Below are 57,671 nucleotides of genomic sequence, written 5' to 3'. Positions count from 1 at the left end.
GATGGTGTGTCATTTTAACCGTCGTCATAACGCTCAGCCAAAGCGTACCGAATAGATCGGGGGAAGGTTGTTACCCAGACATTGCCAGGTTTCACCGCGGTCTTCGGACAGGTAGACATTACCGGTTGTGCTGCCAAAGCAGAGGTCATCTCCTGAAGCATCCAGGCCATGCCTTAAGACAATATCGTAGGCGTTCTGCTGAGGCAGGCCGTCGCGGAATGATTCCCAGGAATGGCCGCCATCGGTTGTGCGGGCGACGAACAGGCCGCCGTCCAGGGCCATGCGTTCTGAATCGGCTCGAGCTGGCACCACCCAGGCGGTTTTGCCATCCTGGGCGTCCGCGGCAATGGGGAAGCCAAAGTGTATGCCCAGGTCCGGCTTGCTAACTTTGCGCCAGTTTCGGGCACCGTCATCGCTGTAGAAAATGCCACAATGATTCTGTTGCCACAGGTGGTCTGGCTGCCCGGGGCACTGGGTCACAAAATGCGGGTCATGACCCCATTCCACGGCCGGGTCTGGCAGATAATCCATCAGCATGCCATGGCTGCTCCCTGTCCATGTCTGGCCCCCGTCGGTTGTTTCGATGACCCCGGCAGACGACACGGCCACATACACATGGTTTGGGTCGCGTGGGTCGACAACAATCGAATGAATGCCGGGTTCAAACACGCCGTAATCGATGCTCGCCGGTGTACCGCCCCAGAGGTTCTCACTCGTGGCTTCGCCTGCGAACAAGTCGCCGCCCCGGGTTTCGTGGTTCCACAGAGGGCGGTTCAGTTCCCAGCTGTCACCGCCATTGTCACTGACGAACAAACCACCGGGAATGGTACCGGCGTACAGACGGCCTGGCTGATTGTCAGCGCCGAAGGCAATGTTCCAAATTTTATAGACAGAAGCGTCGGCATATTGTGGCCGGCCGGCAGGTGCCTCGGGGTCAAAGTCGGGCGTGGGCAGGTATTGTTGGATGTGACGAGCGCCCTCAGGGTATTTAAGTGAACTCACTTCCTCCCAGGTGTCGCCGCCATCGCGCGAGCGTGACAGCTTTGGACCCCAGTGGCCATGGTCCAGCGAGGCCCAGAGGGCGCCGTCACGCGGATCACGGGTGGCGTAGCACACGGGTATGCCCGAATGCAGGATGGGGCGTGGATGCCAGCCGTCGTTGTTACGATCAAAAATAACCGTTCCCTTGCGGGTGCCTAATAAAATCATGTCAGACATGCCAATCCCTCCCAGGCCCGTTCACGTCTGGGTCAAATATAGACCGAGTTTTGCAGGGAGGGAAATGGTTGTTTTTTGCGGCGGTAGTGGTGTCTGACAGCCGGGTTACCAGGGCACGGCCGGGTTAGACCGCCCCTTCAATGATCAGCTGCGGCTGGCCTCTGGAGCAGGATTCGATGCGCCCGGTAACCCGGTAAACCTCACGCAGCAGCGCAGGTGTTATGACCTCTTCTGTGGGGCCGCAAGTGATCAGTCGGCCGTTTTCCAGCACCATGGCCGCGTCGGTATAGCGCAGCGCGTGCCCCAGGTCATGCAGAGCGACCAGAATCAGCATGTGTCGTTCATCGGCCAAGCGCCGCAGCACACCCAACAGATTAACCTGGCGGTTCAGGTCGAGCGCGGAGGTGGGTTCATCGAGCATCAGAATGTCTGGCTCCTGCACCAGGGCCTGGGCCGCACTGACCAGTTGTCGCTGGCCACCGCTGAGGTCGCCGATGTCACGATCACTCAGTGCCGTGATGTTTAGCTCCGTGAGCGCCCGTTCCACCTGGGCAAGGTCATCGTTCTGCACCCTTAAGTTACGCCCTTGCATACGAGCCAGCAGCACCGATTCGTAGACGGTAAGCACCGCTGTTGCACCGGTATCCTGCGGCATGTAAGCGACCGGGCGTTCAGACCGGGTTCCAGCGATGGCAACCTCACCGTCACCCTTCAGCAAGCCAAGAATCCGCCGAAACAGGGTGGATTTCCCGGCGGCGTTGGGGCCGAGCAGCGCTACTATTTGCCCGCCTTCAAAACGCGGTGTGGTGATATCTTGCACGATGACCTGTCGGCCATAGCGGGCTGAAACCCGTGTTAGCTGTAACGTTACCATGAGGCCTTCTTGTGGTTCAGAACAAGAAACAAGAAAAACGGAATGCCCACCAGCGAGGTGATAATACCAATGGGGATGATGGTTCCCGGAATGACCGACTTCGAGATCACCGACCCGACCGAGAGAATCAATGCGCCGCACAATGCAGAACCCGGCAAGAAGAAACGCTGATCTTCGCCGAGCAGGATTCGCGCAATGTGCGGCCCTACCAACCCGATAAAACCAATGGTGCCAACAAAGGCAACTGCGATGGCCGCGAGCAGTGACACCAGTACCAGAACCTCCAGGCGCAGCGCCCGGGGGTTGACGCCCATGCTCTCGGCCTTGGCGTCGCCAAAGCGCATGGCCGTTAGCGCCCAGCCGTGCCGGGCCAGCAGTGGCATCACCGCAATCAGTATACCGAGGGCTAACCAGAACTTGGGCCAGGTTGCCTTCGTCAGGCTGCCCATCGTCCAGAACACCACGGCCGCTACCGCTTGTTGACTGGCAAAAAACTGAATCAAGGCCATCAGCGAGTTAAAGATAAACACCATCGCAATGCCCAGCAGCACGATGGTTTCAACCGTCACCCCACGTTTCAGGCTAAGCGCATGGATCAAAAAGGCAGTAACCATGGCCATGAGAAAGGCATTGATTGGCACCACGAATTCAATGGCTGTCGGAATGATCGCCACACCAAAAGCCAGGCCCAGGGCTGCGCCGAAGCTGGCCCCGGCTGAAATACCGAGCGTAAACGGGCTGGCCAGGGGGTTGTTTAATATGGTTTGCATCTGCGCGCCAGCCACGGAAAGGCTGGCACCCACGACGAGCGCCATTAATGCGGTCGGCATGCGGATTTCCCACAGAATCACACGCGCTTGCTGGCTGACGCTGTTGGGAGCGAACAACGCGCTGATCACCTCATTCAGGCTGTAACGTGCAGGGCCAAGCGCCAGATCAACACACAGACTAACAAACAGCGCAGCAACCAGTGCCAGCAGGATCAACTGGCGGCGCAAGATCTGGCTGCGATAAAAAACACGCCCTTCCGGGGCGTGTTCAGCGGCAAGGGGTTCAGTCGACATTCAGCGAAATCCAGTAACCCGGTTCGTAGTCGATAGGCAGGAAGCGTTCGTGCAGCTCAAGCATAGTCGCTTCCGGGTTCAGGTCTGCAAACAGGGTTGGGTGGAGCCATTTGGCCAGTTGTTGTACCGCCACAAAGTAATAGGGGCTGTTGTAAAACTGGTGCCAGATGGCGTGAAAATTGTCGGTTTCCTTTGCCTGAATACCGGTCATGGCGGTCCGTTCTGTCAGTGCCTGAAGCTTCGCGCGGGCACTGTCCATATCGGCACCCGGGCCCATGCCTACCCAGGCACCGCCCGGTACATAGGCATCCCAGTTGCCACCGGTGACAACCACATGCTCCGGATTGGCAACTATGATCTGTTCGGGGTTAAGCGTGCCAAAACTGTTGGGAATAATGCCTTCAGCAATGTTGCTGCCACCGGCAAGAGTGACATAGTCGCCGAAGTTGCCGGGCCCAAAGCTCATGCAGCATTCGTCGGAATAGCCTCCAGCCCGGTCGATAAACACACTCGGTCGATTGGGATCGGCCTGTTCAATAACCGTGGTAACCCGCGTCAGTTGCGCTTCCGCGAAGGCGATGAACTCTTCAGCGGCCTCCTCGTAACCCATCAGCTGGCCGATGATGCGCATGGACGGTACGGTATTTTTAATGGGGTCTTCACGAAAATCCACATACACAATGGGGATATTCAGCTGCGCCAGCTTGTCATCGTAGGCGGCGTCTTCTGTAGCGGCCCTTGCTTCAATGTTCATTAATATAACATCGGGGGTCAGCGCGGCGGCCTGTTCCACATCGAAGGTGCCGTCTTTGAAACCGCCAAAGGTGGGCAGCGCGTCAAGCTCGGGGAAGCGTTCGAGGTACCTTGCATAGCTGTCCGGGTCGGCCTGGGAGAAGTCTTCGCGCCAGCCCACCACGTGAGCAAAGGGGTTTTCTGGTTCCAGAACGCCCAGCAGATAAACCTGCCGACCTTCTCCCAGAATGACCCGGGTGGCTGGGGCCTCCAGGGTGACTTGCCGACCGGCAATGTCTGTGATCGTTATCGGATCTGCACTGGCCGTTGCAAAGCCCAACGCCATGAGTGCTCCCAGCAATAAGTTAAGTACCGCTTGTTTCATATCGACTTTTTCACCTGGATTGAAAGGTTGGGTTTCAGTCACTTGCCAGAAAGGGAGGGGGTTAACAGGTTGGCTGGTAGCAAGTGATAATTGATATGAGTATTATTATCATTAAAATTTATGGAAATGGCAACGGTTGTTGCCTGAGACCCGGATCTGGCTGGTTGGCAGGGGAAGCGTGCGGTTGATGATGGGAGCAGCCTTTTCGTTGTTGTACCCACAAGGCAACAAGTTGTTACGGGCCTGGCTGACTTGCGTTTTACCCGCAATATCGGGTTTGGCTGGCAGTGGGACCTCTGTGCGCTAAAGGCTCCCACCCGAGGTAACAACAGCAAGGGTGGGAGTTCAGGTAGTGGCTCTTATGTCAGAGTTCTTTTTCGACAACGGTTTGAATGTTGTGAGCCCGATCGTCGATTTGATCTACGTTGAAGATAGGAGAATGATTCAACGTCAGCACGCCGTTTTTGAACGTTGCAAAACGGTCAGAGTTGTGGTTATCGCTGTAATTTTGAATAACGACTTTTTTGAGCCCTTCCTGAACGGCTTCCTGTGCAAAGTCTTCCGAGCACATTTCCTTCAGAGCTTTGATCAGAGGGTGAAAGTAGACCTTTGGCCACGTTTCATCAAAAAGGTGTGAATACTTTTCAACTTGCAATGTTTCCCAGTTTACTTCGACGTCTACTTCGAAGCCCGCTTCCTTGTCGATCTGCTTTTTCAGAGACTCGAAACGATTGTTCTGAAACTCACGCGCGGCTTTCTTTTCTGCTAAACCCATTACTTGCTCCTTCTTAACATCACCTGGCTATTGGCCAGGTATAAAAAACGGCCTTTCTCAACCATTGAGGAAGCGCCGAACTTAAAGAACCCGTTCAAACAAAACTTTCAGTTTATCGTCGAGTTGTGCCTGTGTGCCTGAACTGGCCCGGTAATCATATTGAACCCGAAGGGCTGACTCTGCTCTTTTTACGGAGATCAATTGCGCGTCGTTATTTACTATGTGGATAGTGCTGAGGGTGGTGACCATTTGAAGGCCGAACTCGTCCTGACAGGTTTTGGCAATGAGGTCGACCAGTTTGTCGACCAGGTTCTTGACCCGGGTCTCGGTAGCCTCGTCTTCGATGTCTGCCTGATCGAGAGAAAGCTCAAGCGTTAACCCATAGTTTGTCTTCAGCATGGTCTGCTGTGTCAGTAAATAGTCGTCGAAATCAAACCCATAGGGCGTGTTTGCGGTAGCTTGGCCTGAGGCTTTAGTGCCGGTAAGGTGTTCCAGGTGCGCTTCTGCCTGATGCAGCATAAACGACACGATATCGTTCAGTGCAAGCACGCTGAGAGACATATCTTTACCCTTCTTGCCACCTGACTGCAGACCGATCAGACCTTGTTCTGCCGACACGGATAAAACGGTGCCCGTATGTGAATGGCCAAATTTGTCGTAAAGGGTCACGACGACGTTGTCTGAGGTCGGCAGTAGTTTTTCGATCAGTTGCCGGGGTGGATAAAGTAAAAGGGAATTCAGCACTGTTTGGTTCCATCCTGGATGAATTACATGTGTCCGTTAGTTGCCGCCCGCCGCCCGCTGAATATTTTCGGCACCAAAAGCTGTCGCTGTTGTGGTAACGCAACGAGTGGATAGCGCGAGTGAAATCGGTGAGTTACAGCAGATGTTGCATGGCAGTTCTGGGGGCGGCTACAACTTCCTTGGCGGTTTTGGTCCATCAGCAACGCGGTGTTTGTCACGCGCTGTTTAATGAATTCGACGATATCAGCAGATTTTTTTTCACACAAACAGGAGCATTTGAATTTGTGATCGACTAGACAATTGTACGATTGGCGGTTTCTGGATTTGTTGTATCGAAATGGTTACATCCATCGGCCCGTTCGTCGCGAATTGGTCATTGTTTGAACTGGAAGGTTGTATTGGTTTTCGATGTCAGCACATGGTCTCGCCATTGGCCGTTGATGAATAAATAGTCTTTGGCAAACCCCTCCCGTTCAAATCCGAGTTTTTCCAGTATTCGGCCGCTTGCGGTGTTCCAGGGTTGGTAGTTGGCCATTATCCGGTGCAGACGCAAGCGGCTGAAGCCATGCCGTACCACCGCATCGACGGCTTCGGTCATTAGGCCCTGGCCAGTGTGTTGTTCCGCTATTTTGTAGCCCAGATGTGCGGCCTGGAAAACACCGCGTACCAGATTGCTCAGACTGACATCCAGAATCAGCTCGCCTTCGAGCAAGCCATAGAACCGGTAGGACCGATCGTTTTTCCAGAGCGTGGTTTCCGCTTTCAGGCGTTGCCGGCAGATACGGAGCGACTCTGGCAATGTGCCGCCTGCTTGGGCAAAATGGTCAGCGTTTTGTAAGTGAAAGTCGAGCAGTACCGGGGCTTTGATGACCTCGGGGCTTACCAGAACGAGGCGCTCTGTGGTTAACATGGCGCCGCCTCGCGTATAAAGCCGGTTTTGGATTCGGGTGTTTGGGTGTCGCGGTAAGTCACGAGGGCACTCATTCTCTTGTTAACCTGGATCGGGGCCTGTTGTCATGCCATGAGCGCCCCGGTTAAAACGTTCATGATCATTCATTGCCAAAGAAAGCGAGTCAAGAGCCCATGTGGAATACACCTGATTTATGTGATGACAACCCCGATGACGTACTTGTCCTCGAACCGCTGTTTCAAAGCTTTGGTGGCAAACCGGCGTTTTTTGGCCAGGTGGTGACGGTCAAGTGCTTTGAAGACAACTCCCGCGTCAAAGAGCTGGCCGGCACCGATGGCGATGGCAAGGTGATGGTGGTCGATGGCGGTGCGTCCCTGTCCAAAGCCCTGATCGGTGACCAGATCGCGCTCGATGCGGTCAACCACGGCTGGCAGGGCGTCGTCATCAACGGCTGCGCACGGGACATTCACGAACTGCAGCGTATGCCGATTGGTGTGCGGGCCCTGGCCAGTATTCCGGTTAAAACCGAAAAAAAAGGCCTGGGCGATGTCGATGTGCCGGTTACCTTTGCGGGTCAGACGATCGAGCCGGGTATGTACCTCTATGCCGATGAAACCGGCATCGTGGTCAGCAAGAGGCAGCTGTTCGGATGATTGTCTGGCATTTGGAAATGCGTTCGCCCGAGGCAGTGACCGGTAAGCGACTGAATCACCCCGATGCCGTGCTGGTTGAGGCTGAAATCCGTCAGGCGGCGTTTAACCGTTTTTTGTACCAGCTGGTCGGTGAAGACTGGGACTGGAATCAGAAGAACAACTGGTCCCTGGAACAGTGGCAAGCCCAGGTCGAGCGCCCAGATGTCCGAACCTGGGTGCTCTACGTGCAAGGCAGTCCGGCGGGTTACGTGGAGATGGTACGACAGCCGCTTGTTGATGGTGAAGGCCACCAGATCGAGATCGAGAACTTCGGCCTGGCGCGACCCTTCATTGGCCAGGGGCTGGGCGGTGGCTTTCTGACTGAGGCACTGCATCTGGCCTGGGCGTTCGCCGATGAGCATGGCAACCTGCCAAAGCGGGTCTGGCTGCATACTTGTTCGGGCGACCACCCCAATGCACGCGCCAATTATGAAGCGCGGGGGTTTCAGTTGTTTAAGACGGTTGATGAAGGCTAGGGTGCTTCTCGCCGTGCCATCTGCTGCTGCAACCAGAGCCCCGCGATGATCAGGCCGAGGCCGCCGAAGGTCATCAGTTGCAGGGGTTCGTCGAGCACGAAGTGGATCAGGAACAGGCTGATGAAGGGTGAGAGAAAGATCAGCGTGCCGATGCGGCTGGCGTTGTTGGTGTAGTGCATCGCCAGTTGCCAGAACACAAAGGTGACGCCCATTTCAAACACGCCCACGTAGGCTAGAGCGGCCCAGGGTTGCCAACTGTTCATGGCGGGGAAGCCGTCGGTAGCCAGCATCCAGATCAGCAGTAATGGCAGTGCGTAGCTGAAGTTCTGGAACAGGCCAATGATCGGCGGTCGCGGGTCGCGTGCGTTCAGTAGCCAGTAGCCGGCCCAGAGCAGGGTGGAAAACAACGCCAGAAACAGCCCGAAGCCATCGAGCGTGCCCGAGATGTTTTTGCCCGCCAGTGAGATGAACACCACCCCGGAATAACCCAGCAACATGCCGATCAGATCCCAGCGGGTCAGTTTATGACCGAGAAAGGGGACAGAGAGCAGCCCAAGGGTGATCGCCCAGGTGTAGTTCACCGGTTGGGCGACCTGAGCAGGCAGGCGGTCGTAGGCTTCGAACAGAACGGCGTAATAGAGTACCGGGTTGACCAGCCCGAGCCGAAAGGCCGCATTGCGATCAGACCAGAACCGCTGCAGTGCCTGGCGCAGTTCACCCCGAACGCGCAACGTAACCGCCAGAGCGATCACAGAAAACACCGAGGCGCCGAACATCAACTGACTGACGGTGACAAACCCCAGGGCAACTTTGAATGCCGTGGCGACGGTTGACCACAGCAGAACAGCGGCGAGTGCATAACACAGCGCCCGGGTTTCAGATGACATGACTCGCTCGCCGGTAACCTAAAATGAGCGGGCTAGGCTAGCGACTGGTGCTGGGTGAGTAAAGCTTAAAACTGCAACTCCACGTACCAGCCGCCGGAAAGGCTGTCGAACTGGGTGACGTCGTCGCGCAGCTTCCAGGTCAGCATCCAGCCCAGGTTGAGGCCTTCGTTGTTGGTTTTCAGGTTTACGGACGCCTGGAAGTAATCTTCCGCTTCGTAGGGGCGGGACGTGCAGGCGGCACAGCCCGGGTCGAGATTGGCGGTTGAGTAGGGTTGGGCATCAACGTAGTGAAGCATATTTTCCAGGGTGACCGAGCGGTTGTCGAACCAGCGATAGCCAACGCCGACGCCTTGAATGTCGTAACGGTCGCCTGCGTTGTGCACGTCACCGCGTGAATCGGCGATGCCGGCGCGTTCATCGCCCCAGAAGGCCGAGACACCGATACGGTTATCGACCCAGAGTCCCACGCCCCAGCGGCGAGCGCTGAGCGCCAGGTCATCTTCACTGGCGCTGTCGTTGCCATCCCAAACGTAGAACAGAGTCACGTCCAGGTTATCCATCGGGCCGGATTTGGCGGGCTTGGCGCGGGTCAGTTCCCCTTTTGTGCCTTCTGATTCGGGGGCTGGCGTCGAGTCAGTGGCTTGCCGCCCGGGGGCGACCCGAATGAAATAGAAGGTGCCGTCCATGGTCAGCGTCAGGTCCGACTGGTCGTAGTCGAACGTCTGGCTGCCTTCGAACCCGTCGGATTCCAGTGCCAGTTCGTCGTCTGACAAGCCTTCGCGCTGTAACAGTCGGTTCAGCAGAGCCGCTGCGGCCTCGGCTTCAATCTGCTCGCGGCACGCTTCACCACGGCGACTGGCCCGGCAATCGGCCTGGTACCGGCCTTCTATGGACTCCAGGCCACCCAAACGCAGCGGGTCTTCAAGGGAGCTGTCTGGCTGGGGCTGCTCTGCTGCTAGCGCCTGTCGTTCAAGCCAGAGAGTCTCGACCTGGCATTCAAAACGCTCGTCTTCTGCAGTGCCGAGCCGTTCATCGGTGCGGCTGACCAGCTCCAGGCGGTCTGTGTCGCCAGTGCCCAGTTGTGCCCGGGCGTCATCTTCAGCCTGTTCAAAGGCAAGGCGGCAGGCGGCGGATTGGGTGTCGGCAAAGGCCGTGCTGATGACACTGACCGGTTCGGGCCGGGTCTCGCTCCAAGCCCAGGGGGTCATGGCCAGCATTAAAACGAAAGCGGTGGCGCGCATGTCGGTGTCTCCTTGTCGCCCGGCGGCAAGAAAGGTGAAAGCCGGGTGCTGCGTCAATAGGGCTATTATCAGGCAGGCGGGTAGCCGGTGCGAGTGCAACTGGTCACCTTTTTGACTTTTTGATGTTGGCGTTCAGTTTGTGTTCAGAGACTCGCCAGTGGTCCGGATTTCCAAACCAGGCTCTCAGCCTGTTACATTGTCGGCTTTGACCCCAGCAGGAACCGAGCATGACCGATATGATTGTTGCCTTGTCTGACTTGCCCGTCATACCTCCCCTGGTGGAGGGGTATGAACTGACGCCAGCCAAAACCTGGGACAGAGAGGTGATAGTCGACTGGGTGCGCGACCATTTTGGCACGCTCTGGTCGAGCGAGGTGGCCAATGGGCTGGGTCACCACCCGTGCCGGGTACTGATCGCGCGTCGTGGCACCGAGATTTTGGGGTTTGCCTGTTTCGATGTAACCTTTCCCGGCTTTTTCGGGCCAACCGGCGTGGCCGAATCGGCCCGGGGCCTGGGGCTGGGCAAGGCCCTGTTGCTTGATGCACTGCATCGGCTGAGGGCTCGGGGGTATGTGTATGCGTTTATTGGTGACCCGGGCCCCATTGAATTCTATCAGCGCACCGTGGGCGCAGTGGCTTTGCCCGAATCACTGACCAGTGGCTACAGCACCCCGCTCAAGCGCCAGTAACCAGGCCTTTCGGTCCAACCCACCCGCGTAACCCGTCAACTGCCCGCCTTTCCCGATCACCCGGTGGCAGGGCACCACAATGGAGATCGGGTTGGCCCCATTGGCTGCGCCAACTGCCCGGACTGCGCTCGGGCGCTGGATCACCCGGGCCTGCTCGGCGTAATAGCGGGTCTCGCCATAGGGAATTTGCACCAGGGCCTGCCAGCAGGCTTGCTGGAATTCGGTTCCCGATGGAGCCAGCGGTAAATCAAAAGTCTGTCGCTGGCCTTCGAAATAATCAGTCAATTGTTGCCGGGCCAAACGAGTCACGTCGTTCTCTGCATAAGCTGAGGCATCTGCCTCCTCGACAAAATCGATGCGCGTAATCGCCTCGTCATTGGCAAGAATGCGCACGGTGCCGATTGGGGTTGGCAGTAAACTCTGATAAACCGGTTTCATAGCAGGCTCCACATATAAAAGGTCAGATAACTTTGCCAGGGTGAGGCATCGGCGGGTTGCCAGGCACCCTTAGCCTGCCCCAGGGCTTTCTTCACTCCGAGGTCAGACCCAAGCCAGACATCGCTGTCGCCCAACCCGCGCATGCGGGCGTAATTCACCGTCCAGGGGCCGATGCCGCTGAGCGCCAGCCAATGCTCCGGGTCTGCGGCCTGGTCGGGCTCGTTGTCGAAGAAGCGGGCGAAATCGATCAGCGTCTGGCGCCGGCGCCCGGGTATTTTCAGGCTGGCCAGATCACTGTTAGCCAGCGCCGCCGGGGTGGGAAACAGGCGCTGCTCATCGTCCGCTCCGCTCAACACTTCCCCTTGCTCAGCCACAAGCTGGCGCACCAGGTTGCGCGCCGCCGCCACACTGATTTGCTGCCCGAGAATGGCGCGAATGCCCGCTTCGAACGCATCCCAGGTGCCCGGCAACCGCAAGCCCGGCCGTTCCGGCCCAACTTCTGCCTGAATCGGCGCCAGATGAGCGTCGATGGTGTTGCTGTCGGCATCGAGATCCAGCAGCCGGCGGATGGTCCGCACCACTGGCAGCAAGGGTACGGCTTGACTGAACTGAAGCGAAACATCAAACCCGAATCGCTCAGGCCGGTGCCGGGCCGTAAAGCGGCCGGCAGCACCATTGGCCAGGCGAAAGGTGCGACCGTAGTGGTCATCACCACACCATTCCAGAGTCTCAATTAACCGGGTCTGCAGGAAATCTCGCAATGCCGCCCAGTCGTAAGGGGGGCGGTAGCTTAACAACAACCGGATACCCGGTTCCTGAATTCGTTTGCCCGTTGGACGTCGCAACGAACGCGGTGTCATTTGCAGCACGCTGGCAAAGCAGTCATTGAAACGGCGCACGCTGCTGAACCCGGAGGCCAGTGCCACGTCAGTGATCGGCATGTCGGTCTGTTGCAGCAGGCTTTTGGCGAACAGCACTTGCTGGTACAGCCCATACTGCTTCGGGCTGGTGCCGACAGACCGCTGAAACAACAGGCCCAGATAACGACTGGTGATGCCCAGCCGATCTGCAAGGTCAGTAACGCTACCAGTTATCAGAGCCCCGTCATCAATCAAACGAAGTGCTCGCTCCAAGGTGGTATCCGTGCCTTTCCAGGCCCAGGACGCTGGTGCACTGTCTGGCCTGCAACGCAGGCAGGGACGAAAGCCGGCGTTAGCGGCCGCAATGGCCGTTTCGAAATAGCAGACGTTCTGCTCCTTTGGTGCTGGTGCCGGGCAGATAGGTCGGCAGTAGATGCCGGTGGTTTTAACCGCCACAAAAAACCGGCCATCGAAGCGGTGGTCGCGGGCGAGTCGGGCTTGTTGGTAGTGGCGGTCGGTCACAGGCGTTTCCTCATCTCATGACCACTAGTGTAACCCGGGAACCACGAAAAACTGGCCGGAAACGGAACTGAATGTGAGAGGGACGGAAACCTTTATTGAGGCAATGTCCGACTCGTTAACTGAGTTAGAAATTCAGCGGCCAACTGGCTTCGATGGTTTCTGACTCTACAAAGGTTGTTGGACCACGGGGTGTGCCTATCCGGGGTCGGCGTAAACCCATCCATGGGGCCTAGGCCGCAGCGTCCCTGCTGCGGACTACCCCGGATAGGCACACCCCGTAGTCCTCAGTTGTAGCCGAGGTTAAATTTAAGGAATTTCTAACTCAGTTAACGATCCTCAGGCTTCCCTTTCAATTCGCAAGTCCGACAGTTTTACATGGGTTTTGGGGAAGGCGATGCAGGGGAGAATCCAGCCGTCGGCTTGCAGGCCGGAGTTTAATCCGTAGGGGTGGCGGCCGCGGTAATCGATGGCGCCGGAGGTCAGGCGGCAGCGGCAAATGCCGCAGGCGCCATTGTCACAGGCTTTGCGCAGGGTGATGCCCTGGTTATCGAGGTTTTGATGGAGGGTGAGGTTCGGGTCACCCTGAATATAGCCGACGGGGGCCTGTTGCCATTGTATGGAGACGGTCGTCATTGCTGTCGCTCTGCTCCTTTGGTGGCTTTGTAGAAAGAGGGTTTAAGGCTTGACGCCAGGCAGTACGCGTTTCAGACCTTCGATTTGAATTTCCAGAAGGTGCTCCAGAATGTGTGCCTGGGCTTCCCGGTTCTGGCTGGAGAATTCCTGGGGCCAGTTGCCGCAATAGGTCACAGCATCGACCACGCCGGTTTTCAATAAGAGCGTAATACCATGAACCATTGACCAGGCGCTGAAGGACGCCACAGATCGTTGGTAGTCGTTCAGTTCAATACCATCGACCTGCAGCATTTCGGCGACGATGCCTTTTAACAGACTTTCGCCACAAGCGGCCGCTTGGGCCAGAGCGTCGGTCAGGTATTTCTGCTCCGGTGTCCAGAAGAAAATCAGATTAAAAATACCCGGATGCTCAAACGCAAAATTCATATAGGCGCGGCCGAGAGTGCGTACCTTGTCTTCCGGTGAGGCATCTTTGACAGACACCAGGGCCGAGTTTAAAAACGCATCGAAGCGTTGGAAGCCCTCAGTCTTCATCTCAACCATCAGGGCCATCTTGTCGGCAAAGTGATTGTAGGCCGCCGTTGGCGTTACCCCGACTTCCTTGGCCAGAGCGCGTAAACTCAAATCTTCCAGGTGACCGGTTTCCAGCGACCGGAAACCGGCGTCCATTAACGCGACCCGCAAATTGCCATGGTGGTAACTGGATTTCTTTTGACGACTCATGTGGACACCCAAAACCGAAACACCGGCCAGTCTACCAGAATGGAGCCAGTGTTTCGCCCGTCATGAGTTCCAGTTGGCACTAGAAGCCGTAACGCAAGTTGACGATCGCCGCGTCCTGATTGCGCACGCCATAGAGGGCCTGGTCTGACTCTTCAGCGAGGTAGTCAACCACGCTCAGGCCAACCGAGAGCGGGTCGCTGACTTGCCAGTCGGCGGCGAGCCGCACGACCTGCCCGGCGTCACCGGGTAAGTTCACGCCTTGGGCGGTCAGTTCCAACCGGTCATTCCAGGTGGTGTAACGGGCCCGTGCCGATTGCGACAGCCGTATTTCGTCATCGGCAATGTCGTCTGGTGGGTCCAGCAAGAGTTGACTGGCGACTTCCAGCGTCAGTGTCAGGTTACGGAAACCGCTGTAATCGGCACTGATCATCGAGCGCCATTCATCGGACCCGACCCAGGGTTCCAGCGCGTTGTCCGTCGCGTGCTGCACCCCCTGGTGCCAGGCTTGCTCGGTTTTCAGCAGCCAGGAGCCCCGGGCGAGCTGGGCACTCAGGCCCAGCACCCGGCGTCGTTCCGGCTGAAAAGTAGCGGCTTCGGGAATAGCACCGCTGTAGCTGACGTCACTCAGTGTGGTTTCGAAAGCATTCACATCGGCCACCAGCCAGGTCAGGTCGAGCCCGGGCCAGCGCTGTTGCCAGCGCACAGCTATGCCCAGCGGGTTCTCTGCCTCTTCGTCTCTGATGTCGATGCCGCTAGCACGCAAGCCAGCGCGTTGATCGAAGTCGTCAAAGGGGGCCGGAGTCAGGTCAGTTTCAGCCCAGCCCAGCACCGCCACATCCAGTTTGCCGGCCCAGTTCAGGGTGAGAGCAGGCACCGGCAACCGGGTCTGCTCCAGGTCCTGCTGGCCGGGCCAGCGCTGGTCGCGACGGGCCACCACATCCGTGACGATCAGCGATTCCGCCTGGCCCCAGGCCAGCGTCTGGTAACCGGCCTTCAGCCACCAGTTGCCGTCTTGCCAGCCAAGGTAACTATCGGCCCATTGGGCCTGCCAGCGGCGTTCTTCGGCCTGGGCGTCGGTAAAATCGTGGGTCTCCCAGGCACCCGCGTCGCTCAGGTCTGGTAAGGCATCGTAAGTGAGTGACCCGGCGAGCCGAACGGACCAAGCCTTGTGGCTAGCGCTCATCTGGCCGTAAAACTGGGTCTCAAGGCGAGTCAGCGCGGCCCGGTCCCGGCTTGGACCGGGCTCGGGTGCCCGGTAACCATAGGCGATCTTGTGCTGAACCCAGCCGAGCCATTGCACCGGGCTTTGTGAGGCCGGCTCGGTGGCGGTCGCCTGGGTGTCGAGGGCGCCGAAAAAGTCATCCTCGGCCAGCGCCAGGCCGGGCATTGCCAATGCCAGACCCAGCACAGCCCTTGGTAAGGGGGAAGCAGTCATCAGTTCACCCCTCGTTGCATCGCCTGGGTCGTGAACAGGCTAGGGTCGGTATGGTCGTTGTACGTCACCTCGTTGATCTGGAATACGCTGCCATGCTCGCGCTCGCCATTGCGGGTGGTGATCATCTGAATGCGATGGGCGGTCCAGATACCATCGACCTCTTCAATATCGCGGGCACTGAAATACTTAACTCGCCCACCGCGCTCCACCCAGATCTGCCCCTGAACCTGCATGAAATTGTCTTTGCGAATCCACAAGTGGGAACGCTCATAGCCAGTTTCGTTGGACACCTGTTCAGCGAACTCGGGTTTGGGACGCGATTCGATTTTCCAAACCGGGTGGCCGTCGACGCTTTCGTCATCACTGAGCAGCTCATAGTCGTACCACTCAAGCGTGGTGCCGTTGAGGTCCGAATAGCTGAAATCGCTTCCCATGAAGGAGTTGGAACGATCCCCGGCGGCGACCCGGCGCACCTGTTTCAGTGCTGGCAAATACAGCCAGGCCTCGTCTTCCTGGTTGTCATGGTCGTAACTCAGGTAGGCGGTTCCGGCGACATCGGTTGGTGCCAGAAAATAGGTGACTGCCTTGGTAATGCCTTCTTCTTCAAGTGAGTACAACCGCAGGTCACGCACCCGTTCGCGATTGTTGCGATCAATCAGAATCAGGTTGGCGTCGGAGACGGAAGAGTCGCCGGTGTAACGGTCATCGACGCGCTCCATGATCTCGCGGGCGCTGAAGGTTTCCGCCTGGGCAACGTTCAGTAAGGCGGCCAGTGACAGCGACGTGATCGTGACAAGTTTGAAAACAGACATTACAGGGTTCCTCCGGTAGACGACGTTGATAGCGTGGCCCTTGGGCTGGGTTCAACGACCTTGCGGCCGTCGATCAGGTGCAGCAGGGCAGGCAGGAAGATGAGATCACCCAGCAGGGCCAGCGCCATGATGCTGGCCGCGAACAGCCCGGTGTAGATATAAGGAATAAAGGAGCCAAACAGCATCATGCTGAAACCAAGCACCAGCACGATGGAAGTGAAGATCACCGCTCGGCCAGCCTGATCACTGGCAGCGGTAATGGCGTCCGATGCCGTCATGCCACGTGCACGGGCACGCAGATAGCGGTTCATCATGTGAATGGCATCATCGACCGCGATGCCCATGGTCATCGCGCCGACCACCATGGTGCCGAGGTTCAGCGGAATGCCGAGAATCACCAGCAGGGCACCGGTCATCAGGATCGGAACAATGCTCGGCACCAGCGCGATCAATCCGTATTTCAGCGAGCGGAATAACACCATAAAACTGACGGCCATGATGCCGAGCGCGACCAGAAACGACTGGAACATGCCCTGGTTAATGTACTCATCCTGAGCGTTGTACATCACCATGCTACCGCTTATTTCAGTGGTCAGCGTCGGGTACTCATCGCGCAGTTCCTGTTTCAAGCGGTCGAGAAAGGCGGAGGTGTCACTGGCGGCCATGTTGCGAATCGGCACCGACATGCGCAGCCAACGCTCGTCGAAATCTTTCGCGTCAGTCAGGTCTTCATCGCTGCCGCTGTTGTCGTACAACAACAGAAACTGAGCCGCCATTTCGCGGGAGTCGGGCAGGCGTGAATAGGCCGGGTCGTCGAAATTCAACGATTGATTTATGCGCTTGTGAAAGTCGATCAGTGAATTGATTTCACCGGTTTCCGGCTGGGTTTCCAGCCAGCTTTGCAGGCGGTCCACTTCGCTCAGAAAGACCGGGTTGTGAATGCCGCGTATCTCGCCACTGTCGATCATCAGATCAACGTTTTGAATGCCGTTGTACTGTTCATCGAAGTAAGTCAGGTCCGCCCGGGTTGGGTTGGATTCCTTGAAGTAGGTGATGAAATTTGAATCGACCTGAATGCGCGGAATCAGCGCCAAACTGATGGCCAGTAAGGTGGCACCGAGCAGCGTCAGCAGATGACGGTTGCGATACGTAAAGCCGGGCACCGCTGTGGTAATGCGCGCAACCAGGCCGGTATCGACACTGTGACGGGTGCGGTCGGAAAACCAGGGAATAAAGCTCAGCACCGCCGGCAGCAGGGTCATCGCCAGTAAGAACAACATCATAGCGCCAATGGCACCTAACCAGGCGAATTGCTGTACAGGTACCAATTGGGTAACGCTCAGCGCCATAAAGCCTGCGGCTGTCGTAAAGGCGGTAAAAAACGCTGGCACCCAAAGGTGTTCAATGGTGCGCTGAGCCGCTTCTTTGGGCGACAGACCCTCACCACGAAACCGGTAGAATTCGACCAGAACATGCACCGAAACCCCTACGCCAATGATAATCAGCGCAGGTACCAGGGCCGATTCAACCACCGAATGCGGCCAGCGCATCTGCCCTTGAATGCCGGTGACCAGCGTAATAGCGCTGCCGATCAAGACCCAGGGCACGAGCGTGCCGGTAACTGAGCGAAAACTGAACGCTAGAATAATAATCATCACCAGCGCCATGGCGGGGTTGATCCAGGCCTGATCGCTTTTCGACAAGACTTCGAACTGTTCATTGAACACCGGCTGCCCACTCAGCCGAAGCGGGTAACCCTGTGCCTCATAGCCTTGTTCGGCGATAAAGTCGCGCAGCGAGGCCATCAGCGACATCTTCAGTTCGCTGGTGCCCGATTCATACTGCACCCGAGCCGCAATGCGGGTGTGGCGCAGGTCTTCCGTCAGCAGGCTGCCCAGCGCCATGTCTTCGCCGAGCATGATCTCGCGGCCGTCCGCAATGGCGGTCGGGTTATCAATTTCTTCAAATACGGTATCGGTACTTAACATACCGCCACCCGAGTGGGTGTATTGGTACTTGCTCAGCGACCGCACCTGGGTCACTTCTGGCCGGTCCTCGAGAAACCGGGTCAGCTCATCGATCACACCGAGCGTTTCCGGCGTAAACAGGTCGGCATCGCCAGCGGGGGCTTCAATCCCGACTGACAGGTATTCGACATCGCCAAAGCGATACAGCAGGTCGTTAAACGTCGCCAGGTTCGGGTCATCTTCAAGGAAGAATCGCTCATTGGAGTTGTCATAGTAAAGGTTGCCCATCGGCACAAAGGCCAGGCCCATAGCCGCAGCCACCAGGGCCAGTACAGCCCAGCGACCGCGCACCACCCATCGTGCCCAGCCCCGTATCAATCCGTTCATTGTCATGCTCCTGTGTTGATCACTCATTATGTTTATGGTGTTAAGTTAACGGTGCAAACTTATCACTAGAAATATACGGTGTAAATATAACAGTGTAAATATTTGTGCGGAGGCAGTCTGGAGGGTTCAGTGGGAGGAAGGTCAAGAGAGGAAGGCTGGGAGTTTGGGTGCAGGACAATGGGTGGCTCTTTCGGGGTCGGCGTGAACCCATCCATGGGGCCTAGATTTCGGCATCCATGCCTCAAACTCCCCCGAAAGAGCCACCCATTGCCCTGCACTCGCACCTTTACCGGCAAGAGCAGATTGGCAGGTTTATAGTTCAGTAGTTAAAGAACTTTCTATGCTGGCGGTTGCCAAGGCTGGCAATGAACTGAATATTCGTATGAGTTTTTTGTTATTAAATTGGGTTGGAGAAACCGCAGGAAACAAATGGGTAGGGGGTCGGATGCTGTCGTACGGGGTTGTCTGAGGCATGGACTAAAACGCCGGGAGCGTTTTAGCACGAGCGCAGCGAGCCCGGAGGGTGAATCCCATGGAGGGGATTCATATCCCGAAGTCAAGCGTACAGGGATGTATTTACAGCGACCCCGAATGACAGTACCCAGTCTCCCGCCTCCAGCCCCGGAGGTAGAGTAACTGGGAGCATGAGCAACCCCCTACTCCTTGACGCCACCCTGTGTAAGCCCGGCAATGAACTGCTTGGAGGCCAGCATGAAGGCTAGGATGGTGGGGCCCATCATGATCAGGATGCCTGCGAACATCATGTGCCACTGGATTGAGAATTGCTGGTTGAAGCGTTGCAGGCCCAGGGTGAGTGGGTAGTTGGCTTCTGATTGTAAAAAGATCAGCGGCAGAAAATATTCGTTCCAGGCTTGTACGAAGGTCAGCAGAGCAATGGTGGCGATGGCGGGTCGCATTAGCGGGAAAATGATGCGCCAGTAGAGGGTGAAGGGGAGGGCGCCGTCCATCTTGGCGGCTTCTTCCAGCTCGGTGGAAATGCCTTTCATAAAGCTGACCAGAATGAACACCGACACTGGCATCATGCTGGCGCTTTGAACCAGTATTACCCCAAGCAGTGAATCGAGCAGGCCGAGCGACCGCACAATGTCGAACAGCGGTGCCAGAGCGAGCCGGATGGGGATGATGACGCCGAATAGAAAGCAGATAAAAATAAAGGTGCTGCCTTTGAACGGCATCCGTGCCAGCACGAAGGCGGTGGTGCTGGCGCAGAAAGTAACGAGCACGACACAACTGACCGCGATAATGGTTGAGTTGGCAAAGTATTGCGCGAAATTGGCGTTGACCCAGGCCTTGGCGAAGTTGCTCCAGGTCCAGGGGTCTGGCAGGCCGAAGGGTTCGCGAAATACCTGCCCGACGTTGGGCTTTAGCGCGTTGAGTACGGCTGCGCCGAAGGGAATCAGAACCACGGCGACCCAGGCGAGCATGATGAATTGCACCAGCAATTGTTCACGTTTGTTGAGCTTGAAAATCTTGTCCATAACGGCCTCAGGTTTTCCGTAGATTGCGCAGCGCGAGGAAGATGGCCGCCGGTAATATCATCAGTGCGGTTAGCAGCCCAATGGCCGCAGCCAGCCCGAAATTGGTGTCGGTGGTGTCAGCACTGCCGCCAAAAGCGGTGCGGAACAAAAAGGTACCCATGATGTCGGTTGAGCGCAGAGGGCCCGCCTCTGGCCCCATGATCAGCAGAATGTAATCGGCGTTGTTAAACACATCGACCAGCACGATCACCGTGATCAGAATAAAGGCCGGGCCAAGCACCGGGAACACGACATGACGGATCGATTGCCAGCGACTGGCGCCATCGAGCATTGAGGCTTCGAGCAGATCAGTTCGAACCGCGAGAATGCCTGACAAAATCAGAATGATGGCGAACCCCATGCGGTGCCAGGAGTAAAACAACGCCATGGTAATCAGAGACGTGTCTTCCGAGCCTAAAAAGGGAATGGGCGCGTCGGCCAGGCCCCATTGGGTAAGTGCCGCGTTCAGTGGGCCGCGCGGGTGCACAAATAAGTCGAGCAAATAAGCAACGGCAGCCCCGGCCATCGGGTAGGGCAAAAAGAACAACACCTGATAGGTTTTCCGACCGTAAGTGCGAAAACTCAGCAGTAGCGCCAGGCCAGTACCAATAATCAAAAAGCAGCCAATGATGACCGTAAAAAAGATCACATTTTGAAGCAGTGCGTTGATCATCTGATCGCGGTAATAGGGTTGGGTCAACACTTTTGCAAAGTTGTCGAGGCCAACAAATTCTTTCGGGCCAATACCGGGCCAGTCGACCAGGCTCAGGTAGAACAGCATCAGCAACGGAATAAAATTGAACACACTGTAGAGCAGTACGCCGGGCGTTAGCAGCAGCGTGCGCTGAATTTTTTCAATCGTGCGATAGCTGAGCTTTACACGGCTGGCTTGTTTGTCGTCTGGCATGTCGGCGGTGCTCAGTGGAGCCAAAGGCTCAGCGGGGGCATGTCGTGTCATCATAGTCACATTTGCAGGCGGTAGAGAAGAGGGAGCGGGAGCTTAAAAGAGGCACCCGTTCAAGCATGTGTTGCCCAAGTTTTTGGCGTTGGCAGGGATGCAAGCGGCGGATGCCGGTGATGCTTCTGTGGGGGAGTCCGCAGCATGGATGCTGCGGCCTAGGCCCCATGGATGGGTTTACGCCGACCCCACAGAAGCATCACCGGTAGCCGACGCGGACCATGGCCACCGAGACTCGAGTCACAGTGCGCAGTTAGCCGCGCCTATGTAATCCGACTGATTCAGACCAGACTGAATCTTTTCAGCCAGACCGCGTGGGGTGATCTTGCCCGCCAGTAACTCTTGCAGACCTTCCGAGACCAATGGGCGATAGCCCGGGTCGACGCTGATCAGTGAGTCGGCAAAGAACGGCTGGGCGACCAGAGAGTTGTTGGCGATCATCTCTGAGGCCATTTGCACGCGCTCATTGTTTACGTCAACCGGGTAGTTTGACGCAGGTACGGCTTCGACCAGGTCGGCAAACAACTGTGCGAACATCGGCGAGGCGTAAAATTCCAGCACCTTCTCGACCGCTTCAATGTCATCAGACTGCGGGTTGTAGGCCAGGTGTGCATCGGTAAAGCCATAGACTTTATTCGCCGAGCCCGGAATGGCCATGTAGCCCAGTTGCAGCTCCGGATCTATCTGATACATAGGAGAGGCCGGGGTTGCAGACCAGATGCCATCGATCATCATCGCCGAGGTACCCAGTGCTACGCCGGTACGCATGGCGCCGTAGTCATCCGCCATCGGGTTCGGGTTCAGGTAGCCTTTGTCCTGCCAGGACTTAAATCGCGCCATGGCGTCAACATAAATGTCGTCGGTAAAGCAGGCCGTGCCTTCCACAACACCCTGGGCCCATTCATCGCTGGTCAGGCCCGCCAGCAGTGTTTCGTGCAGTACCTGGTTTAGGTACCAGCCGTCCCGGCCATCGACGTGAAGAGGCACGATGCCCTGAGCTTTCAGGTCTTCAAAGGTGGCTTCGAGTTCTTCCAGATTGGTCGGTTCCGTGGTCAGTACTGACTTGTTGTACAGAATGGACTCCATCTGCATCACAAAAGGCACGCCATAAACCTGGCCATCGCTGCCGGTTGCGCCCGCCAGGGCAGCCTCGCCAAAGGCTGACATATCAATGCCCAGGTCACTGACCGGAGCTGCAACACCTGCGTCGATCCAGGGTTGCATCCAGGCAGAGCCGGCTTTGGCATGGTAAAGGTCTGGCCGGTTGGTCTGCATGTCGATGCGCAGCTTGGATTCAATGTCTTCGGTATAAACGTTCAGGTTGATCTGAACACCCGGGATCAGGTTTTTCTCGTTGATGTAATCAATCAGCGCCTCGTCCTGAATGCGCCAGCTGTACATTTCTACCGTTGTGCTTTCAGCGAAGGCCAGGTGGCTGGTAGCAAGTGTGGCCGCTGCAGTCGCCAGAACCAGGGTCTTTTTGATGAGTTTCATATGAACCTCTTTATTGTTGGCAGATCACAGCCTGTGATCTTTTTTTAATGAATGCTTCGATAAGGGCAAGCCCAATATAATACCAATAGTAGTACCAAGCAATAACCAGCCGGATTTTTCTTATTGCTTTTTTGAGTCTCTCTCAAAATAATCAATTAAATCAGTTGCTTACCAGCTCGCGGCTTCATCACGAGCGGCAATACCAAGGTGAGCCAGGAGGTTCATCGTTACCCGGGCATCCCGTTCGAACTGGGCAAAAGTGCGCTCCGCGCCTGTGCCCCAGGCCACCTCGGCGGTTGCCAGCAGGCGTGGAAACCACATGTACTCGGCGTGGCGCGGGGTTTCGACGATCTCGGTCCATAAACAGGCCTGAACCCCCTTGATCTTTGCCTTAGCGGCGTCAGAGAGGCCAGCCAGTGGATCAAACGACCAGGCTTTTTTCAGATTGACGGTACCAGCCCAATAGTAACCGGGGTCGAGAGGCTGATCCGTCACGGCCAGATCGAAATAACAATGATGGGCGGGGGTCATGATCACCGGGTGGCCGGCTTCGGCGGCGGCCTGGCCAGCCTCAATGCCTTGCCACGACATCACCCAGGTGTCGGTGGAAACGGCCTGTCCGGTGCGAATTTCTTCCCACCCTACGACGGTTTTGCCCCGTGCCTGAACCTCACGTTCCATCTCGGCCATAAAAGCACCGTGCAAGGCATCAGCAGGCTGACCGTTCTGTTCGGACCAGGCCTGTGCAGCTGGTGACCGCTGCCAGACACCGTCAGGTACTTCATCCGACCCGAGATGGAACAAGGGACCGGGAAAGAGTGAGCACCACTCGTCGAGCAGGGTTTTCATCACTTCAGACGTCTTCGGCAAGGCGGGGTTGATCACATTGCGGTGATGGTGCTGAACACTGGTGTAAACAGAGGCATCGTCTGGCTCAAACAGTTCTGGCAAAGCAATCAGCAGGGCCCGGGCGTGGCCGGGGATATCGAGTTCCGGTACCACGGTGATGCCCAGATCCCGTGCGATGCTCACGGTGTCACGAATGTCATCAGGCGCGTAAGTTCCGCCGTAGGGCTCTGAACCGGAGCCCATTTGCGGACATACAAGCAGGTCGTGCCCCCGCCAGGCCGCAATGCGCGCCAGTTCCGGGTACGCCTCGCTCGGCACACGCCAGCCGTCGTCATCGGTCAGGTGCCAGTGAAAGTGATTGAATTGCAACAAAGCCAGGATATCCAGCCAACCCTGGACAGTACCTGCTAGAAAGAAGTGCCGTACCACATCCAGATGCACACCGCGATACGAAAAAGCGGGCGCGCCAGCCAGTGTTACGCCCGGTTGTGAGCCCGCCAGAATCCATTGCAGCAGGTACTGCATCAGATACGCCTGGCCAGCGTAAAAGCCCGATTCATCTCGATAGCTCAATTCAGCGCCCAGGCTATTGACCGTAAGTCGAAAGCTTTCAGCAAGGTCGTCAGCCAGGGTGGCTTCAATGGGAAAACCATCATCTGCCAGTGCCGGACCAGAGGCGTCGAGCCGGCTAATGAGCCGCTGGTACCAGCCGGTATTCCAGGCCGGGCCTGAGGTTGAGTCTATAAATCGCAGAGCAGTCGGGCAGGGAATCGAAGGCGAGTCAGCGCTTAAATGACTGGGTCTGGGAATAAAGCTCAGGGTATCGGGGGGCACCGCAACGGGTTTAATACAGTGTCGCTCTGCTTCACCTTCGAACCGAACCGGCAGGCGTTGCTCACCCTGAACCAGATAAACACCGTAGGGGCGATCGGTCAGCTTTTTCAGCTCATTCTTACCTGAAAAACTCACGGTCACCGCCTGTTGGCCTGTCCAGGGTGTCTCTAGTTCGAGGCGATGCCAGTCGCCCTGGGCATCCAGCAACCGGGCGCCTTCCAGGCTCGACAGGTCCATGGGGTGCGCGATACTGAAACAGAGTTCGGTTGCGCCCGGTTCCCTGGCTACCGCTTGTGGCAATGTCAGAATCAAATGGTAGTGGCCATCCCGGGCGGTGATGGCGAGTTCGGCCGTTAATGTCATGTTTGAGTCCTTGGTGTTTTTTATAAAGGTATTATATTGGTATTGTCATGGCCAGTGAAAGGTCGTATTCTTGCCCGAAATAATTCTGACCGCCATGCTGTCAAAACTTGAGATCAGAGTAGCAACAACAAGTAACCTGAACGACTGTCATTAATGGTTTTAAATGCCCAAATTGATGACATACCGAGTGCTGACTGCCGGGTAGGCTTATCCGGGGTAGTCTGAGGCATGAATGCCGAAGCCTAGGCCCCATGGACGGGTTCACGCCGACCCCGGAGAAGCCAACCCGGTAGTCAGCACGGATTAAGCCACAAAAAAAGGAGGCGCCGGAAAATGACAACCGCAACGAGTTCGCCTCTTTTTATGGGGATCGACGGGGGTGGGACTTCCTGCCGGGTTCGGCTGGCAGATGGCGATGGCCAGGTGCTGGCTGAAGCCAGTGCCGGCAGTGCCAACGTGTATCAGAGCGTTGAGACCAGTTGGGCCTCTGTTGATCAGGCTACGGCCAGTGTATTACAGGCCAGTGGCCTGCAACCGGCCGACCGGAAAAGATTGGTGGTTGTGGCCGGGTTGGCGGGCTCTGAAATCGAGTCTGCTGCGGCCGCGTTTATGGCGCGACCCCATGGCTTTGACCGGTTCCAGTTATTGAACGACGGCCAGATTGCCTGTGTTGGCGCCCATGACGGTGACGACGGTGCCTTGCTGGTGGTTGGCACCGGCGTGATTGGTGTGTCGTTCCAGCAAGGGCAGTGGCGTCAGGTTTCTGGCTGGGGCTTTCCGCTGGACGACGGCGGCAGTGGCGCTTGGCTGGGTATGCAAGCCGTGCGGCATGCTCTCTGGCAACGGGACGGCCTGATTGAAGGCACTGAACTGACCCGTGCAATCTGGGCGCTGCACCATGATTCGGCCAGTGGTCTTATTGGTTGGGCCCAAAAGGCCAGGTCCGTCGATTATGGTAAGCTGGCGCCTTTGGTAATGAATTGGTATGACCAGGCCGACCCCATTGCCCGCCAGATCGTCTCTGACCAGCTCGATATCCTGAATCGTCTGCTGGACGCCCTGAGCCCGACCCCCCAGCCACTTGTTGTGATGGGCGGCCTGGCCGCCCGGGTAAGCCCCTTGCTGGCAGAGCGGCATCGTTTGCAGCTGCGCACCGCGCAGGGCGACGCACTGGACGGGGCATTGCGGTTGGCCCAGACGAGGAGTCCCGACTGATGGCCACAGCACCGCTTAACGATCAGGATCTGATCGATTTTCTGACCCCGAACCCGGATCGCCCGGGGTCGCTTTACACCCAATTGTCCCGCTCCCTGAGCCAGGCCATTCACGAAGGCTTACTCAAAGACGGCGACTATTTATTGCCCCAGCGTGAGCTGGCCGTTGCGCTGGGTGTTTCCCGGGTCACCGTTCGCAAGGCCATTGAAGCTCTGGTGAACGAAGGGTTGCTGCGCCAGCGCCAGGGTGCGGGCACGGTAGTGACCTCAGGCGAACGCAAGTCGATTCACAAGAACCTCTCGGTTTTGAACAGCTTTACCGAAGACATGATTACCCGGGGCCTTGAGCCCTCGTCGGAATGGGTAAGCCGGATAACGGTGCAAAGTTCACCACGCGAAGCCATGGCGCTGAATCTGTCGCCCGGAAGCCGGGTTGGTCGTTACACCCGGGTGCGCTTTGCCAGTGAAACCCCCATGGCCTACGAGATTGCCTCGGTGCCCGGCAGCATCATTGCTGACGCTAAGGACGTGAACGTGTCGCTGTATCAGGCGCTCGATGAAGCCAATGCCCGGCCGGTTCGCGCCCTGCAAACCATGACTGCGCACAACGCCGATGCCGAAGTGGCGCGGCATCTGAACATCGCGCCGGGTGATGCGGTGCTGTACATCGAACGCCAGGGCTTCGATGGCAGCAACCGCCCGGTGGAATTTACCCGGTCCTGGTACCGGGGTGACATCTACGATTTTGTGACTGAATTATCGGCGATGCCGGCCTGAGCCTGTTGGCCTGGCCGGAACAAGACCGATCATTCCGTCATTAACCCGGGTTTGTACCGGGTTCGGCCAGGAAGGACAGAGTATGCATACGGCATTAATTGCCCCCGCTGTATTTGACGGTTTTGAACGACTGGGTACCAGTGCGCTTCTGATTGAAGGCGACACCCTGGTGGGTCGGGTTTCGCCAAGCGACATCCCCTCGCATTACGCTACAGAATCCTTGCAAGGCGGCTTGCTGGCACCGGGTCTGCTGGACCTGCAGGCCAATGGCGGCGGCGGCGCGCTGTTGAACAATGACCCGAGTTTATCGACCCTGAAGACGATGGCCGAAGGCCATGCCCGCAAAGGCGTAGCGCGCATTCTTGCGACCGTAATTTCCGATACCCGCAAGGTGACCGAGCAGGCGGTAGACGCCGCCATTGCGGCCAGTGCCGATCCGCATTTTGGTATTCTGGGCATTCATGTTGAAGGCCCGTTTTTCAGCAATGAACGCAACGGGGTGCACCATCAGGATCAGTTACGCAAACTGGAGGCAGCCGACTGGGAGTGGCTGGAACGGGCGGCGACCATTCCGGGCATTGTGACGCTGGCGCCAGAACAGGTGGCGGTTGCGGATATCCAGCGCATGGCGTCGCTGGGCTTGCGCGTCAGCGCCGGCCATACCAATGCGGTGTTTGATGAGGTCAACGCGGCCATCCATGCTGGCTTATCCGGCTTTACTCATTTGTTCAATGCCATGCGTCCGCAAACCGGTCGCGAACCCGGTGTGGTTGGAGCGGCTCTGGCCAGTGATGAGACCTGGTGCGGCGTGATCGCCGATGGCATTCATGTGCACCCGGCCTCTTTGCGATTGGCCTTGAAAGCCAAGCCCAGAGGCAAGGTCTATCTGGTCAGCGATGCGATGGCGACCATCGGATCGGTCGACAAGCAATTCCGGCTCTATGGTGAGTGGATTTCAGAAGTCGATGGTCGCCTGGTCAATGCGGCGGGCCGACTCGCCGGCAGCGCCATTTCCCTGGTCGATGCGGTGCGCTATTGCTGCGAGCACTTGCAGGTGCCAGTCGATGAAGCCATTGCCATGGCCAGTCGCTACCCGGCGGAATACCTCGGCATAGACGACCGCTTCGGTAGTTTGCGACCGGGCCGCATAGCCGATGTTACCTGGTTTGATGACGCCATGAACGTGAAGGGGCTCTGGCGGGCTGGTGTTAGGTTGGTGCCATGAGTCCGAAATTCTGCGGCCAAATCTGGCTGGGTGGTTGCTATTCCTATTGCGCCGATCGGATCGCCGGGTATGCCGACTGAAGGTACGCCGTGAACCCATCCGTGGGGGCTCGAAGACAGCATCCATGCTGTCTCACGACCTTCAGTCGGCACACCCGGCGATCCTTGGATAGTCAGTGGTTGAACCGTACGAATTTCTAACCCTTAGCATCTGTCTAACTCATATCAAACATTTCATTTAATCATCTTTCGAGTCGTTGATATGCAAATCGTAATTCTGGATACACCCGAGCAAGTCGCCAACTATGGCGCAGACCGGTTCGCGGATCAGTTAAAACACAAGCCGGATTCGGTACTGGGCCTGGCCACAGGCTCAACCCCAATTGCGTTGTACAACGCATTGATAGCACGGGTGCAACGCGGCGAACTGAGTTTTGCCAAAGCCCGAACCTTTAATCTGGATGAATACCTAGGGTTGGCCGGTACGCACCTACAAAGCTATCGCTACTTTATGAATGAACATTTGTTTCGGCATCTGGATATTGATCTGGCCAATACCGCCGTTCCTGATGGTGCTACCGAGGAGCCGCTGGCCGCCTGCGATGCGTATGAAGCCGCGATTAAGGCCGCTGGCGGGATTGATTTGCAGTTATTGGGCATCGGTCGCAATGGTCACATCGGTTTCAATGAACCCAGCTCCAGCCTAGCGTCGCGCACCCGGGTTAAAACGCTGACGCCGGATACGGTGAAGGCTAATCAACGCTTTTTTGAAGCCGGTGAGTTTCAGCCGCATCTGTCGATCACCATGGGCATTGGTACCATTATGGAGGCGCGGCAGATTCTGTTGCTGGCGACCGGTGAGGGCAAGGCAGCGGCGGTGCGGGCGACGGTGGAGGGGCCGCTCGCGGCACGGTGCCCGGCGTCTATCTTGCAGATGCACCCCAAAGCCACGCTGGTGCTAGACCGGGCAGCGGCCAGTCAGTTGGAAGATGTGGCGTTTTATCAGTACATCGAGCAGGAAAATCAGCGCCTGCCCGGCGTTTGAACTCTGTGATAGGGTAGCGAGTTCACTCCGATAACAGAGATGCAGTATGGCCATTCTGGTGGATATGACCGGCAGCGAAAGCCGGCTCGATGCGATTAAAACCGATTTTAAGCGACTGGGTATTTCCGACCCCGTCTGGTTGCCGGGTGAAGACTATGACCCGGCCAGCATTGAGCTGGTGCTCGCCTGGAAGCCGCAAATCAGAGACTGGTCGGCTTATACCGGGGTGAAGCTGGTGCAAAGCTGGGGCGCCGGAGTGGATCACTTGCTGGATGCGGGTTTTCCGGCCGGCTGGCCAGTGGCCCGTTTTATGGGCCAGTCTCTGAAAGACCGGATGGTGCGTTATGTCTGTGCACAGTTGAGCAACTGGCAGCTGGATATGCCGCGACTGGTTCAGGCTCACAACGAAAAGCGCTGGGATTGGCATGATGGCCGCTGGGGTGAGCAGGTGCTGATTCTGGGGCTGGGTGAGCTGGGCCAGTCTGTTGCAGAAGCACTGGTGGTGCAGGGCTACAGGGTCAGTGGCTGGAGCCAGTCGCCGAAGCAACTCCGCGGGGTTGAATCCCTGACCGGGAAGCCCGGTTTGAATGCCGGGCTGGCCAGGGCGGATTATCTGATCAATTTATTGCCACTGACTTCTGCCACTCGTGGACTGCTCGGCAGCGAACTCTGGGCACGGTGCGAGCGCCAGCCTGTCGTCATGAATGTGGGCAGAGGCGCCTCGCTGGCTGAAGATGATCTGATACCTGCGCTTGAAGTCGGGCAGCTCAGTGGCGCCATTCTGGATGTGTTCGAGACAGAGCCGCTGCCACCGCAGAGCCCGCTCTGGTCACATCCGAGCATCTGGGTCACGCCGCACATTGCCTCGATCAGTGATCCGTCGGATGTCATTCGGCTGGCGATCGATAACTTGCGCCAGGTCAGGGCCGGCGAGCCGCCCCGGTACCCGGTAGATTTGAGCCGGGAGTACTGAGCAGGCCCTTCGTCAGGCTCGGGGTGAGTCACAGTGAAGCAAAAAAAACGGGCCGAAGCCCGTTAACGCATCACGCTGAAAGAGATATCAGATCACTCGGTAATCACAGTGTCGATCACGTGAATAACACCGTTTGAAGTTTCAATGTCAGTGGCGATCACGGTTGCGCCATTGACCATGACATTGCCGCCCATTACTTCGATGGTCAGGGTTTCACCGGTAATGGTTTCGGCGCTGCTCAGGCCTACGACGTCCTCGGCCATGACTTTACCGGCCACGACGTGCAAGCCGAGAATAGCGCCCAGTGCTTCCGGATCTTCCAGCAGGCTGTTCAGAGTAGCGCTCGGGATCTTGTCGAAGGCGGCATCGTTCGGGGCAAAGACTGTGAACGGTCCGTCGCCCTGCAGCGTCTCCACCAGACCAGCGGCCTGAACAGCGGCTACCAGGGTGTTGAAGTCGTCGGCTTCGACGGCGGTTTCAACGATGTCTTTGCTGGCCATGTGAGCGCCTGCAAACGCCGTTGCTGCGAAGACTACGGAAGCCAGGGTAATGGTTGCGCGTTTGATCAAATTCATATCAGTAAAGCTCCTGTCGTGCGTTATCGGTTCGCGGGATAATCGGTATCCGGCGATTTTAAGGTTAGGATCTGCACTCGACAGATCGAACTGCCCCCTAGATACGCATCTGGCTCATCCGGCGGTTTGTTAAGCAAATCTGGGTGTCTCACGCAAAATATTCCGTCAAACCAGTTTATATTGACCCTCGTATACGGGCTGGTAGACCGCCGGATGTCGTTAAAAAGTAAAGAAGCCCGGCGATGCAAGCCGGTGATTTCCCGGGTCAATCGCGACAGGAATGAGACAGTTTATGCCGGAAAGGAAGCAATACCCCAGGCCGGGCCCGAACCTGTGAGCACAGTGCGAATGGCGCTTGACTTGGTTTGAATGCGAACGTATGTTTCAAACGATCGTTTGAACACTGAAGTCGGTTCGGTTCCGCCCGCTTACGTTTTGGTTGAACCGCGCTGGCCGCTTACCGCCTACGGGCCCTGTTGAGGTGAACACAATGCCAGCTTATAAAGCCCCCCTGCGCGATCTGCAATTCGTTATGCATGAAATGCTTGACGCAGAATCCCACTACCAGGCCATCGGTGCCGAAGATGCTACCCGCGACATGGTCGATGCCATCATGGGTGAAGCCGCCAAGTTCTGTGAAGAAGTACTGTCACCCTTGAATCAGGTGGGCGATCAGGAAGGCTGCACCTGGAACGACGGTGAAGTGACCACCCCAACCGGTTTTAAAGCGGCCTATCAGCAGTGGGTCGATAACGGCTGGCCATCACTGGCGCAACCGACTGAGTTCGGCGGCCAGGGCCTGCCCGACTCGGTGGGCAATGTGGTGTCGGAAATGGTCTCTACCGCCAACTGGGCCTGGGGCATGTACCCGGGTCTGTCGCATGGCGCAATGAATACCATTGAATTGCACGGTACCGATGAGCAAAAAGAAGTCTACTTGTCGAAGCTGGTGTCAGGCGAGTGGACCGGTACCATGTGCCTGACTGAACCGCATTGTGGGTCTGACCTGGGCACGCTGAAATCCAAGGCCGAAGAAAACGCCGACGGCTCTTACGCCATCAGTGGCACCAAGATTTTCATCTCTTCCGGCGAACACGATATGGCCGAGAACATCGTCCACATCGTTCTGGCCCGTCTGCCAGGCGCACCGGAAGGCACTAAAGGCATTTCGCTGTTCATCGTGCCGAAAGTCCTGCCTGATGGTACCCGCAATGATGTCAAATGCGGCTCCATCGAGCACAAGATGGGCATTCACGGCAATGCCACCTGCGTGATGAACTTCGATGGCGCAAAAGGCTTCCTGATCGGCCCGCCGAACCAGGGCCTGAAGTGCATGTTCACCTTTATGAACTTTGCTCGTCTGGGTACGGCAATGCAGGGTGTTGCTTCGGCCGAGCTCTCCTTCCAGGGCGCGCTGACGTATGCTCGTGATCGCCTGGCGATGCGCAGCCTGACCGGCCCGAAAGCACCGGAAAAGCCGGCAGATCCGATCATTGTTCACCCCGATGTGCGTCGCATGCTGCTGACCCAGAAAGCCTTTGCCGAAGGCGGCCGCATGATGATGATGCACGCCAGCCAAATGGTCGATCTGGTCAAATACAGCAAAGACGAGGCGCAGAAGAAGGAAGCCGACGATCTATTGAGCTTCCTGACGCCGATTGCCAAGGCCTTCCTGACCGAGGTGGGAACTGAAGCCGCTAACCACGGTGTGCAGGTTTACGGTGGTCATGGCTACATTCAAGAGTGGGGCATGGAGCAAATCGTTCGCGATAACCGCATTGCCCAGCTGTATGAAGGCACCACGGGTATTCAGGCACTCGACCTGCTCGGCCGTAAAGTGCTGATGACTCAGGGTGAAGCGCTGAAGAATTTCACCAAGATCGTGCACAAGTTCTGCAAGGCCAACGCTGAGAACGAAGCCATCAAACCGATGGTGACACAGCTGGCGACGCTGAACAAAGAGTGGGGCGACCTGACCATGCAGATCGGCATGAAAGCCATGCAGAACCGCGAGGAAGTTGGCGGTGCCGCGGTCGATTACCTGATGTACTCAGGCTACGCTGTGCTGGCGTACTACTGGGCACTGATGGCTGAAAAAGCTCAGGCAACCCTGGCCGCTGGCACCGATGAAGTCGATTTTTACCAGGCCAAGCTGACCACGGCCCAGTTCTATTTCGACCGCATTCTGCCACGTACAGCCGGTCATAAGGGCTGCATGTTGGCCGGTGTCGACAGCACCATGGCACTGGATGAAGCGCACTTCGCGTTTTAAACCTTTGAAGCGGGCTCTGATGAGCCCGCTTTGACAAGTACAGGTCGGATTTGCTGTTGGTGGCGGGAGTGCGTATCAGGCACCGGGGATAGCTATCCGGGGTCGGCGTGGACCCGTCCGTGGGGCCTAGATCGCAACATCCCTGTTGCGAACTACCCCGGATAGCGATCCCCGGCACCTGATACTTGGCTTGTAGCCGATTTCGAAAATTAGTGATGTAAGACAGTGGTTTGTTTTACTAGCTATCTGACCCAGATAACCAGGTAACCGATCATGGCAAATTACAAAGCACCCATTCAGGACATGCAGTTCGTACTGCACGACGTGTTCAAAGCCGACGACCTGTGGGCCAGTATGCCTACTACGTCAGAAGTGACGCCGGATCTGGTGTCGGCCATTCTTGAAGAAGGCGCGCGCGTTTGTGAAAACGAGCTGTTCCCCATCAACCGCCAGGGTGATGAGGAAGGCTGCACCTGGAAAGACGGCGAAGTGACAACGCCGACGGGTTTCAAAGAAGCCTACGCGACCTACGCCGAGAGCGGATGGCTGAGTTTGGGCGGTGACCCTGAGTTTGGTGGCCAGGGCATGCCGAAAATGCTGACGGTGATGTTCGAGGAAATGGTTTATGCGGCCAATACCTCGTTTGCGCTGTATCCGGCGCTGACCGCCGGTGCCTGTTTGTGCCTGTTGCACCATGCCAGTGATGAACTGAAGCAAACCTATCTGCCGCCGATGTACGAAGGCCGCTGGTCGGGTTCCATGTGTCTGACCGAGCCACATTGTGGTACGGATCTGGGCATTATGAAGACCAAGGCGGTGCCTGGCGATGACGGCAACTATAAAATTTCTGGTACCAAGATTTTCATTACCGGTGGCGAGCACGATTTGAATGAAAACATCATTCATCTGGTGCTGGCCAAGTTGCCGGATGCCCCCGCCGGGCCAAAAGGCATTTCCCTCTTTGTTGTGCCCAAGTTCAAAGTGAACGCCGATGGCTCGCTGGGTGAGCGCAATTTGCTGGCCTGTGGCTCCATTGAACACAAGATGGGCATTAAAGGGTCGGCGACGTGCGTGATGAATTTCGACGGCGCGGAAGGCTATCTGGTCGGTGAAGAAAACCGCGGCCTGGCGGCGATGTTCACCATGATGAACTACGAGCGCCTGTCGATAGGCTTGCAGGGCATCGGCCTGGGTGATGTGTCGTATCAGCTTGCGCGCGAGTACGCGCTGGAGCGGATTCAGAGCCGGTCTCCGGCCGGTAAAGTGCAGCCGGATCAGGTCGCCGACCCGATCATCGTGCACCCGGATGTCCGCCGTATGCTGCTGACTCAGCGTGCCTACACTGAGGGCGGTCGTGCCTTTGCGGCCTATGTCGGTATGTGGCTGGATATGGCCAAGGGCCACCCGGATGACGCAACGCGCACCAAAGCCGAAGGCCTGGTTGCCTTACTGACACCGGTTGCCAAGGCGTATTTTACCGATCGCGGGCTGGATGCCACGGTGCTTGGCCAGCAGGTATTGGGCGGCCACGGTTACATTCGTGAGTGGGGCCTGGAGCAGTTCGTGCGCGATGCCCGCATTGCCCAGATCTACGAAGGCACCAACGGCATTCAGGCGCTGGATTTGATGGGCCGGAAGATTGCGGCCAATCAGGGTGCTTTCTTCCAGAGTTTCAAGCAGGAAGTTCAGGCGTTTATTGGCAGTACTCCCGATCTGGTTGAATTCAACGGTCCGCTCGCGGATGCGCTGGCCCGGCTGGATGATGCCACCACAGCGGTGCTGAACCAGGTGAAAGACGACCCGAACGCCATTGGTGCCGCCAGTTGCGATTACCTGAATCTCTTTGGCCTCACCGCCTACGCCTACATGTGGGCGATGATGGCCAACGCGGCCAAAGCGCGGGACTCAGAGTTTCATCGCACCAAGCTGGAGACCGCCCGGTTCTTCATGCAACGTTTGCTGCCCGAGTCTCTGGGTTATCACGCCAAGGTATTGGCTGGCAGCGAAACTCTTATGGCGACCCCCGCCGACGCCTTTTAACATCTGTTAGTGTCGAGCCCGCCATTGGCGGGCTGTCTTTTTCTTAACAACCCCTCTTCTACGTTTGGTGTTCTCGATTCCGGAACGCATTTGTTCAGTAACCGTTCACTTCCTTCAGTTTTTTCTAATCTGTCCGATAACCTTGGTCTAGACTATCGTCTAAAGAGTACCCCAGGGCCGGGAAGCTCGCATTTTGCCAGTGTTTGTTGGCAGATATTTGGATGAAAAGTGCCCGTGTTTAGGGAATAAGCACGCGACGAATGGGTTAACTGGAAGAGTGAGTGTTGCATGAAATCGTTCAAACACTGGTCGTTAAAGAATAAGATCCGCCTGCCACTGCTGTTGCTTGCCCTGTTCATTTTCTGGATGTCGTTCCAGTCTTACCGGGCGATGACTGAAATCGATTCACAGGTTGCTGCCTTTGATCAGCAATACTTCCCGGCCATATCAGCAGCCCTGAATGCCGATCGCGATCTGTACCAGGCGTTGGTGGCCATGCGTGAATACGTGGAGCTAGGCGCCAGCGCCGACCCGGAGACGCTGCAGGCGCTTGATGCCGAGCGGCTTGAAAACTACCAGCAAGCGCTCGACCGGGGGCTAAACGCCATTGAAATGATGGGTGACCAGCTCGAGCCGAACACGGCGGCGCAATACCGTTCTCAAATGCAAGCCTGGCTCGCCCATGGCGACGAGGTCATCGCCAACGGCAATTCGAATGATGATCTTGCTCTGTTCAATGCCCCGCGCGACTCGCTCAATCTGCTGGGAGAACGCGTTGATCAACTGGCCAATGATGCAGCATCGACTGCGACAGCAACACTGCATCAGCAAACCAATTTTCAGTTATTCCAGGTAATCTTGTTGTTGGTCATTTTCATATCGATCGGTTTCGTTCTGCCCATTATGCTGGTTCGGCCGATTGAAATGCTGCGCGACAAGATGAACGACATTGCTCAGGGTGAGGGCGATCTAACCGCCCGGTTAACCGCCCGCTCGGAGGATGAGCTGGGTCAGCTGGCTCTGGCCTTTAATGCAGTGATCGAAAAACTGCAGAAATCGATTTCTGTGGTCAAAGACGTCAATGTGCATCTTGAACAGGGGGCTTCCTCGCTGCGCGAAGCGGCGGCGGGCAACATCAAGCTGGCTGATGAGCAACACCAGACCGTTGATCAGGTGGTTACGGCTGTCGAGGAGATGCACGGGGCTGCCCGTGAGATCGCCAATAATTCGAATTCCGGTGCCGATGCGGCGAATGAAGCACAGAACTCGGTAGGGCAGGGTACGGAGGTCTCGCAGCAGGCCAACGAGCGTGTTGCGCAGTTGTCTGACCGTCTGAACCGGTCCTCCGAAGCTGTTGGCCGCCTGGCCGAAGAGGCCGTCAGCATCGCCTCCGTGCTGGATGTTATTCGCGGTATTGCCGAGCAGACCAACTTGTTGGCGTTGAACGCGGCGATTGAAGCGGCGCGTGCAGGGGAGCAGGGGCGTGGTTTTGCCGTTGTCGCCGACGAGGTTCGGGCGCTGGCCAGCAAGACTCAGCAGTCGACCGAGGACATCCAAAAGCGGATTGAAACCCTGCAAGCGGGCGTCGATGAAACTGTGGGCGCCATGAAAAGCGGCATCGAAGTGCTGGAAAGTACCGTTTCTGACGTTGCCAGTGCAGCCGACTCGTTCAGATCCATCGAAGGGGCCATTTCGCAGATTACCGATATGTCGATGCAAATTGCTACGGCCACCGAAGAGCAAACCCATGTGGTCGAGGAAATTAACAAGAATCTGCAGATGATTTCAGATTACTCAAGCCGCAGTTCTGACCAGTCACGCAATCTGAGTGAACTGGCTGAAAACTTGAAGTTGCGCACTGATGAACTTAGCGATGTGGTTGGGCGATTCAAGGTATAGCTTTTAGCTACTGCAGCTGAGCGGATGAGCGTGATAGCTTGCCGGAGGCGGTGCGCGCCAGCGCTGCCATTCCGGCCGGACTTCGAACGGTGATTGCAGGGCGGCGAGGTAGCTGTGCAGCAGTGAATCGTCGCCCTGCTCACAGGCGTCTATTACAGCCTGGGCGTGGTGGGTACGCAGAATCGAGACCGGGTTGCTGGCCAGCGCCAGGGTTTGGGTGTCGGGTTCCTGCTCACGGCGTTCCGCCAGCGCCTGGCGGAAGCGGCGAAAACGTGAGCGGTCACTGTAATCATCGTCGAGTCTGGCCCAGTCTGAGGTTTCCATCTCGGCCAGCTCGCGCAGCGGGCGATGAAAGTCTACCGCTTCATCGGTGGCCAGTTGCATCCAGTCGCGAATCAGCGACTGGTCTTCCTCAGATACGTTCAATACCCCCAGACGCGCTCCCATCAACTCAAGAAACCGGGCGTTGTAGTGTTCAGCAAATCGGCTCAGGCTGTCGCGCAAGGCACCCTGGTCGGCGATGCCCGCCAGGGCCTGGGCCAGGCATTGCAGGTTCCAGAAGGCAATGTCCGGCTGCCGATTGTAGGCGTAGCGACCGCCGGTGTCGGTATGGTTGCAGATAAAGCCGGGTTGCAGGGCGTCGAGAAAAGCATAGGGACCGTAGTCGAAGGTATCGCCGATGATGCTCATGTTGTCGGTGTTCATCACCCCGTGACAAAAGCCGGTACTCATCCAGTGGGCGATCAGGTGGGCGGTGCGGGTAACCACCGCATCAAACAGGGCGGCGGCGGGGTCCGGGGTATTCTTGCAGTCGGGAAACAGGTGGGTCAGACAAAACGCGAGCAATTGCTCCAGTTTGTCAGTCTGGCCGCTGAAGGCAAACCATTCGAAGTGACCAAAGCGGATGTGGGTTTTGGCCACGCGCAGCAGCATCGCGCCGTTCTCAAGCCGCTCGCGCATGACGGGTTCGTCAGACCCGACTAACGCCAGCGCGCGGGTCGTGGGAATACCCAGTCCGTGCAAGGCTTCACTGGCCAACAGCTCGCGGATGGATGATCGCAGGACGGCACGGCCATCGCCGAACCGGCTGAACGGCGTTTTCCCGGCACCTTTGAGGTGAAAGTCCCAGTGTTGGCCCTGGCCATCGACCCACTCTCCCAGCAGTAGGCCACGACCGTCGCCAAGGTCCGGATTGAAGGTGCCAAACTGGTGTCCGGCGTATTTCTGGGCAATGGGGTCGGTGCCTTCCAGTTGGCCGTGGCCGGAGAAGGCGGCCAGCACATCGTCATCGGGCGGGTTTGGCCAATTCAGCTCGCGTGCCAGGGGCTCGTTCCAGGCGACCCAACGCGGATTCTTCATCGGCGTGGGTGTTACCCGGGCATAGGTACCCGGCAGCTCCCGCTGATAGCGGTTGTCAAACTGCACGGTGGTAACCAGATCATCAGGCATGGGCGCTCAATCATTGCGGGCGATAGCTACGAGCATGGGGGGTATGGCAGGGAAGTCAAGCCAGTGGCGAGAGTGACATTAGGTGGAATTGGCGCTGCAGTTCAGTGGTGTCGCAGGGAAAGTTGGGGGCGCGGGCAACAGGTCGGTAACCAGCCGTTGCGATACGTCGCGGCTTCGCCAGCCTGAAAGCAGAGCCGATCCCGTCGCGGATGAAGGGTAACCGGTTGGGGAAACAGCCTGCCTTGGCCGACTCAGCTGCCCACTGAGGAGTCCTTTGGGTAGTGCGAATCAGGTTCATAAAACCAGTATGTGGTCTTGGCTTCCTGCACCGGGTGCGTCCAATGCACCCCAGCTCGTCCTGAGCAATGAGTGCATTATGCAGTGGCCCGGGTGTCTGCAAAAGGCGTCATCGGTGACACCCTGTGTAGGAAATTGACTACAAAGGTCACCCTGCTTCGGTCAGCTGGGTGTTCAGCGACTGAATGCTGCGCGCCATGTTTTCAATCAGCGTCAGTACGGTATCCGGGTGGGATTTGATCAGCGAGATGAACTGGTCTTTGGGTACCGCTAATACAGTGCAGGGTTCGGCGGCGATGACGGTAGCTGAACGCGGTTCGCCGGTGAACACAGCCATGGCGCCGAAAATCTCGTCTTTCAGGACTTCGCCGACCGGGGCCCCGGCCACCGTCACGTCGGCCCGGCCCGTCAGAATGGTGAACACTTCATGTGCCGGTTCGCCTTCGGCGATGATGACCTCCCCGGCAGCAAAGTTCAGAAACCCAGTTAGCGGCTGCTTGTCGGCTTCGGTCAGGTAGCGACCGAAGGCGTGCATAAACAGGGCCGACAGCGAGATCAGGTAGCTGGTCCAGATAGACTGACGCTGCCGGTTCTCCAGGCAATGTTGCAGCAGAACGTCAGCCGCGTAGGCTTCAAGTTCAACCGGACCATCGCTGCTGATGCGAAACGAGGGTAACTGGTAGCAGTCGGACAGGCCGACCACATCACCGGGTTCGTAATAGAGGCAGTGACGTTCCTCCTGATGCCCTTGCAAGGTACCACTGCGCAGAATGAACAGCGTTTCGCGGGTATGGCTGGCATACAGGTCGGTGACTGAGTCGAGCGACAATAACTGGCCTTCGGGCCGGTCTTCAAACAGCTTGTCGGCCAGAATTCTCAGGCGTTCCTGCAATTGATCGGTAACAGGCGACCGCTCACCCAGTAAAAGCATATACAATTCCTTCAAAGTCACTGCCATCAGTATAGCAATTGCCATGCCTCAGAACAGCCAGTCATTACCATCGGCTTTTGTACTCAGCCGACACTGGTCGGAAGACGATCAGGGCATTCAGCTGCGTTATTGGCTGAAAACGGGGGAGCAGGTGCAGTGCTGGCAGGTGGCCAACCAGCGTTCGGTCTGTTTTATTCCGGTGGCTGAACGCGCAGCCTGGGGCCGGGTCTGGTCGGCCGTCGGGTTAGAGCCCAAGGTTGGCGATGCGGAACTGAAACTGCTCAGTGGCGAACCGGTCGTACCGGTCTACTCGCTTCAGTTCAGCGCCCAGCGCCAGTGGGTTCGGCGTGGGCGCGACCAGCAGCTGCGGGTCTGGGAAGATGACATTCTGCCTGCCGACCGCTTTCTGATGGAACGGCTGATCACCGCCGGTGTGCAACTGGATGGCCAGCGCCCGCGCCCGACCCGGGCCAGGCCAACCCTTAACGTGCTGTCGCTCGATATCGAAACCGCCTGGTTTGTTCCAGGTAAAGTGCCCGACCTGTACAGCATTGCAGCCGTCACCGAGACCGCCAGCGCGGTCTGGGTCGTTGACCGCGGACAGGAAAAGCCCGCCCAAACAGCCGACGATTTTCACTGGGTAGAGACACCGCGCGCCGCGCTGGAGGCTTTTTTCGACTTTGTGCAACAGGTCAACCCCGATGTGCTGGTGGGCTGGGCCGTGGTCGATTTTGATCTGTGGGTGTTACAGCAACATTGCGATCAGTTGGGGTTGCCACTGGCCCTGGGCCGCGACCGGCAACCGGCGCGCTGGCAAGGGCGGGAGTCGGGGCGTCAGCGCATTGAGCTGGAGGGCCGCCAGGTCATCGATGGCCCTGGCACGCTGCGCTCTGCAGCCTGGTCACTTGAAAGCTACTCGCTCGAGGCGGTTTCGCGCGCGCTGCTTGGGCGTGGCAAGGCCATTGCCGACAGCGACGACCGGGTCGGCGAAATCGAAAGGCTCTATCGCGACGACCCGGTGGCGCTCTATACCTACAACCGTGAAGACGCCCAACTGGTGCTCGACATCTTCAAAACCGCCGATCTCTGGGGCTTTTTGATCGAACGGGCGCACCTGACCGGTCTGACGCTGGATCGAATAGGCGCCTCGGCTGCCTCATTCAGCTATGTTTATTTGCCCCGGCTGCACCGAGCCGGGCGCGTTGCTCCCTCGGTGGGCGATCAGCAACTGACCGAGCACAGCCCGGGCGGCTTTGTTATGGACAGCCAGCCCGGTCTCTACGACAACGTGCTGGTGCTCGACTTCAAGAGCCTGTACCCCAGCATCATCCGCACCTTTCTGATTGACCCGCTCGGCTTGCATCTGGGCCTGGAAGGGCCGGAAGCCGAGTCGGTGCCGGGGTTTCTCGGCGCGCGCTTTCACCGCACCGGGCACTTATTGCCCGGTATTATCGATCAGCTCTGGCTGGCGCGGGATGAGGCCAAGCAGGCCCGCAATGCACCGCTGTCCCAGGCCATTAAAATTCTGATGAACTCCTTCTACGGCGTGCTCGGCAGCAACCTGTGCCGGTTCTTTGATCCGCGCCTGGCCAGTTCGATTACCCTGCGCGGGCATCAGATTCTGAACGACAGTCGCGATTACATCGAACAGCAGGGACATCGGGTTATTTACGGCGACACCGACTCGGTGTTCGTCTGGGTCGACCGCCATGCAGACCCGGCGGCGCTGGGCAATGAGCTGGCCAACCAATTGAACTACTGGTGGCAGACCCGCCTGCGCGACGAGTTCGATCTGGAATCTCACCTGGAAATGGAATACGAAACCCATTACCACCGGTTTTTAATGCCCACCATCCGCGGGCAGGAAACTGGCTCGAAAAAGCGCTATGCCGGCATGATCGTGCGCGATGGCGAGCCCGAGCTGGTGTTCAAGGGGCTCGAAGTGGTGCGCTCAGACTGGACGCCTCTGGCCAAAACTTTTCAGCGAGAACTCTACCGGCGGGTCTTTATGAACGAAGATGTCACCCGCTTCGTAAAAGCCGAAGTGGCTGCCTTGCTGGCCGGCCAGCGCGATGAAGATCTGACCTACCGGCGCCGGCTGCGGCGCTCACTGGCCTCCTATGAAAAACAGAAGCCACCGCACGTTCAGGCCGCATTGAAACGCAAGGAACGGCAACCGCAATGGAGCGGGCGTGAAATCCGCTACCGGATGACGCTCAATGGCGTGGAACCCGAGCCGTTCATTGAGTCAGCGATCGATTACGATCACTACCTCGACAAGCAATTGGCGCCTATTGCCGATGGCATTCTGCATTTTCTGGGCATGGACTTCGCGACGCTGGTGGATGAGCAGATGACGTTGTTTTAGCCAAAAAAAAGGCGCCCGTTCAGGCGCCTTTTTTAGAGCATTCTGATGAATACGTTGATTCAGTTTACCAGGCTAACGTTGATATCCTGGCCCTGACTGCGCAGGGTGAAGGCTTCGGGGCTGAACGCTGTGAAGGTGTAGGTAAGCTGCACGGGTTCTACCGAGCGTTGCATGCCGGTGCCGGCACCGCCTTCTTCGATGAACTCGGTGATGACGCTCAAAGTACGGTCTTCCAGGCGCCAGATGCCCTGGTAGTTGTAGATGGACTGGTCCGGACGGGTTTGGGTGAAACGTATGGCGCCGTTTTCCTGAATGCGAATGCGGGTTTCGCCGCCGTTTGCGCCACGGCCAAACCAGGTGCCGTTAAGCTGGGCGGCATTGACTTCAACGGCCTCCTGGCGCTGACCCCGTATGCTGACTTCCTCGGCCTGGGCATTGCGCGGAGGGCGGTCACCGTAGTGAACCGTGCCTTCTTCGTCCGTCCAGGTGTAAATTTTGCCTTCGGCCAGGGCTGGCCCAGCCTGGGCTGCAAGAAGGCCGACCAGCGCCACAACCAGTACTGTGCGCGTCAGACGGGAAGCTGTTAACAGCAAGCCTTGTTTCATAAGGGTTCCTTAAACTGTGAGCATTGGCAGCAGTGTAGAACATGCCAAACCGTTTCGATTAGTTTAACCCTCTGGCGGCCAGAAAGTGAATGTTTTGCTGTGACCCGCTCGACACTTCTTCCAATGGGTTGCTGGCCAGGGGTCATTCGTCGGGTTACGCCCGAAATCAGTGGCCCAGAATGCGCTTTCGGCAGTCCAGCAGTTGGGCCTGGTCGAGCCGGGCTCCGGAGTGCTGAACCTTCACCGCCGAGGCCAGGCTCGCCAGTGCACCGGCGGTCTGGTAGCTGTGACCCTGCGACAGCCCGTACATAAAGGCGCCAGCGAAGGTATCGCCTGCACCGGTGGTATTGATTGCCTTAACCTTGTGCGCCGGGATCTCAAAGCGGGTGTGGCCGTCGAAGGCAATGGCACCCTGGTCGCCCCGGGTCATCACCCAGGTATCGGCCAGGTCATCGAGGCTCGACAGGGCGTCTTCCAGATCCGGCTTATGGCTCCAGATGCGAGCTTCTTCTTCGTTGCAAAACAGCAGGTCACAGCGGTCGCTGAGCAGTTCGGTCATTTCTTCACGACACAGGCGCACCACGGCCGGGTCGCAGAAGTTCACGGCGATTTTTTTACCCAATTTGCGCGCCTGATTGCGGCAGGCGAGGGCAGCCTGGTGGCCCAGGCTGGAAATGGACAGATGCCCCTCCAGAAACAGCCAGTCGGCCGCGGCCAGGGCGTCGAAGTTAACGTTGTCGATGCCAATATCGTCGGTAATGCCGATGTAGGTGTTCATGGTACGCTCAGCGTCCGGTGTAACCATGATCAGGCAGACGCCGGTATGGCCGTCTTTGACACGGTCGTGCGGGTCGGTGGTTACGCCGGAATCCGTCAATTGCTGAATATAGAAGTCACCGTCAGCGTCATCGCCCAGTCGACAGGAGAAGTGGCATTTTGCCCCCAGTTGCGCGCTGGCCGTCAGGCTGTTGGCACCACTGCCCCCGTTCATGCGTTTGAGCAGGGTGCCCTCGTTTGAGGCGGCCTTGCGCAGTGTGCGGCTGCGTTCAAAATCGATCAGGGTCCGGTGCGCCTTGGCCACACCCAGGGTGGCCAGAAAGGCCTCGTCGACGCTGTATTCTTCGTCGACCAGCGCCTGGCCGACGGCGTAGATATCAAGATGACTCATTCGCATAACTGCCTGTTAGTCCGGTGGGTACCGGAGAAATAACGAACGGCCAGCGTCTGTCAGTCAACGTCGGCGACCGGGTGGGGCGGGGCAGTGTACCGATCCTGAACATTCAGTCAAATCTCCGTCAAATGTATTTCCAAGCGAATTACCGCTGAAGTATTGGAGTTCACCACGAAGACTAGCAGCGGGTGTCGGGTATGCCTCTGTGGGGTAGTCCGCAGCAGGGATGCTGCGGCCAAGGCTCCATGGATGGATCTACGCCGACCCCGCAGAGGCATACCCGGCATCCGGTGCGGGCCATCACCTCCGAGGCAATCCAAAATCCGAACCAGAGTTCTCCATTCTGCCAACAAGGCCAAAGACAGCGACTGTTTCGCCCTTTATACTCCCGCGCCATGGCAAAGAAACCAACTCGATCACGCTCCGGCAGCACTCGCCGCAGCGCAGCACCCAAATCCCGTTCCAGCCGCAGCAGCAAGGCTCGCAAACAGAGCCGGGGTGCTCTGTGGCGCTGGCGTTTACTGCAGTTAAGCATCATTGGCGCCGCCGTGCTGATCGCCTGGATGTTTTATTTGAACGCCGTAGTGCGCGAGCGCTTCGAAGGGCAACGCTTTACGGTGCCGGCCCGGGTCTACAGCGAAGCCCAGGAGCTTTACGCCGGAGCACCGGTCAGTGCCGATCAGGTCGAATCCCTGTTGCAGGCGCTGGGGTACCGTCAGACGGGCGATCTTGGTCAGTCTGGCCGGTATTTGCGCCGCGGGCAAACCCTGTCGATACATACTCGTAGCTTCGATTTCTGGGACAGCCCGGAACCCGCGCGGCGCCTGGAGCTGGATTTCAGTCAGGGCAGTCTGGTCAATATGGTGACCAGCGCCGGGCAGCCGGTTCTGGTTGCCCGGCTCGACCCGCTGTTTATTGGTCAGATATACCCCGGCAGTGGTGAAGACCGCTTGCTGTTACCAATCGATGAAGTGCCGCAATCCCTGATAGATGGCCTCATTGCGGTGGAAGACCGGCGTTTCTACCAGCATTGGGGCATTTCACCGGTCGGCATCGCCCGCGCGCTCTGGGCCAATGTCACCTCGGCCTCCATTGCACAGGGAGGCAGTACCCTGACCCAGCAGCTGGTCAAAAACATGTATTTGACCGCCGACCAGACGCTGTGGCGCAAGGGTAATGAGGCGCTGATGGCCTTGTTGATGGAGTGGCATTACAGCAAGGAACAGATTCTCGAAGCCTACCTTAACGAGATTTACATCGGTCAGCAGGGGCGGCGGTCCATCAACGGCTTTGGCTTGGGCGCTCAGTTTTTCTTCGGCAGCCCGCTGCGCTCGCTCAACATTCATCAGCAAGCCCTGTTGGTGGGGCTGATTAAGGGGCCATCCTACTACAACCCCCGGCGCAACCCGGACCAGGCTATGGCCCGCCGAAATGTGGTGTTGTCGGTCTGGCGTGAAGCCGGGGTGATTACCCAGGCTGAATACGATCGCGCCCTGGCGTCTGGTCTGGACATCAGCGACGTACCCGGCGATGCCAGTTACCCGGCCTTTATGGATCTGGTGCGCCGGCAGCTCGATCAGGGCTACCGGCGACAGGACCTGCTGGCCGAAGGCCTGACCATCTTCACCACCCTCGATCCACTGGCGCAAAACCACCTGGAGACCGTCTTGCCCGACGGCCTGGCCGCGCTGGAAACCAGCTACAACCTGAATACCGACACCCTGGAAGGGGCCGCCATCGTAACCCGGCCCTCCACCGGAGATGTGTTGGCGATTACCGGAGGCCGCAAACCCGAACTGGCCGGTTTTAACCGGGCACTGGATGCACGCCGTCAGGTAGGCTCGCTGATGAAACCGGCGGTTTATCTGGCGGCGCTGGAAGCGGGCTATACCCTGGCCACACAGGTCAGTGATGCACCGGTGCAGGTAGCCTCGGCCAATGGCGATCTGTGGGAGCCCCGAAATTTTGATAGGGAAAGCCATGGTTCACCGCTGCTGGTAGACGCCTTTTCCCACAGCTATAACCAGGCGACGGCACGACTGGGCATGGAAGTGGGCCTTGCCGAGGTGTTTGATGTTATCGATCGACTGGGGGTCAGTGAACGCTTGCCCGCCGTTCCATCGGTGATGCTGGGGGCCGTGGATTTGTCGCCGTTTCATGTTGCCCAGATGTACCAGACCATTGCGGGTAATGGCTTCTACAGCCCGCTGAACGCCATTCGCGCTGTGGTGCACCCGGATAACGGCGTGCTACAGCGTTTTGACCTGCAGGTGGAACAACGCTTTGCGCCCGAACAGATGTACCTGGTCCAGGAAGCCTTGCACCGGGTCACGCTGGAAGGCACAGCGCGCAGCTTGCAGTGGCGTTTGCCGCAAAGCTGGTGGCTGGCTGGCAAAACCGGCACCACCGACGATAACCGGGATGCCTGGTTTGCTGGCTACAGCAGTGATCGCCAGGCGGTGGTCTGGGTGGGCCGCGATGGCAACGAGCCAACGCCGCTGACGGGCTCGACCGGGGCTCTGCCGATTTGGGCTGACATCATGGCCGGGTTGAAGCCCAATCAGGAACGGCGCGGGCAGCCGGCTACCGTGGTTCGGGTGCCGGTGAATGCGCAGGGGGCTCAGGTCAGCGAACGCTGTGATAACCAGCGGGTATTGCCCTTTTTAGCCGGTTCAGAACCCCCCGGGCGGCGTGGTTGCTCTGGCAGTCCCGACCCGTCCAGCGATGACGAAGGAGGTGGCTGGTGGCAACGGCTGTTCAATTAAAATACCGGGGCCGGGTTTGTCCCTTTTATGGGCGTTTGGTTTGGGTGTTGCTCTCAGTGTTCTGGTTTTCAGGGTGTGTTTCGGTACCGGTAGATCAGCCCGATGATCCCCGGCTGAGTACCTGGGAGCGCAAGGAAGAACGGGCCGGTCAGCCTATCGAAACCCCCATCGCCACTCGCAGCAGCCTGGTGGATTCCCTGCAGCGTTCAGCGCGTGAACGGGCAGCTGTTGGTCAGTGGGATCAGGCCGAAGCCCTGCTGTTGCGAGCATTGCGCATCGAACCACAGGCAGCAGACCTGTATTTGCAGATGGCTGAACTGAAATTACGGAAGGGAGATACTGCCGGCGCCACGCAGATTGCGCGCAAAGGCCTGACCTATGCGGAAACAGGCGGCGATCTGGCGGCCGACTTGCAGCGGTTTGTGCAACCTGAGTGACCTAACCGGGCCGCAGCCATAAGGCTGCGGCCCGGTGGTCTAGCGGTTAATGTAAGGCAGGCGGTTCTCGTCGATGCCGAAGCAGGCGACGGACGATTCGCCGCTCTGGTCTTTCAACACGGGCGTTTCTACCTTGCAACGCTCATTGGCAAACTCGCACCGGCCGTGGAAGGCACAGCCACTGGGCGGGTTCAACGGAGAAGGCAATTCACCGGTCAGCCGGATTTTGTCGATCCGGTGTTCAGGGTCGATGCGCGGTGTCGATGACAGCAGGGCCCGGGTGTAGGGGTGTTGGGGGTGTGTGAAGATGTCTTCGGTCGCACCGTACTCCACCACTTTACCCAGATACATCACCATGACTTTATCGGCAATGTGCTCGACCACCGACAAATCGTGAGAGATGAACACGTAAGCCAGGTCAAGCTCTTGCTGCAGGTCCATCATCAGGTTCAGCACCTGCGCCTGTACTGACACGTCCAGAGCCGACACCGGCTCATCAGCCACCACGACCTTGGGATTCATCATCAACCCCCGAGCGATGGCGATGCGCTGGCGTTGCCCACCCGAGAACATGTGCGGGTAGCGATCGTAGTGCTCAGGCTTCAGTCCCACTTTCTGCAACAAATTCAGGGCGCGCTCTTTGCGCTCTGCCTTGGTCAACTTGCCGTTAATCACCAATGGCTCTTCCAGAATGGACCCGACTTTCTTGCGCGGGTTCAACGACCCGTAAGGGTTCTGGAAAATAATCTGAATGCGCTGGCGCAATTCCTTGCGGGTTTCGCGGTCCAGAGTCAGCAGGTTCTTGCCTTCGAAGTTCAGTTCGCCGTCGGTGGGCAGCTCAATCATGGTCAGCAAACGCGCCAGGGTCGATTTGCCACAGCCGGACTCTCCGACGACGGCCAGCGTCTTGCCTGCTTCAACGGTGAAATTAACACCATCCAGAGCTTTGACCAGACCCGGTGGTTTCATGAACCCCTGTTTGACCGGGTAGTGCTGCTTGAGGCCGACACCGCTCATGATCGGTGGTTTAGCCGCTGTTGTTTCGGAAGATTGTTGGGTCATTGGCTGTTCACTCATACCGTGGGCCTCCCGGCTTCATCCAGCGGGTAAAAACATTTCACCTGACGACCTCGCGGGCCATATTGCTCAGGTTCTTCAGCCCGGCAGCGATCGGTCACGTAGGGACAGCGCGGGTTCAGCAGGCAACCCTGTGGCCGGTCGTTAGCGCCGGGTACAACACCGGGCAGCGCATTCAACCGGTCTTTGCCTTCAGACGACTCAGGCAGGGAGTTCATCAGTGCCTGGGTGTATGGGTGTTTGGGTGCCTTGAAAATGTCGCTGGCCGGCCCGGTTTCAACGATTTGTCCGGCATACATCACCACCACGCGGTCAGCGGCTTCGGCGACTAATGCCAAATCGTGGGTGATCAGCATCAGGCCCATCTGTTTCTCGCGCTGCAGCTTGAGCAACAGTTCGATGATTTGCGCCTGAATGGTGACGTCCAGCGCGGTAGTGGGTTCATCCGCGATCAGCAATTTCGGATCGCAGGCGATCGCCATGGCGATCATGACCCGTTGGCTCATGCCGCCAGAGAGTTGATGCGGGTAGTTGTTGATGCGGCTTTCCGGTGCAGGAATACCAACCTGGCGCAGCAAATCAATGGCTTTGGCCTGGCGTTCTTTTTTACTGCCACCCTGATGAACTTCAATGGCCTCCATGATCTGATTGCCCACGGTGTAGCTGGGGTTCAGGGAGGTCATTGGGTCCTGAAAGATCATCGAAATTTCGTCACCGGTGATCTTGCGCCGGGCCTTTTCGTTCAGGGTCTGCAGGTCGGTTGTCTTGAATCGCAGTTCATCCGCCGTTACGCGGCCGGGGAAATCGATCAGCCCCATCAGCGCCAGGGATGACACACTTTTGCCGGAGCCGGATTCGCCCACAATGCCCAGCACTTCGCCTTGTTCGACGTGAAAGCTGACCCGGTCGACCGCTTTGAACGGGTTGTCTTTGGTTCCAAAGGCCACCGACAGGTTGTTGACGACCAGGAGGCTCTTGTCAGTCTCAGTCATGTCGGTCTCCTATTGTTTCAGTTTCGGGTCGAGGGCATCGCGCAGGCCATCACCCATCAGGTTAAACGCCAGAACGGTCATCAGAATGATCAGGCCGGGGAAGGTCACCACCCACCAGGCGCTCTGAATGAATTCACGAGCCGTGGCCAGCATTGACCCCCATTCAGGCAGCGGTGGCTGGGCGCCGAGACCGAGGAAACCCAGTGCCGCCATGTCGAGAATGGCGTTAGAGAAGCCGAGCGTCGCCTGAACGATCAGCGGGGCCAGGCAGTTCGGCAAAATAACAATAAACATCAGGCGTAAAGCACCTGCGCCCGCCACGCGGGAGGAGATCACATAGTCCTTGTTGATTTCTGTCAGTACCGAGGCACGCGTCAGTCGCACATAGTGCGGCAGGTAGACCAGTGACAGCGCCAGCCCGGAGTTGACGATGCTGGGGCCGAGAATCGCGACAATGGCGATGGCCAGCAACAGGGCAGGCATCGACAGCAGGATGTCGGCAAAACGCATGATGGCGACATCGACAAAGCCACCAAAGAAGCCCGCAACCAGCCCAAGGCAGATACCGAGCACCAGAGATACGGACACGATCACCAGACCAATCAGCAGCGAGAGGCGCGCGCCGTGAATCAGCCGCGACAGAATGTCCCGGCCTACACCGTCGGTACCCAACCAGAACTGTGCGTTCCCGCCTTCGGCCCAGGCCGGGGGCACCAGAATAAAGTCCCGGAACTGTTCATGTGGATGATGCGGTGCGACAAAATCGGCAAAAACCGCCAGAAAAACGATAAAGACGATAAAACAGAGGCCAATCAAGGCGCCCCGGTTCTGTATAAAGTACGACCAGAATTCGGCAAACGGTGTTTGTGGCACGCGCACCGTCGTTTGGGTTTCGGAAGTCATTGTCATGTGCTGGCTCCTTACTTGCTGTGACGTACGCGCGGGTTCACCACGCCATACATGAGGTCGACCAGCAGGTTGACCAGAATGATGATGGTGGCAATCAGCAGCAGGCCACCCTGAACCACCGGGTAATCGCGTCGCCCGATCGATTCAATCAGCCACTTGCCAATGCCTGGCCAGGCAAAAATGGTCTCGGTCAGAATGGCACCGCTGAGCAACAGGCCGACTTGCAGCCCCATAACGGTGATGACCGGAATCAACGCATTGCGCAGCGCGTGTTTGACGATGATGCGCCGCTTCGACAAGCCTTTGGCCCGAGCGGTCCGAATATAGTCTTCACCCAGTACCTCGAGCATGGAGGAGCGGGTCATCCGCGCAATAACCGCCATGGGGATGGTGCCGAGTACAATGGACGGCAGCACCAGATGGCTCAGCGCCGAGATAAAGGCGCCGTCTTCGTCCGATAGCAACGTATCGATTAGCATGAACCCGGTTACTTCGTCGACCCAGAACATGACGTCCAGCCTGCCAGAAACCGGTGTCCAGCCGAGGTTGACGGAGAACAACAGGATCAACAGCAGGGCCCACCAGAAAATCGGCATTGAATAGCCAGTGAGCGAGATGGTCATAACGGTGTGGTCGAGCAGCCCGCCACGCTTGATGGCAGCGAGGATGCCCAGGGTAAGTCCGGTGATGACCGCGAAGATGGCGGCGCATACAGTCAGTTCAATGGTCGCCGGAAACAATGACATAAACTCTGACATTACTGGCTGGCGAGTCACATAGGAGGTGCCCAGGTCACCCTGAAGAACATTGCCCAGATAGATGAAATACTGTTGCCAGATCGGCTTGTCCAGGCCCAGCATGGCCTCAAGTTCCGCCCGTTGTTCGGGCCCGAATCCGCGTTCGCCCCCCATGATGGTGATCGGATCACCGGGGATCAGATAAATAAGCGCAAAGGTGAAAAGCGATACCCCGATGAAGGTGGGTATCACCATGCCCAGACGGCGTAGTAAAAATTGTAGCATTGAGTCTATTCTCCAACCTGAAATGGGTGCTTGGCCATTTCGGGAATGAAACCAGAGGGTCAGGCGAGCTGGTTTCTGCTTTATGCAATGAACCGGGGATCACGGCCCGGAGCAGTGCTTGAGCCGGTACCGGGTAGGTGCCGGTGCCTGCATCACCCAGCGGTGATGACAGCGGTTATTAAACAAGAAAGGGCGGCAGATGGTCTGCCGCCCTGATAGAGACGTCTTAACTGTCAGGTGTTGACTCAGTCTGCGAGGCTAACCCCGTAGAACGAGTGCGAACCGAACGGGCTCATGACGTAGCCCTGTACTTCAGGACGAACGGGCTCGAAGACCACCGAATGAGCAATGGTGATCCAGGGCGCGGCAGCCTTGAATACAACCTGAGCTTCCTCGTACAGAGCGGTCCGTTCTTCTGTGACGGGTGTACGCAGAGCCTGGTCAACCAGAGAGTTGAACTCTTCGTCACACCAGAACGCACGGTTACCGCCGGTTTCAGCCGCCTGACAGCCCAGCAGGGTGTTCAGGAAGTTATCCGGGTCACCGTTGTCGCCGGTCCAGCCAAGCATCATGGTTTCATGTTCGCCATCCTGGGTGCGTTGCAGATACTCGCCCCACTCGAAGGATACGATTTCAGCGTCAACACCGACGGCTGCCCAGTCTGCCTGAATCAGCTCGGCCATACGGCGTGCATTCGGGTTGTACGGACGCTGTACAGGCATGGCCCAGATGTCGGTTTCGAAACCGTCCGGGAAGCCAGCTTCGGCCAGCAACTGACGGGCGTATTCCGGATCGTAGTCATAATCGACGACGTTTTCGTTGTACGACCACATGGTTGGTGGGATCGGGTTCTTGGCAACCTGGCCAGCGCCCTGATAGACCGCATCCAGAATCGCTTCTTTGTTGGTTGCGATGTTCAGAGCCTGACGAACGAGGTCATTGTCGAACGGGGCTTTCTGGGTGTTGAAGGCCAGATAGCCGACGTTCAGACCAGGCTGGGACAGCACGTTGATGTTCGGGTCATCTTGCATGGCCTGAACATCGGACGGGTTCGGATACACCATGTGGTGACATTCGCCGGCACGCAGCTTGGCGTAACGAACGCTGGCATCAGGAGTAATGGAGAACACCAGACGCTCGATATCAGCCGCACCTTCCCAGTAAGCATTGTGACGCACATAGCGAATCACAGAGTCTTTACGATACTGAGCCAGAATGAATGGGCCGGTACCGATCGGTGTAATATCGACTTGGCTTGGGGTGCCCGCATCCATCATCGCATCGGCGTATTCGGCCGAGTGAATGGAGGCGAAGTCCATGGCCAGGTTGGCCAGGAAGGTGGCGTTCGGGGCGCTTAGGTTGAAGACAATGGTGTAATCATCCGGTGCTTCGATTGAATCGATCGCGTCGGCCATACCCATGTAGCCAAAGTAGGCATAATCCTGGTTGCTGACACTATGGAACGGGTGGTCTTCGTTCATCTGACGTTCAAAGCTGAACACAACGTCTTCAGCGTTGAATTCGCGGCTCGGACGGAAGTCTGAACGGGCGTGAAACTTGACGCCTTCGCGCAGGTTGAAGGTGTAAGTCAGACCGTCGTCGGAAATCTCCCAGCTTTCAGCCAGGCCCGGCACGACAGATGTGCCGCCGCGCTCAAACTCAACCAGGCGGTTAAACATGGTGCGCGAAGAGGCGTCAAAGGTAGTGCCAGAGGTGTAAAAAGCCGGGTTAAAGCCTTCAGGGCTCGCTTCCGAGCAATACACAAAGGTGTCCGCAGCAGCGGTAGACGCCATTGCCGTGGCCAGTGCAGCGCCGGCAAAGAGTGACAGACTTTTCTTCATTGTTATTTCTCTCCTTTTATTATGTAAGCCGCTGTCGGTCATGACTATGATCATCAGCGGCCTTTGACCCGTCGTTCTGTGAGGAAGAACGCCGGGGAACCATCGCTTCAGCAAGAATGAGACCACGCCGAGGCACAGGCTGACAGTTGGTGTTGCAACCACCGTACGAGTTCCCGCAACCGGTGCGGGGCAGGCTTTGTCGTGTACCTGACACGTCAAATCAGAACCGACGCCAGTGGTCGATATAACCGTACTCATGGTCAACTGTGGTGCCTGAGCATAAAGCAGGGTTTAAAATAGGGCAACCAGTCAGGAAATGCTAAATTTTTCCGGGTGCCGTCACGTCAGATTGCCGCCTTTATGTCTCAAAGTTGTAAAAGTTTAGGGGCTCTGGAGTGTTTTAGCGGCCAGTTTTCGACTAAGGTTAAATGGCTCGGGATGTGGTCCGCACTTTGCTTTGTCTGAGGCAAGACGAGGCAAGGGAAGGCTGGCAGCATTGAATTTTTGGCCGCAGTGGCGAAAATTGATGCCAATTAGAGCGGGTTTAAAGGGTACTGGCACCCCGGGTACGGAACCGGCGTTGCGAAACAATGCAGTGATTGGGACCATGGCCACCCCTCTGTCGGTAACGACGTTTTGGTGGCTTTGCAGTAACAGCGCTCTGTTAGTGGTGTTTTGTATTAGGGCGCACAGCGTTCAAGAGGCGAATTCATTGCGGTATCTAGCATTGCATCAAGCATCGACCCCTGCCTGCCATCCCTGTGTGGATGTTGCCTTGGCCGATGCCTGGACCAGTCAGCGCGGTTTCTATGCTGCCTCCCGGCACGCGCTGAGCGAATGGTTTAACGAGTAGCCTTGCTCATGCTGGCCTGGCTGTCGCGAAACAGGCCGGTGAATCCCCCGAAGTCAAGCGCATGTCGCACAACCACAACCCTGGGTGCGATAATGTTTTGCATTGGCCTCCGGGCTTATTCAAAATGCCAGCAACAAAAACGCATAAAAAGTAATCAGTTCTGCCGGCCTCAGATGTCCAGTGCCACTCAAGCACAAACATCCGGCAGGTACCGCAGGCAGAAACGGATCAGGAGACCACAATGGGTCAGCAAGTAGCCCCGCTGATAGCCACCGACATACACAAGTGTTTTGGTGAGCTGGAAGTCCTCAAGGGCATTTCACTGGAAGCGCACAAAGGCGATGTTATTTCCGTCATTGGGTCTTCCGGGTCGGGTAAAAGTACCTTTCTGCGTTGCATCAACATGCTTGAGATCCCTACTTCAGGTGACATTCAGGTGCACGGTGAGAAAGTGGCGTTCAAGACCAATCGTCGCGGCGAGCGTGAACCTGCCGACATGCGTCAGGTTGAAAAGATGCGTGCCCAGCTGTCCATGGTGTTTCAGGGGTTCAACCTCTGGGCGCACATGACGGTGATGGAGAACATCATCGAAGCACCGGTCCATGTGCTTGGCATCAGTAAAAAAGAAGCCATCGAGCGGGCCGAAGAGCATTTGAACCGGGTTGGCTTGTACGACCGGCGCAACTACTACCCGGCCCACATGTCGGGTGGCCAGCAACAACGGGCCGCCATTGCCCGGGCGCTGGCGATGAATCCGGAGGTGATGCTCTTTGATGAACCGACCTCGGCCCTCGACCCTGAGCTGGTAGGCGAAGTGCTCAAAGTAATGCGGGCCCTGGCGGAAGAAGGACGCACCATGGTGGTCGTTACCCATGAGATGGCGTTCGCCCAGGATGTCTCGAACAAGGTGATGTATCTGCACCAGGGCAAAATTGAAGAGTATGGCGACCCGAAAGAGGTGTTCACCAACCCGAAATCCGAACGCTTCAAACAATTTATTGCACCGAATTACTGATTCCGGGCGCTGCATTCAGCGGCGACCGGAAAGCATTAGCCGCTTCGCGTATTGGGGGCGGTTAACCAGTATGATCAGCGGTAGCTGGTATGGACACAGGATGTGTCCGGTATCCGATCGCGCCGGATACCAACGCAACCTGTCCGGTTGTGCCCAATGTTATGGACGATGGGATGATGAAAGAGAGGCGGCGCAAGCCATCTCATACTAGGAATCAGGAACCACCTGATCGAATGACAACACTGGAGTCAACCATAATGAAAAAAACGTTAATTGCTGTTGCGGGTATGCTCGCAATGACCTCTGCCGTATCGGCCGAAAGCTGGGACACCATTCGTGTGGGCGTGGATGCACCTTACCCGCCGTTTGAATACCGTGCACCGGATGGTGAACTGACCGGTTTCGAAATTGAACTGGGCAATGAAGTGTGCCAGATCGTATCCGGCAACGACTGTGAGTGGGTTGTTCAGGCATGGGACGGTATTATCCCGGGTCTGCTGGCTCGCAAATACGACATGATTTTCTCATCCATGTCGATCAACGAAGAGCGCCAGAAGCGCGTTCTGTTTTCAGACCCTTACTACACAACTCCCTCTGCGTTTTTTGCACCGGATGGCAACGGCTTTAACCCCGACAGCAGCGACGGCAAGCGCGTTGGTGTTCAGCGGGCCACCATTCAGGACACCTACGTCACTGAATTCCTGACCGATGCTGAAGTGGTTCGTTACACCACCGCTGACGACATGATTGTTGACCTGCAAGGCGGCCGTCTGGACGCCATGTTCATCGATGCCCCGGTTGGCATCGAAATGCTGGACGGCAACGATGAAGTATCCCAGGTTGGCGATTTCATCAAAGAGCCGACACGCATCTTTGGTGAAGGCGTAGGCGCTGCATTCCGTAAGCGCGATACCGCTCTGGAAGAGCAAGTCAGTGCGGCACTTGAGCAACTGAAGAACGATGGTACCTACGACACCATCATGCAGAAGTATTTTGACATCGACATCAAACTGTAACGAACCCGTCTGACAAGACGTTTTCATTTTGTGTTTGTGCGAAGGGCCGGTGTCAGCCGGCCCTTCATGTGTTGCTCGGCCTGCTTCACAGGGTGTCAGTCCGTTAACAGGATTGAATGATGCTGTTGCGTAGGCAGACCAAGCAACTCAGTAAAACAACAACCAACGAAGAGTAACGCCTGTGTTTGATTTCGAAGGCTATGGCCCTTCCATATTTGGTGGCGCCATCATTACGTTGGAGCTGGCTGTCTTCTCGCTGGTTCTGGCCGTGTTTCTCGGTTTGATGGGTGCCTGGGGCAAAATGTCCCGTAACCGGCTGGCGAAAGGAGTGGCAACCTTTTACACCACGCTGATTCGTGGCGTACCCGACCTCGTCTGGATGATGCTGCTGTTTTTTGGTGGCCAGATCGCCCTGAACAGCATTCTGGACTACTTGAATTATGATTTGGGGTTCAACCTGCCATACCCCCAGTTCAATGAGTTCACTGCGGGCGTACTGACCATTGGATTTATTTTTGGTGCCTATATGTCCGAGACGTTTCGCGGTGCCTTTATGGCGGTTGAAAATGGCCAGATTGAAGCTGGCAAAGCCTACGGCATGAGCGGCTGGAAAGTATTTTCACGCATCATGTTTCCACAGATGATGCGTCACGCAATTCCCGGCATTGCCAACAACTGGCAGGTTCTCTTGAAAACGACTGCACTGGTGAGTGTGATCGGTCTGGCTGACATGGTGAGGCTGGCCAGTGAAGCCGCAAAATCCACCGGATCACCCTTCAAATTCCTCATACCCGTTGCCATTGTTTACCTGGCCATCGCCGCTCTCTCCGACATCATTTTCAAATTGCTCAACAACAAATACAGCGCTGGCGTTGTTAAGGGAGGCAGCTGATTATGGATGCACTCATTGCCTTACTCGAAAGCAACGATATTTTTACACCCAACACCCTTATGCAGTATTGGGGTGGTTTGGTGACAACGGTCCAGCTGGTTTTCCTGTCACTCATTATTGGTCTGGTCATCGCAGTGCCACTGGCGATAATGCGCGCGTCAGACAACCCCTGGCTCAGCCGTCCGGTGTGGGTCTATACCTACGTGTTTCGGGGTACACCCTTACTGGTACAGCTGTATATGATTTACTACGGGGTAACACTGATTGACGGTATTCAGGATACTTTCTGGTGGGAAATCTTCCGGGGTGCCTTCTACCCGGCACTGATTGCCTTTGTACTGAACACGGCGGCTTACACCACCGAAATTTTCCGCGGCGCCATCGAGGCAACACCGCGGGGTGAAATTGAAGCCGCCAAGGCCTATGGCATGAGCTGGGCCAGAAGAATGCGTCGCATTGTGCTGCCCAGTGCCTTCCGCCGGGCGATCCCGGCTTACAGCAACGAAGTGATTTTCATGTTGCATGCCAGTGCCATTGCATCGGTCGTGACCATCATTGATTTGCTGGGTGCTGCCCGTAATATTTACGCGCAATACTATGCGCCATTTCCGGCCTTTATCTTTGTCGCCTGCATCTACCTGATACTGACCTTCGGTATTCTGGGTGTATTCAAGCAGCTGGAAAAACGTTTGCTGGGGCATTTGCGCCCGCGCTGATGGTTTTTAACGTGCCGACAACTATCTGAGACCAGGCCGCCTATGCGGCCTTTTTTGCAATTCACCGGAGACAACCATTCCATGTTCGGGGCTCATACCGATTTTCTGCAGCACACCCTGGCAACGGCCGACGACACCGTCAGCCCTGAGTTTTCTATTCTGTCAGCGGGTACCGAAGTTACCCTGCTCGACTGTGGCGTGTTGCGGGTTGAGCCGAATACGGCTTGTGACACATCGGTCGTTATTTCCTGTGCCGTGCACGGTAACGAAACCGCGCCCATTGAGCTGGTGCGCGACATCGTACGGGATATTCTGGAAGAGGAGCAAAAAGCCGGGCAACGGGTGCTGTTCATTATGGGTAACCCCTGGTCAATGAGCATTGCCCAGCGCTTTGTTGAGGTCAACATGAACCGCCTCTTCACCGGTGACTGGCAGCAGTACGACACCACACTGAAAGAGGTAAAACGTGCCGCCAAACTGGAGGCCTACGTTGCCAATTTTTTTGCTGAAGAGCCGGTAACCGTCACCAAACGATTCCACTACGATCTGCACACCGCCATTCGGGGCAGCAAGCGCGAACGCTTTGCGGTTTATCCCTATGTGGCGGGCCGTGAGTTGCCGGATGAGCAAAAGGGTTTTTTGGCCCGGGCAGACATCGAAACCGTTCTGCTGCAGCAAAAAGAAGCGAACACCTTCTCCTCCTTTTCATCGCTGCGATACGGCGCCGAGAGTTTCACGCTGGAACTGGGGTCGGTCAAACCCTTTGGCGAAAACGACCTCAGTCGCTACAGCGGCA

At 57.2% G+C, this 57,671-nt stretch carries 50 protein-coding genes (2 of these 50 cut by a window edge); 19 read left to right on the top strand and 31 right to left on the bottom strand.

All coding sequences use genetic code 11. The features are described 5' to 3' along the window. From EP166_RS10585 to EP166_RS10550, 8 genes are all read right to left on the bottom strand, one after another. Positions 1-28: the 5' portion of a ubiquitin family protein gene (locus EP166_RS10585; protein WP_127556777.1), read on the bottom strand. 251 nt of this gene lie to the left of the window's left edge; only the first 28 of its 279 coding nucleotides appear in the window; the start codon lies at positions 26-28; its stop codon lies off the left edge, out of view. Between the two features lie 5 nt (positions 29-33). Next, positions 34-1,218: a WD40/YVTN/BNR-like repeat-containing protein gene (locus EP166_RS10580; protein WP_127556776.1), complete on the bottom strand. Its 1,185-nt coding sequence runs from the start codon at positions 1,216-1,218 to the stop codon at positions 34-36. Between the two features lie 124 nt (positions 1,219-1,342). Beyond that, a complete protein-coding gene (locus tag EP166_RS10575; protein WP_127556775.1) occupies positions 1,343-2,092 on the bottom strand; it encodes an ABC transporter ATP-binding protein in 750 nt (249 codons plus the stop codon). Beyond that, positions 2,086-3,156 (bottom strand): FecCD family ABC transporter permease, encoded by a 1,071-nt coding sequence (locus tag EP166_RS10570; protein WP_127556774.1) that lies wholly within the window; start codon positions 3,154-3,156, stop codon positions 2,086-2,088. Before EP166_RS10570 ends, EP166_RS10575 begins: the two co-directional genes overlap by 7 nt. Further along, entirely contained in the window at positions 3,146-4,273 is a 1,128-nt protein-coding gene (locus EP166_RS10565) for an ABC transporter substrate-binding protein (protein WP_127556773.1), read from the bottom strand. Before EP166_RS10565 ends, EP166_RS10570 begins: the two co-directional genes overlap by 11 nt. A 364-nt stretch (positions 4,274-4,637) precedes the next feature. Next, the gene (locus EP166_RS10560; protein ID WP_127556772.1) at positions 4,638-5,048 is read right to left on the bottom strand and encodes a hypothetical protein; all 411 of its coding nucleotides are present in this window, start codon (positions 5,046-5,048) and stop codon (positions 4,638-4,640) included. A gap of 81 nt (positions 5,049-5,129) precedes the next feature. Next, on the bottom strand, positions 5,130-5,792 hold the full coding sequence (locus EP166_RS10555; protein ID WP_127556771.1) for a hypothetical protein: 663 nt from the start codon (positions 5,790-5,792) through the stop codon (positions 5,130-5,132). Between the two features lie 373 nt (positions 5,793-6,165). Continuing rightward, positions 6,166-6,702 carry a GNAT family N-acetyltransferase gene (locus EP166_RS10550; protein WP_127556770.1) on the bottom strand — a complete coding sequence of 179 codons (537 nt, stop codon included), beginning with the start codon at positions 6,700-6,702 and terminating at the stop codon, positions 6,166-6,168. 173 nt (positions 6,703-6,875) lie between these two features. Here EP166_RS10550 and rraA point away from each other — a divergent pair, with 173 nt between their 5' ends. Together rraA and EP166_RS10540 are read left to right on the top strand one after the other, a co-directional pair. Then, a complete protein-coding gene (gene rraA, locus EP166_RS10545) occupies positions 6,876-7,355 on the top strand; it encodes a ribonuclease E activity regulator RraA (protein WP_127556769.1) in 480 nt (159 codons plus the stop codon). Beyond that, positions 7,352-7,870, top strand: coding sequence for a GNAT family N-acetyltransferase (locus EP166_RS10540; protein WP_127556768.1), 519 nt, complete (start codon positions 7,352-7,354; stop codon positions 7,868-7,870). Before rraA ends, EP166_RS10540 begins: the two co-directional genes overlap by 4 nt. Here the strand turns inward: EP166_RS10540 and EP166_RS10535 are convergent. Continuing rightward, positions 7,867-8,757: a DMT family transporter gene (locus EP166_RS10535; protein ID WP_127556767.1), complete on the bottom strand. Its 891-nt coding sequence runs from the start codon at positions 8,755-8,757 to the stop codon at positions 7,867-7,869. The two genes, EP166_RS10540 and EP166_RS10535, sit on opposite strands and share 4 nt — an antisense overlap. Positions 8,758-8,822: 65 nt before the next feature. Continuing rightward, on the bottom strand, positions 8,823-9,998 hold the full coding sequence (locus tag EP166_RS10530; protein ID WP_127556766.1) for a hypothetical protein: 1,176 nt from the start codon (positions 9,996-9,998) through the stop codon (positions 8,823-8,825). Positions 9,999-10,225: 227 nt separating this feature from the next. Between EP166_RS10530 and EP166_RS10525 the strand changes: the two genes are divergently transcribed. Then, complete coding sequence (locus EP166_RS10525) at positions 10,226-10,687, top strand: GNAT family N-acetyltransferase (RefSeq protein WP_127556765.1); 462 nt, start codon at positions 10,226-10,228, stop codon at positions 10,685-10,687. On the opposite strand, the gene EP166_RS10520 is transcribed toward EP166_RS10525, so the two are convergent. From EP166_RS10520 to EP166_RS10470, 11 genes are all read right to left on the bottom strand, one after another. Further along, a complete protein-coding gene (locus tag EP166_RS10520; RefSeq protein ID WP_127556764.1) occupies positions 10,646-11,125 on the bottom strand; it encodes a methylated-DNA--[protein]-cysteine S-methyltransferase in 480 nt (159 codons plus the stop codon). The genes EP166_RS10525 and EP166_RS10520 overlap by 42 nt on opposite strands. After that, positions 11,122-12,507: an AlkA N-terminal domain-containing protein gene (locus EP166_RS10515; protein WP_127556763.1), complete on the bottom strand. Its 1,386-nt coding sequence runs from the start codon at positions 12,505-12,507 to the stop codon at positions 11,122-11,124. Before EP166_RS10515 ends, EP166_RS10520 begins: the two co-directional genes overlap by 4 nt. Before the next feature lie 336 nt (positions 12,508-12,843). Then, complete coding sequence (locus EP166_RS10510; RefSeq protein ID WP_127556762.1) at positions 12,844-13,140, bottom strand: 2Fe-2S iron-sulfur cluster-binding protein; 297 nt, start codon at positions 13,138-13,140, stop codon at positions 12,844-12,846. Positions 13,141-13,182: 42 nt separating this feature from the next. Further along, positions 13,183-13,863, bottom strand: coding sequence for a TetR/AcrR family transcriptional regulator (locus tag EP166_RS10505; RefSeq protein WP_127556761.1), 681 nt, complete (start codon positions 13,861-13,863; stop codon positions 13,183-13,185). A gap of 79 nt (positions 13,864-13,942) precedes the next feature. Next, positions 13,943-15,298: a DUF1302 family protein gene (locus EP166_RS10500; RefSeq protein ID WP_127556760.1), complete on the bottom strand. Its 1,356-nt coding sequence runs from the start codon at positions 15,296-15,298 to the stop codon at positions 13,943-13,945. After that, a complete protein-coding gene (locus EP166_RS10495) occupies positions 15,298-16,110 on the bottom strand; it encodes an outer membrane lipoprotein-sorting protein (RefSeq protein ID WP_127556759.1) in 813 nt (270 codons plus the stop codon). Before EP166_RS10495 ends, EP166_RS10500 begins: the two co-directional genes overlap by 1 nt. After that, positions 16,110-18,464: an efflux RND transporter permease subunit gene (locus tag EP166_RS10490; protein WP_127556758.1), complete on the bottom strand. Its 2,355-nt coding sequence runs from the start codon at positions 18,462-18,464 to the stop codon at positions 16,110-16,112. The genes EP166_RS10495 and EP166_RS10490 overlap by 1 nt, the downstream gene beginning before the upstream one ends. 656 nt (positions 18,465-19,120) lie before the next feature. Then, a complete protein-coding gene (locus tag EP166_RS10485) occupies positions 19,121-19,963 on the bottom strand; it encodes a carbohydrate ABC transporter permease (protein ID WP_127556757.1) in 843 nt (280 codons plus the stop codon). Positions 19,964-19,970: 7 nt separating this feature from the next. Next, positions 19,971-20,963 (bottom strand): carbohydrate ABC transporter permease, encoded by a 993-nt coding sequence (locus tag EP166_RS10480; protein WP_246026271.1) that lies wholly within the window; start codon positions 20,961-20,963, stop codon positions 19,971-19,973. A gap of 237 nt (positions 20,964-21,200) precedes the next feature. Further along, positions 21,201-22,454: an ABC transporter substrate-binding protein gene (locus EP166_RS10475; protein WP_127556756.1), complete on the bottom strand. Its 1,254-nt coding sequence runs from the start codon at positions 22,452-22,454 to the stop codon at positions 21,201-21,203. 168 nt (positions 22,455-22,622) lie between these two features. Further along, a complete protein-coding gene (locus tag EP166_RS10470; RefSeq protein ID WP_127556755.1) occupies positions 22,623-24,500 on the bottom strand; it encodes a beta-N-acetylhexosaminidase in 1,878 nt (625 codons plus the stop codon). Positions 24,501-24,833: 333 nt separating this feature from the next. Here EP166_RS10470 and EP166_RS10465 point away from each other — a divergent pair, with 333 nt between their 5' ends. The 5 genes from EP166_RS10465 to EP166_RS10445 all read left to right on the top strand — a co-directional run bounded on the left by EP166_RS10465 (position 24,834) and on the right by EP166_RS10445 (position 29,733). Then, entirely contained in the window at positions 24,834-25,715 is an 882-nt protein-coding gene (locus tag EP166_RS10465; protein WP_127556754.1) for a glucosamine kinase nucleotide-binding domain-containing protein, read from the top strand. After that, the gene (locus tag EP166_RS10460; protein ID WP_127556753.1) at positions 25,715-26,491 is read left to right on the top strand and encodes a GntR family transcriptional regulator; all 777 of its coding nucleotides are present in this window, start codon (positions 25,715-25,717) and stop codon (positions 26,489-26,491) included. The genes EP166_RS10465 and EP166_RS10460 overlap by 1 nt, the downstream gene beginning before the upstream one ends. Positions 26,492-26,573: 82 nt before the next feature. Next, a complete protein-coding gene (gene nagA, locus EP166_RS10455; protein ID WP_127556752.1) occupies positions 26,574-27,716 on the top strand; it encodes an N-acetylglucosamine-6-phosphate deacetylase in 1,143 nt (380 codons plus the stop codon). Between the two features lie 261 nt (positions 27,717-27,977). Continuing rightward, complete coding sequence (nagB, locus tag EP166_RS10450) at positions 27,978-28,760, top strand: glucosamine-6-phosphate deaminase (protein ID WP_127556751.1); 783 nt, start codon at positions 27,978-27,980, stop codon at positions 28,758-28,760. 46 nt (positions 28,761-28,806) lie between these two features. Next, positions 28,807-29,733 carry an NAD(P)-dependent oxidoreductase gene (locus EP166_RS10445; protein ID WP_127556750.1) on the top strand — a complete coding sequence of 309 codons (927 nt, stop codon included), beginning with the start codon at positions 28,807-28,809 and terminating at the stop codon, positions 29,731-29,733. 92 nt (positions 29,734-29,825) lie between these two features. Here EP166_RS10445 and EP166_RS10440 read toward each other — a convergent pair whose 3' ends face one another. Beyond that, a complete protein-coding gene (locus tag EP166_RS10440; protein ID WP_127556749.1) occupies positions 29,826-30,308 on the bottom strand; it encodes a fasciclin domain-containing protein in 483 nt (160 codons plus the stop codon). 490 nt (positions 30,309-30,798) lie between these two features. On the opposite strand from EP166_RS10440, the gene EP166_RS10435 reads away from it, so the two are divergent. The 3 genes from EP166_RS10435 (at position 30,799) to EP166_RS10425 (ending at position 36,519) form a co-directional block, all read left to right on the top strand. Next, positions 30,799-32,580, top strand: a complete 1,782-nt coding sequence (locus EP166_RS10435) for an acyl-CoA dehydrogenase C-terminal domain-containing protein (RefSeq protein ID WP_127556748.1) — start codon at positions 30,799-30,801, stop codon at positions 32,578-32,580. Positions 32,581-32,853: 273 nt separating this feature from the next. Further along, positions 32,854-34,620: an acyl-CoA dehydrogenase C-terminal domain-containing protein gene (locus EP166_RS10430; RefSeq protein ID WP_127556747.1), complete on the top strand. Its 1,767-nt coding sequence runs from the start codon at positions 32,854-32,856 to the stop codon at positions 34,618-34,620. 288 nt (positions 34,621-34,908) lie between these two features. After that, positions 34,909-36,519, top strand: coding sequence for a methyl-accepting chemotaxis protein (locus EP166_RS10425; protein WP_127556746.1), 1,611 nt, complete (start codon positions 34,909-34,911; stop codon positions 36,517-36,519). A 3-nt stretch (positions 36,520-36,522) separates the two neighbouring features. On the opposite strand, the gene EP166_RS10420 is transcribed toward EP166_RS10425, so the two are convergent. Continuing rightward, positions 36,523-37,968, bottom strand: a complete 1,446-nt coding sequence (locus EP166_RS10420) for a protein adenylyltransferase SelO (protein ID WP_127556745.1) — start codon at positions 37,966-37,968, stop codon at positions 36,523-36,525. Positions 37,969-38,413: 445 nt separating this feature from the next. Then, positions 38,414-39,196, bottom strand: coding sequence for a cyclic nucleotide-binding domain-containing protein (locus tag EP166_RS10415; RefSeq protein ID WP_164743898.1), 783 nt, complete (start codon positions 39,194-39,196; stop codon positions 38,414-38,416). 43 nt (positions 39,197-39,239) lie between these two features. Here EP166_RS10415 and EP166_RS10410 point away from each other — a divergent pair, with 43 nt between their 5' ends. Continuing rightward, the gene (locus EP166_RS10410) at positions 39,240-41,564 is read left to right on the top strand and encodes a DNA polymerase II (RefSeq protein ID WP_127556743.1); all 2,325 of its coding nucleotides are present in this window, start codon (positions 39,240-39,242) and stop codon (positions 41,562-41,564) included. A gap of 59 nt (positions 41,565-41,623) precedes the next feature. Here the strand turns inward: EP166_RS10410 and EP166_RS10405 are convergent, their stop codons facing one another. Both EP166_RS10405 and EP166_RS10400 read right to left on the bottom strand, forming a co-directional pair. Beyond that, positions 41,624-42,169: a DUF4124 domain-containing protein gene (locus EP166_RS10405; RefSeq protein WP_127556742.1), complete on the bottom strand. Its 546-nt coding sequence runs from the start codon at positions 42,167-42,169 to the stop codon at positions 41,624-41,626. Positions 42,170-42,335: 166 nt separating this feature from the next. Beyond that, positions 42,336-43,337, bottom strand: a complete 1,002-nt coding sequence (locus EP166_RS10400; protein WP_164743897.1) for an adenosine kinase — start codon at positions 43,335-43,337, stop codon at positions 42,336-42,338. A gap of 398 nt (positions 43,338-43,735) precedes the next feature. Between EP166_RS10400 and mrcB the strand changes: the two genes are divergently transcribed. Continuing rightward, the gene (gene mrcB / locus EP166_RS10395) at positions 43,736-46,105 is read left to right on the top strand and encodes a penicillin-binding protein 1B (protein WP_164743896.1); all 2,370 of its coding nucleotides are present in this window, start codon (positions 43,736-43,738) and stop codon (positions 46,103-46,105) included. Beyond that, entirely contained in the window at positions 46,084-46,542 is a 459-nt protein-coding gene (locus tag EP166_RS10390; protein ID WP_127556739.1) for a tetratricopeptide repeat protein, read from the top strand. Before mrcB ends, EP166_RS10390 begins: the two co-directional genes overlap by 22 nt. Positions 46,543-46,581: 39 nt before the next feature. Here the strand turns inward: EP166_RS10390 and EP166_RS10385 are convergent, their stop codons facing one another. The 5 genes from EP166_RS10385 to EP166_RS10365 all read right to left on the bottom strand — a co-directional run bounded on the left by EP166_RS10385 (position 46,582) and on the right by EP166_RS10365 (position 52,383). Beyond that, positions 46,582-47,619, bottom strand: a complete 1,038-nt coding sequence (locus EP166_RS10385; RefSeq protein ID WP_425470022.1) for a peptide ABC transporter ATP-binding protein — start codon at positions 47,617-47,619, stop codon at positions 46,582-46,584. After that, a complete protein-coding gene (dppD, locus tag EP166_RS10380) occupies positions 47,616-48,611 on the bottom strand; it encodes a dipeptide ABC transporter ATP-binding protein (protein ID WP_127556738.1) in 996 nt (331 codons plus the stop codon). The genes EP166_RS10385 and dppD overlap by 4 nt, the downstream gene beginning before the upstream one ends. Before the next feature lie 9 nt (positions 48,612-48,620). Further along, entirely contained in the window at positions 48,621-49,514 is an 894-nt protein-coding gene (dppC, locus tag EP166_RS10375) for a dipeptide ABC transporter permease DppC (RefSeq protein WP_127557923.1), read from the bottom strand. Positions 49,515-49,531: 17 nt separating this feature from the next. Next, a complete protein-coding gene (locus EP166_RS10370) occupies positions 49,532-50,542 on the bottom strand; it encodes an ABC transporter permease subunit (protein WP_127556737.1) in 1,011 nt (336 codons plus the stop codon). Between the two features lie 245 nt (positions 50,543-50,787). Next, positions 50,788-52,383 carry an ABC transporter substrate-binding protein gene (locus tag EP166_RS10365; RefSeq protein ID WP_127556736.1) on the bottom strand — a complete coding sequence of 532 codons (1,596 nt, stop codon included), beginning with the start codon at positions 52,381-52,383 and terminating at the stop codon, positions 50,788-50,790. 1,094 nt (positions 52,384-53,477) lie between these two features. Between EP166_RS10365 and EP166_RS10360 the strand changes: the two genes are divergently transcribed. The 5 genes from EP166_RS10360 to astE form a co-directional block, all read left to right on the top strand. Continuing rightward, the gene (locus tag EP166_RS10360; protein WP_127556735.1) at positions 53,478-54,251 is read left to right on the top strand and encodes an ABC transporter ATP-binding protein; all 774 of its coding nucleotides are present in this window, start codon (positions 53,478-53,480) and stop codon (positions 54,249-54,251) included. A 257-nt stretch (positions 54,252-54,508) separates the two neighbouring features. After that, positions 54,509-55,267, top strand: a complete 759-nt coding sequence (locus tag EP166_RS10355) for a transporter substrate-binding domain-containing protein (RefSeq protein ID WP_127556734.1) — start codon at positions 54,509-54,511, stop codon at positions 55,265-55,267. Between the two features lie 181 nt (positions 55,268-55,448). Next, positions 55,449-56,159 (top strand): ABC transporter permease, encoded by a 711-nt coding sequence (locus EP166_RS10350; RefSeq protein ID WP_127556733.1) that lies wholly within the window; start codon positions 55,449-55,451, stop codon positions 56,157-56,159. Positions 56,160-56,161: 2 nt separating this feature from the next. Continuing rightward, complete coding sequence (locus EP166_RS10345) at positions 56,162-56,875, top strand: ABC transporter permease (RefSeq protein ID WP_127556732.1); 714 nt, start codon at positions 56,162-56,164, stop codon at positions 56,873-56,875. Between the two features lie 42 nt (positions 56,876-56,917). Continuing rightward, positions 56,918-57,671 carry the 5' portion of a succinylglutamate desuccinylase gene (gene astE / locus EP166_RS10340; RefSeq protein WP_220432544.1) on the top strand. The gene runs 290 nt beyond the window's last position, so only the first 754 of its 1,044 coding nucleotides appear in the window; its start codon is at positions 56,918-56,920; the stop codon falls past the right edge of the window.

Origin of the sequence: Saccharospirillum alexandrii (genome assembly GCF_004000275.1) — a bacterium.
In the GTDB taxonomy this organism is placed as follows: Bacteria; Pseudomonadota; Gammaproteobacteria; order Pseudomonadales; family Natronospirillaceae; genus Saccharospirillum; species Saccharospirillum alexandrii.
The sequence above is the reverse complement of the archived record's forward strand: the minus strand, read 5'-3'. Positions and strand labels throughout refer to the sequence as shown.

What these genes read in the sequence shown, in the direction of transcription:
- EP166_RS10345 (WP_127556732.1), top strand. Translation starts at nt 56,162, where the DNA reads ATGGATGCACTCATTGCCTTACTCGAAAGCAACGATATTTTTACACCC.
- EP166_RS10560 (WP_127556772.1), bottom strand. Translation starts at nt 5,048, where the DNA reads ATGGGTTTAGCAGAAAAGAAAGCCGCGCGTGAGTTTCAGAACAATCGT.
- EP166_RS10460 (WP_127556753.1), top strand. Translation starts at nt 25,715, where the DNA reads ATGGCCACAGCACCGCTTAACGATCAGGATCTGATCGATTTTCTGACC.
- EP166_RS10410 (WP_127556743.1), top strand. Translation starts at nt 39,240, where the DNA reads ATGCCTCAGAACAGCCAGTCATTACCATCGGCTTTTGTACTCAGCCGA.
- dppD (WP_127556738.1), bottom strand. Translation starts at nt 48,611, where the DNA reads ATGACTGAGACTGACAAGAGCCTCCTGGTCGTCAACAACCTGTCGGTG.
- nagA (WP_127556752.1), top strand. Translation starts at nt 26,574, where the DNA reads ATGCATACGGCATTAATTGCCCCCGCTGTATTTGACGGTTTTGAACGA.
- EP166_RS10485 (WP_127556757.1), bottom strand. Translation starts at nt 19,963, where the DNA reads ATGGACAAGATTTTCAAGCTCAACAAACGTGAACAATTGCTGGTGCAA.
- EP166_RS10520 (WP_127556764.1), bottom strand. Translation starts at nt 11,125, where the DNA reads ATGAAACCGGTTTATCAGAGTTTACTGCCAACCCCAATCGGCACCGTG.
- EP166_RS10445 (WP_127556750.1), top strand. Translation starts at nt 28,807, where the DNA reads ATGGCCATTCTGGTGGATATGACCGGCAGCGAAAGCCGGCTCGATGCG.
- dppC (WP_127557923.1), bottom strand. Translation starts at nt 49,514, where the DNA reads ATGACTTCCGAAACCCAAACGACGGTGCGCGTGCCACAAACACCGTTT.
- EP166_RS10500 (WP_127556760.1), bottom strand. Translation starts at nt 15,298, where the DNA reads ATGACTGCTTCCCCCTTACCAAGGGCTGTGCTGGGTCTGGCATTGGCA.
- EP166_RS10550 (WP_127556770.1), bottom strand. Translation starts at nt 6,702, where the DNA reads ATGTTAACCACAGAGCGCCTCGTTCTGGTAAGCCCCGAGGTCATCAAA.
- EP166_RS10465 (WP_127556754.1), top strand. Translation starts at nt 24,834, where the DNA reads ATGACAACCGCAACGAGTTCGCCTCTTTTTATGGGGATCGACGGGGGT.
- EP166_RS10440 (WP_127556749.1), bottom strand. Translation starts at nt 30,308, where the DNA reads ATGAATTTGATCAAACGCGCAACCATTACCCTGGCTTCCGTAGTCTTC.
- EP166_RS10365 (WP_127556736.1), bottom strand. Translation starts at nt 52,383, where the DNA reads ATGAAGAAAAGTCTGTCACTCTTTGCCGGCGCTGCACTGGCCACGGCA.
- EP166_RS10470 (WP_127556755.1), bottom strand. Translation starts at nt 24,500, where the DNA reads ATGACATTAACGGCCGAACTCGCCATCACCGCCCGGGATGGCCACTAC.
- EP166_RS10565 (WP_127556773.1), bottom strand. Translation starts at nt 4,273, where the DNA reads ATGAAACAAGCGGTACTTAACTTATTGCTGGGAGCACTCATGGCGTTG.
- EP166_RS10570 (WP_127556774.1), bottom strand. Translation starts at nt 3,156, where the DNA reads ATGTCGACTGAACCCCTTGCCGCTGAACACGCCCCGGAAGGGCGTGTT.
- EP166_RS10420 (WP_127556745.1), bottom strand. Translation starts at nt 37,968, where the DNA reads ATGCCTGATGATCTGGTTACCACCGTGCAGTTTGACAACCGCTATCAG.
- EP166_RS10355 (WP_127556734.1), top strand. Translation starts at nt 54,509, where the DNA reads ATGAAAAAAACGTTAATTGCTGTTGCGGGTATGCTCGCAATGACCTCT.
- EP166_RS10370 (WP_127556737.1), bottom strand. Translation starts at nt 50,542, where the DNA reads ATGCTACAATTTTTACTACGCCGTCTGGGCATGGTGATACCCACCTTC.
- EP166_RS10495 (WP_127556759.1), bottom strand. Translation starts at nt 16,110, where the DNA reads ATGTCTGTTTTCAAACTTGTCACGATCACGTCGCTGTCACTGGCCGCC.
- EP166_RS10475 (WP_127556756.1), bottom strand. Translation starts at nt 22,454, where the DNA reads ATGAAACTCATCAAAAAGACCCTGGTTCTGGCGACTGCAGCGGCCACA.
- EP166_RS10430 (WP_127556747.1), top strand. Translation starts at nt 32,854, where the DNA reads ATGGCAAATTACAAAGCACCCATTCAGGACATGCAGTTCGTACTGCAC.
- EP166_RS10385 (WP_425470022.1), bottom strand. Translation starts at nt 47,619, where the DNA reads ATGAGTGAACAGCCAATGACCCAACAATCTTCCGAAACAACAGCGGCT.
- EP166_RS10405 (WP_127556742.1), bottom strand. Translation starts at nt 42,169, where the DNA reads ATGAAACAAGGCTTGCTGTTAACAGCTTCCCGTCTGACGCGCACAGTA.
- EP166_RS10360 (WP_127556735.1), top strand. Translation starts at nt 53,478, where the DNA reads ATGGGTCAGCAAGTAGCCCCGCTGATAGCCACCGACATACACAAGTGT.
- EP166_RS10530 (WP_127556766.1), bottom strand. Translation starts at nt 9,998, where the DNA reads ATGCGCGCCACCGCTTTCGTTTTAATGCTGGCCATGACCCCCTGGGCT.
- EP166_RS10415 (WP_164743898.1), bottom strand. Translation starts at nt 39,196, where the DNA reads ATGCTTTTACTGGGTGAGCGGTCGCCTGTTACCGATCAATTGCAGGAA.
- EP166_RS10525 (WP_127556765.1), top strand. Translation starts at nt 10,226, where the DNA reads ATGACCGATATGATTGTTGCCTTGTCTGACTTGCCCGTCATACCTCCC.
- nagB (WP_127556751.1), top strand. Translation starts at nt 27,978, where the DNA reads ATGCAAATCGTAATTCTGGATACACCCGAGCAAGTCGCCAACTATGGC.
- EP166_RS10425 (WP_127556746.1), top strand. Translation starts at nt 34,909, where the DNA reads ATGAAATCGTTCAAACACTGGTCGTTAAAGAATAAGATCCGCCTGCCA.
- EP166_RS10580 (WP_127556776.1), bottom strand. Translation starts at nt 1,218, where the DNA reads ATGTCTGACATGATTTTATTAGGCACCCGCAAGGGAACGGTTATTTTT.
- EP166_RS10510 (WP_127556762.1), bottom strand. Translation starts at nt 13,140, where the DNA reads ATGACGACCGTCTCCATACAATGGCAACAGGCCCCCGTCGGCTATATT.
- EP166_RS10490 (WP_127556758.1), bottom strand. Translation starts at nt 18,464, where the DNA reads ATGAACGGATTGATACGGGGCTGGGCACGATGGGTGGTGCGCGGTCGC.
- EP166_RS10400 (WP_164743897.1), bottom strand. Translation starts at nt 43,337, where the DNA reads ATGAGTCATCTTGATATCTACGCCGTCGGCCAGGCGCTGGTCGACGAA.
- EP166_RS10505 (WP_127556761.1), bottom strand. Translation starts at nt 13,863, where the DNA reads ATGAGTCGTCAAAAGAAATCCAGTTACCACCATGGCAATTTGCGGGTC.
- EP166_RS10535 (WP_127556767.1), bottom strand. Translation starts at nt 8,757, where the DNA reads ATGTCATCTGAAACCCGGGCGCTGTGTTATGCACTCGCCGCTGTTCTG.
- mrcB (WP_164743896.1), top strand. Translation starts at nt 43,736, where the DNA reads ATGGCAAAGAAACCAACTCGATCACGCTCCGGCAGCACTCGCCGCAGC.
- EP166_RS10435 (WP_127556748.1), top strand. Translation starts at nt 30,799, where the DNA reads ATGCCAGCTTATAAAGCCCCCCTGCGCGATCTGCAATTCGTTATGCAT.
- rraA (WP_127556769.1), top strand. Translation starts at nt 6,876, where the DNA reads ATGTGGAATACACCTGATTTATGTGATGACAACCCCGATGACGTACTT.
- EP166_RS10480 (WP_246026271.1), bottom strand. Translation starts at nt 20,963, where the DNA reads ATGATGACACGACATGCCCCCGCTGAGCCTTTGGCTCCACTGAGCACC.
- EP166_RS10540 (WP_127556768.1), top strand. Translation starts at nt 7,352, where the DNA reads ATGATTGTCTGGCATTTGGAAATGCGTTCGCCCGAGGCAGTGACCGGT.
- EP166_RS10575 (WP_127556775.1), bottom strand. Translation starts at nt 2,092, where the DNA reads ATGGTAACGTTACAGCTAACACGGGTTTCAGCCCGCTATGGCCGACAG.